Here is a 55753-nt window from a genome sequence, read left to right on the forward strand (position 1 = left end):
AAACGCATCCTCGTCACGTGTCAGGATCACTTCAAACCCGCCCGAACGACGCAGCGTATCGCGCAATTCCCGCGCAAAGCGCAGCATCAGATCTTTCTCCAGAAACCCGTCCCGCTCAGCGCCCGGATCAATGCCGCCATGTCCCGGATCAATTACAACCACGGTTGGCGCCCAGTCCGGGCGCTCGGGGCGCGTGCGTTTGATGTCGGCAGGGGCAGGTAAGTCCCAACGCGGATCATAGGGCGCGCCCGATTGTGCAGCATAGTCCAGCGGCCCGGCAGGCTTCAGCTCAACAACCAAATGCGCCCGCCCGCTGGTCTCATCCACCTGCATTCCGGCCGCATCCACCAGCATCGGCTCCGCAAGATCAAGAACCATGCGGCTCCAACCCGGCCGATACAAACCGAACCGCACCGTTTCAACGCCTTCTACCGTCCCCAGATCAGCCGGGGCCACGCCGCTCCAGTCAATCTCGCGAAAATCAAGCACCACCCGTCGCGGTTCATCCAGATGGAACACCCGCCAAGGCACCCCCTGACTAAGGTCCATCTCCAACGTAATCGCCCCGCGCCATCCCTCAGACAGCCCGCTGCGCGCCACGTTCAGCCGCGCCAGCCCGGAAAATTCCTGCGCACTGGCCAACCCGGCCAACCCAGCCCAGAACACGGCCGCAAAAAATACAAATACTCTGCTCATTGCCCCTCACACGGGTTTCTTGCCGGTGAACCTACACCAGCCTCACGGCCCCGAGAACCCCACCCAATCTTCATTTTGCCAAAACTTCTCCGGGGGTGAATTGGGCCGCTCGCGACCCAAGAGGGGGCAGCGCCCCCTGCCCGTCACACAAATCCGCGCTTGCGCATGAATTTTTGCAACCGCTCAAGACCCTCAGCAATGTCCGCGCTGGCACGGGCATAGGAAAACCGCAACGTCTGATGTCCCCGTGCCGGGTCAAAATCCAAACCCGGTGTCACTGCAACCCCGGCTTCGTCCAGAACGGAACGCGCAAAGGCGCGACTGTCTTCGGTAAAGGCACTGACATCCACGTAGACGTAAAACGCGCCATCCGGCGGCGCAAAATGGCGAAAACCCGCCTTGGGCAAACCCTCAATCATCAGCGCCCGGTTTGTGCGATAGACATCCATGTTGGCCTCAAGCTCGTCCTTACACGACATCGCTGCCAACGCGGCAACCTGACTGGCATGGGGGGCGCAAATGAACATGTTCTGCGCCAACCGCTCAATCTGGCGCACATGATCCTCAGGCACTACCATCCAGCCAACCCGCCATCCGGTCATGCTGAAATACTTGGAAAACGAGTTGATAACATAAGCCTCATCGGTAATCTCAAGCGCCGTCACCGCTTTGGCCTCATATTCAATACCGTGGTATATCTCATCGCTGATAAAAGCCGCCCCTTTGGCGTGACACATCTCGACCAAAGCCGACATGGCCGGACGATCCAGCATGGTTCCGGTTGGATTGGCAGGTGATGCAACCATCAAACCTTCAAAATCTAACGCACCAAGGTCATCGGGCACCGGTTGCAGCCGGTTTTGTGGCGCGGTCTGAATGTCCAGTGGTTCCAGCGACAATGCCTTTAAAATCTGGCGATAACTTGGATATCCCGGTGCCCCGATTGCTACCCGGTCACCCGCATCAAACAGCGCTGTGAACGCCAGCAAAAAGGCACCGGACGAACCCGGGGTCACAATCACCCGCTCCGGGTTCAGATCAACGCCGTACCATGTGTCATACAGCGCCGCGATTCGCGCGCGCAGTTCCGGGATACCCAACGCGACCGTATATCCCAGCGCGTCTTGCTGCATCGCTTGCGTCAGCGCCAACCGCGCCCCTTCCGGTGCGGCAGTGCCCGGCTGACCCACCTCCATATGAATAATATGACGCCCCTCAGCCTCGGCTTGCCGGGCGGCTTCCATGACATCCATCACAATAAAGGGATCAACTGCCCCGCGTCTTGAGTTCCGCATCAAATTCGTCCCTATTGTCGTTCATGAGGTTTCACCGCGAAATGACGGCGCCGTCAATGCATGCTTTTCAACTGTTTGCCGCCTGTCTGGCGGCTTTGTGCGCTTTGGTTTGGACCGCATTGCCCGCACGCGCCGCCTCTCTGATCCGCGATCCCGACATCGAACACGCGCTGACACAAATGGCTGCCCCGATTCTGGCCGCTGCCGGACTTGGAGGCAATGTGCGTATTCTGCTGGTCAATGACCGGTCGCTGAACGCATTTGTCGTCGATTCCCAACACATCTTTATTCACACCGGCATGATCTCCAAAATGGACACGCCGGAAAAACTTCAGGCGGTCATCGCGCATGAGGCGGCCCATATTGCCAATGGTCACATTGCCCGCCGCATGGCCAATCTGGATTCGACCCGCTCTCTGGCCGGGCTTGGTATCGCGCTGGCGATCGCCGCGGCGGCTGCAAGCGGACGGGGGGATGTCGGATTTGGACTGGCGGCCGGAACGCAATCCGCTGCGCAACGCCAGTTTCTGGCCCACACCAGATCCGAAGAAGCCTCGGCCGATCAATCCGGCGTGCGTTATCTGGCATCCGCAGGCATCGATCCGCAAGGCGCAGTCGAAGTGCACAAGGATTTCGTGGGGCAGGAACTCCTGAACGTGTCGCGGCAAGACCCCTACACCCGCTCACACCCATTATCGCGTGACCGCGTGCGGGCAATGGAGCGGTTTGTCGCCGCCTATTCCGGCAAAGCCCGCCCACAGCCTGAACTGGAATACTGGTACGAACGCGCGCGTGGCAAACTCACCGCGTTCCTGAACCCGCCAAAATGGACGCTGAAACGCGCGCGCGAAAGCAAACACCAAGACATCCGCCTGATGCGCGAGGCCGTTGCCTATCACCGGCTGTCAGACCGGACCAAAGCGCTGAGCCGTATTGATGCAGCGCTGGCCTTGCGCCCAAACGATGCCTATTATTATGAACTCAAAGGCCAGATCCTTCTGGAAAGTCGTCAATTTCAATCAGCGGTCAACGCTTACAGACGCGCTGTTGACCTAGCGCCCTACAACACGCTGATCCTTGGCGGGCTGGGCCGGTCGTTGTTGACTGTGGACCGCCCCAAAGAAGCTCTCAAGTATCTCGAAACGGCGCGGTCCCGCGATTTCCGTGACCCCAAAGTCCTGCGCGATCTGGGTTCTGCCTATGCACGTACCGGCCAAAATGGCATGGCGTCGCTGGCCACAGCGGAACGGTATGCCCTTGCAGCTCGCCTCAAAGACGCCGAAATACATGCAAGACGGGCCATCGGCCTTTTGCCGCGTGGCTCGGGTGCATGGCGGCGTGCAGATGACATTCTCGTGGCGGCCAAACGCGCCGCCAAAAAATAACGGAGATTTAAATGAAACGCCTATTATCCTCTACTATCCTTGCTCTGGGGCTGGCCGCCGCGCCGGTCATGGCGTTTGACATGGGCTCTATGTCGGACGAAGAACGCGCGATATTCCGCGCCGAAATCCGCTCTTACCTGCTCGACAATCCACAAGTGATCATGGAAGCCGTCGAACTTCTGGAACAGCGCAACGCCGCGGCTGACGCAGCGCATGATATGGCGCTTGTGCAAAACAACACAGACGCGTTGTTTGATGACGGCTATTCTTGGGTCGGCGGCAATCCCAATGGCGACATCACTCTTGTTGAATTCATTGACTACCGCTGTGGCTATTGCCGCAAGGCGTTTGACGAGGTTGAACAGCTGCTTGAAAACGATGGTAATATTCGCTTGATCGTCAAGGAATTCCCCATTTTGGGCGAAGACTCGGTTGTCAGCTCGCGCTACGCCATCGCCGTGAAACAAACGATGGGCGACGAAGCGTATAAGCTGGCCCATGATGCCCTGATCACATTCAAAGGCGACGTGAATACCGGGTCTTTGACGCGCATTTCGGAAAGTCTGGGATTTGACGCCGATATACTGCTGGCCCGAATGGACAGCGACGAGGTGACAGAAGAAATCCGCCAAACCCGCGCACTAGCGCAAAACCTCAAAATCTCGGGGACACCAACGTTTGTGATGCAGGACCAACTGTTGCGCGGCTACCTGCCGCTGAACAACATGACGGCATTGGTCGCGGAAAAGCGCACCCGGTAACCAACGCCTGCCCTGTTGATCGAAACCCGCTTTGCCTTGGCATAGCGGGTTTTTTTGTGGGTGCCCCTGAAGCCCCGCTCTCACAGCACGATTCCCGATGCTATTGGCGAAACCCGATGTGCCATTACCAGGCAAAGCCGCCGCAAGAGGCAAAATGTCGACAACCACAACCATAATCGGCAAATATTTTGCGCATATGTCCCGAACAACACCTCAAACGCAACTTTCGAAAAGAAAAAGATGTCCTCGCGACAGTTTTTCTACTGCATTGGCGGTTGACGCCGCGACGCGGCGCAAATAAGGTCCGGTTCGACCACAAAAGGAACCCGACAATGCAAATGCTAGTCGTCGTATTAGAGAAATGGCGCATGGGCCGGTAACGGACACCATATTGGTACCCCATGCGCCCCCGTCAAATGTCGGGGGTTTTTTTGTGCGAATAAATTGATGACGTTGTAAGTGGAGAGATAAATGGCACGTCAGATGACCGGAGCGAGAATGGTAGTTCAGGCCCTCAAGGATCAGGGTGTGGACACGGTATTCGGATATCCCGGCGGGGCTGTCCTGCCGATTTATGACGAAATCTTTCAACAGAATGACATCCGCCACATTCTGGTGCGTCACGAACAGGGTGCTGTGCACGCTGCCGAAGGCTATGCCCGTTCTACAGGCAAAGTTGGTGTTGCGCTGGTAACGTCCGGTCCCGGGGCCACCAATGCGGTGACCGGTCTGACCGACGCGTTGCTCGACTCCATCCCGATTGTTGTTCTGACCGGACAGGTGCCCACCTTTATGATCGGCTCGGATGCCTTTCAGGAGGCCGACACCGTTGGCATCACCCGACCCTGCACCAAGCACAACTGGCTGGTCAAAGACACGGCCGACCTGTCGGGAACCATTCATCAGGCATTCCATGTCGCGCGCTCGGGCCGTCCGGGTCCGGTGCTTGTCGACATTCCCAAAGACGTTCAGTTCGCCGGTGCCGACTATACCGCGCCGGAGGCGGTCAATACATCGACCTATCAACCCCAGCTGCGCGGCGATATCGAGATGATCAACGAGCTGGTCGAAGCACTGGAAACCGCCGAACGCCCAATTTTTTATACTGGCGGCGGCGTAATCAATTCCGGCCCTAAGGCCAGCGCCCTGTTGCGCGAACTGGTCGAGGCCACAGGCATTCCGATCACCTCAACCCTGATGGGGCTGGGGGCTTATCCCGCATCCGGCAAAAACTGGTTGGGCATGCTGGGCATGCACGGCCTTTATGAGGCCAACATGGCGATGCATGGCTGTGACCTGATGATCAACATTGGTGCGCGCTTTGATGACCGCATCACCGGTGTGCTCGACGCGTTCTCGCCCAACTCGATCAAAGCACATATCGACATTGATCCCAGCTCGATCAACAAAGTGATCAAAACGGATATTCCGATTGTTGGTGACATCGCCCACGTACTGGAAGACGTGCTCAAAGTCTGGAAGGCCCGTGGTCGGACGCTGAACCGGGAAGGCATTGCCAACTGGCAGTCTCAGGTTGATGAATGGCGCAAAGTCGACTGTTTGAAATACAAGCAGGAAGGCAAGATTATCAAACCTCAATACGCGCTCCAGCGCCTTGAGGCTCTGACCAAAGACCACGACCGCTATATCACCACCGAAGTGGGCCAACATCAGATGTGGGCCGCGCAATATCTTGGCTTCGAAGATCCAAACCGCTGGATGACGTCCGGTGGACTGGGCACCATGGGCTATGGCTTTCCGGCCTCGATCGGCGTTCAGATGGCCCATCCCGTGAGCCTCGTGATCAACGTGGCTGGCGAAGCCTCGTGGCTGATGAACATGCAGGAAATGGGCACAGCCGTTCAGTTCCGCCTGCCGGTGAAACAGTTCATCCTGAACAACGAACGCCTCGGCATGGTGCGCCAGTGGCAGGAATTGCTGCACGGCGAACGCTATTCGCACTCCTGGTCCGAAGCCCTGCCCGACTTTGTGAAGCTCGCCGAAGCGTTTGGCGCCAAAGGCATCTATTGTGACAGCGCCGACGATCTGGATGACGCAATTCTTGAGATGATCAACCATGATGGTCCGGTGATCTTTGATTGCCTCGTCGAAAAGCACGAAAACTGCTTCCCGATGATCCCGTCAGGTAAACCCCACAATGAAATGCTTCTGGGCGAAACCTCGACGCAAGGCGCAATCGAAGCCGGCGGCGCGGTGTTGGTGTAAGGAGAAAGAATATGGCTGCTCTAAAAATCAAAAAAGGCTCTAACAAGCATTCGGCCTATAACCTACGCCCCAATTTTTCGGACGTTCAGGAAACTCACACACTTGCCGTTGTGGTCGACAACGAACCGGGTGTGCTTGCTCGTGTTATTGGTCTGTTTGCGGGCCGGGGATACAATATCGAAAGCTTGACGGTGGCCGAGATTGACCACACCGGGCATCAGTCACGCATCACTGTTGTGACCACAGGTACCCCTCAGGTGATCGAACAGATTAAAACCCAGCTGGGCCGCATCGTCCCGGTTCACAAAGTGCACGATCTGACAGTCGAAGGACCGTCGGTCGAACGCGAACTTGGATTGTTCAAAGTCTCTGGTGCTGGCGACAAGCGCGTTGAAGCCCTGCGGCTGGCCGACATCTTTCGCGCCAATGTGGTCGATAGCACACTGGAGAGCTTTGTGTTTGAAATCACCGGCGCGCCCGAAAAAATCGACGCATTTGCAGATCTCATGCGCCCACTCGGGCTGGTCGAGGTGGCGCGCACCGGCGTCGCTGCGTTGGCGCGCGGACCCGAGTAAGGCAGTCTACAGTGTCTAATGTAGAAAGGGGCCACTTGGCCCCTTTTTTTGTGGTCTGACTGTCACGTTCTGACGGTCAGAATGTGGATCAGGCAAGTTCCAGTGAACGCTCCTGCTGACGCGGCTGCGCCGGTGCAAACGGAATAATCTTTGCAGAAACCATCGCCTCCTCGGGATCAGTTTTCTCGACAATGGTGTTGTCCGATTTCGCTGCGGGCCGTGTTGCGCTCAACGTATCGGGTAGTCCCGCGAAGGCGCCCTGACCAACGCGACGAGGATTTCTGGCGAGGCGTTGATGCCGATCTTCGCGCAAATCAAATTGTACCAAATCACCAGCATCAAAATCCAAAAGAGCGTCAGGTCGTTCTGATCCGCCATTAAAGAATGCCAAATCGCCATGATCCTCGCACCAGATCACCGCCTTATTGTCATTCGTATCACTCCAGAGAATCACGCCAAGCATCTGAGTTCTAACTCCTTTTTGCCTCTACACTGAGTGTCACAAAAGAACCGACCTCACGACATTGAAATTTGCGCGTCGGTTCTTGAAAAATTGTGTCGACTTTAAAAATAGCTGATGCCACTATGCGTCAAGATGATGCTTAATAGCGTCAACAGCGAACACAGAATGATAATACGCGCGCCAAAAAGTAGAACAAGTCGCGACAGCACCAACCGGAGAGAGAATTGAACGACGCAACTTCGACCATGAGAGTGCAGAAATCTCCTGCCGAGCTGCGCCAGATGCTTGGCAATAATCTGCGGATTCTGGCGGAGGACTTTCCGTCGGTGTCTCGATTATGCAGGGAGCTGGGGATCAACCGAACCCAATTCAATCGCTACCTTTCCGGCGAGAGTTTTCCGCGTCCTGACGTACTGCACCGCATTTGCACCTTCTTCAATGTAGACGCCCGCATCTTGCTTGAACCGATGGACGAACAGTCCGGCGACCGTGGCGTACTCAACCATCCGTTGATTGCTGACTATGTCGGCACGGGCATGACGGATATCCCTCAGGATGTATTTCCAGACGGATTTTACCGCTTTTCACGCCGTAGCTTCATCGAGCAAGACCTGATCATCATTGGGCTTGTTTATGTTTTCCGCAAAGATGACCACACGTTTCTGCGCGGTTACGAAGCCAAAGAAGCAATGCGTCAGCAAGGTCTGCCCACCGACAGCGCGACCCGTGAATTCCGCGGCGTGATACTGCCTCAGGAAGATGGGGTTGCCGCGATGGTCAGCCATGCGCGAACCATGGCGACCTCCTTTAATTACCTCAGCCGGGTTGCGTCGTTTCAGAACCACTACTGGATTGGCTACGCAACGCGCACCGTCCGCGAAACCGTGACCGGGTGCCGCGCGGCCCGTCTTGTCTATGAACATCTGGGTAAAAACACCGGTACAGTTCTTCAGGCTGCGCGCTCTGTCGGCTTTTGCAGCCCGGATGAATTGATGCCCTATCACCGCAAATTATTGCAATTGGAACGCCCATTCAGCTGATAAAGCTGATGCCAAGTAACGCCACTGCGTGTCGGTCTGCGTCACGTCAGGTCGCAGACCGGCAATTTACCCCCCTTGTTTCGGCTACTCTTTTGTCATTCTGGCAAGGAGAATCGCCATGTCATCGACCCCGACAAATCTGGATGCGGTGCGCCAGCCAATTGAGATGGCCAACGGTCTGTCGAATGCGCATTACATCGATCCAGCGCAGTTTCAGGAAGAAAAACACGCCGTCCTGACCAGCACATGGGCTGGTCTTGCCGCAGCTGCTGATGTGCCGGATCCTGGCGACGCGGTGCCGATGACGTTTCTTGGCATGCCGTTGCTGTTGTTGCGCGACAAACAGGGACAGGTGCGTGTGTTCAACAATACCTGCCGCCATCGTGGCATGATACTGGTAGACGCCCCCCGTAACATTCAGGGCGCCATCCGCTGCCCTTACCACTCCTGGTGCTATTCCACAGAAGGCCGCCTTGTCACCACGCCACATGTCGGCGGACCGGGGCAGAACACCCATGACGCCCTGGACCGCTCCGAACTGGGGCTGATCGAATTGCGCAGCTACATCTGGCGCGACATTGTATTTGTGAACATCTCCGGCGATGCCCCGCCCTTTGAAGAGGTGCACAGCGATCTCATCAGCCGCTGGGCAGAACACGACAAGCCGCTCTTTCACGGCGGCGCAGACAGTTGTTTTAAGCTGCCGGTCGCCACCAACTGGAAACTCGCGGTCGAAAACTATTGTGAAAGCTATCACCTGCCGTGGGTCCATCCCGGCCTCAACAGCTATTCCCGGCTCGAAGACCACTACAATATCGCGGAACCCGGCAAATATTCAGGTCAGGGCACGTTGGTCTATCGCCAACTCAAGGACGAGACCGGCGAAACCTTCCCGGATTTTCCGGGCCTCTCATCACAATGGGACGAAGGCGCGGAATATATCACCGTCTACCCCAACGTCCTGCTGGGTGTGCAACGTGACCACGCTTTTGCCATCGTGCTTGAACCGGTCGACACGCAAAACACGGTCGAACACATTCATCTCTATTATGCGACACCGTCGACCGATGACGCCCTGCGCGCCAAAAACACAGCCCAGTGGAAAGAAGTTTTCGAGGAAGACATCTTTGTTGTCGAAGGCATGCAAAAGGGCCGCCACGCACCGGGTTTTGACGGCGGACGCTTTTCACCCGCCATGGACGGCCCCACGCATTGTTTTCATGATTGGGTCGCCATGCGTCTGCAAATGCACCGCGCGGCGCAACCTGACGTCGCTGAATGAGCGATCTTGACCAGCGTCTGCTTGATGCACATCGTGCAGATGACAAACAGGCGCTGGTGACGCTTTACACGCAAGCCGCCGGGCAGGCGAACACATCCGATGCCGCCGGGTTCTATCTGACACACGCCTATGTCTACGCGCTTGAAACCGGCGACCCAGCAGCGACAGCACTGCACTTGCAGCTTAAGGCAATGGGGCGCGACGCCTGATCAATCCTCGGCAGCGTGCTGCATCAAAGAATAGAGATGCCACGTGGCATGCCCCAAAAGCGGCAAAACGATCAGCAATCCCAGAAATCCCGGCAACAGCGCAAGAAAGGTTAAACCGGCAATCACCGCCGCCCAGATCAACATCGTCACAAAGTTGTTCTTCACGGCCGTAAAGCTGGTGATCATCGCGGTCACAAAATCAACTTCGCGATCCAGCAATAGCGGTAGTGAAATAACTGTGATCATATAAAGCAACAACGCAAACGCACCGCCAACCAAACTGCCAAACGCCAGCATCTGCAACCCGGTGCCCGTCAAATAGACCTCAAACGAGCTGGACACGTTGGTCATGGCCGACATTCCAAGGAACAGCGCGAAAATCATGTGTGACAGGAAGAACCAGAAGAGAAACACAATGATGATCACTGCGCAGATTGAAGGCAATTGCCGCTTGCTCTGGCGTCCGATCACGCCAAAAATCGCGTACCAGTCCATCGCTTCGCCCCGTTCAAGCCGGCGTGACACTTCATACAATCCAACGGCAGCAAATGGTCCGATCAACGGAAATCCAATTGCCGCAAAAACCAGCCAATAGGTTTGCCCGGTCGCCATCGTGACCCACGCCATCAGCCATCCGGCAATCACGTAAAATAACGCAAATACAATCCCATATCCGGGCTTTGCCTTGAAATCCTGCCATCCCTTGCGCAATGCGTCGCGCAGCATCGCGACATCTACTGCGCCCAGCTCGGGCACACCTCTTTGCGGTGTTTGCGGCATGCATTCCTCCCTCTGCATGGTCTCGTATTTCCGCCAAAAGACAGGGTTTATCAGAACAAATCAAGCATTCTGAATATTTGGAGGGAATTTTTGCGGCCACCGCGTAGCCTCGTGGTAGGCATGTGCCACATTTAACAGCGCTACGTCGTTGCCTTTGGCGGCAATCAGCTGCATTCCCATCGGCAATCCACCGGCATTAAACCCAACCGGAACGCTGATCGCCGGCACCCCAATCAGGCTCACCGGCACCATCACATGCATCCAGCGGTGATAGGTATCCATATCCACCCCGGCAATCGATTTGGGCCAGTCCCAATCCGCAGGAAACGGCCAGCATTGCGCGGTTGGCAATGCTAAAACATCGCAGCTTTCAAATATGTCTGCCGCCGTTTCAAACCACCGCGCCCGCGTGACACAGGCCTGGTGCAAGGCCCGCGCCTGCATCGCCAACCCACGTTCAATCTCCCATTGGGCCTCTGGCTTTAATCGGGCGCGCCGGGTCGGGTCCTCAAACATATCCGCCATCTCAGCCGCCAGCGCAAAGGCGCGCAGATCAGACCACGCCTGAAACAGGGCCTCGGCATCATAAGGTGCATCCATCGGTGTTACCTGCGCGCCCAGCGCCTGCAGGGCGCTCAGACCACCCTGACACAGATCGATAATGCCATCTTCCATCGGCAGGGCTCCGCCCCAATCACCCAGCCATCCCACACGCGTCCCGTTCAGCGTGGTTTGCCCGGACAAGTCCCAGCTTTGTTTGGGCATGTTAAGGGGCACGCGCGGGTTTGGCTGCGCCAGAACCTGCATCATCAGCGCAATATCATGTGGCGCACGTGCCATCGGACCCATTGTCGATATCTGCTGCCAGAACGTATCGCCACCCGGCTCGCGCGGCACATATCCCAGACTGGGGCGAAACCCATAGACGTTATTCCAACCCGCCGGATTGCGCAGCGATCCCATCATGTCGGACCCATCCGCCAGCGCCACCATCCCACAGGCCAGCGCCGCCCCTGCCCCGCCAGACGATCCACCTGCCGTGTAGCCTGCCCCATAAGGGTTGCGTGTAACGCCATGCACCGGGTTATAGCTGTGGCTGCCCAATCCGAATTCCGGCACGTTGGTCTTGCCGATGAAAATTGCGCCTGCTTCACGCATCAACCCGACAAACCGCGCGTCCCTGGTCGATATTCTGTCAGCGAACAATGGCGAGCCTTCGGTATTGCGGGTGCCTTTCACATCCGCCAGACCTTTGACGGCCAGCGGCACACCGTGCAACGCGCCTCGGCTGGTGGCTTCATCCGCCGCCCGGGCCTCCGCCATCAGGGTATCGGCTGGTCGAAGATCAATAATGGCATTCACAGCCTCGTTGCGCACCGCTATACGGCCCAGCGTGGCCTGCATCACATCCTGTGCGCGCAGCTGCCCACCGCGCAGCGCTGCCACCAGATCAACCGCATCCCAGTCCAGAAAATTCGTCACGTGTTCCTCCCCTTTGTTCAAACGGCTCCCCCGTGCCGCTGTTTATTTCGCCGGGGCGTCGAACCGCACCCGCAATCGGCGCAGATCAGGCCCCCAGAACCGCCACATCAACAATATCGCGGCAAATGTCAGACCCACAACCAGCCCCAGCCAAACACCCACGCCGCCCATGTCCAGCGTAAACCCAAGCACATAGGCGGTTGGCACGCCGATCATCCAATAACTGATGGCCGCGATCACCATTGGGCCGCGCGTGTCCATCACACCGCGCAACAGGCCCAGCGCCATCACTTGTGTTCCATCAACCACCTGAAACAGCGCCGCCACATAAAGCAGCGTCACACCGGTGGCCAAAATAACCTCGCGTTGCGGCTCCTGAGGGTCGATAAAACCGCCCAGCAATATCTCGGGGATGGTCAGGAACAATGCCACCGCCACCAGCGCCGTCACCAGCGATGCGGCAATCGCGACCCGGGCCCCACGCGCCATATGCTCTGCATCTTTACGCCCCATTGCATTGCCAGCCCGCACCGTCGCAGCATTGCTCAGCCCCAGATGCATCATGAACGCAAGGCTCGCCAGTTGCAGCGCAATCCCATGCGCCGCCAGTTGAATGGTTCCCAACCACCCCATCATCAGCGAGGACGCCGCGAACAATCCAACTTCGGCCAAATTGGTCAGGCCAATCGGGATGCCCAGCCGTAGCACATGACCAAACGCTTCCCAGTCCGGGCGCCAGATACGACGGAACAAATCATGATGTGACATGGCCAGCATCGCATACAGAACCACTCCGCCCAAAGACACGGCCTGCATAACCAGTGACGCAATCGCCGCCCCCTGCACACCCAGCTCTGGAAAGCCCCAATTGCCGAAAATCAGCAGGTAGTTGACCAGCGCATTGGCTGGCACCGCCGCCACTGTGACCCAGAACACCACGCGCGTGCGCTCCAGCGCCGCTAGATAGCTTTTGAGCACCATCACCAACAATGCGGGCAATAACCCTATCCCGGCGATCCTCAGATATTCCTGCGCCAATGCCGCCGTTTCCGGTTCCTGGCCCAGCGCGACCAGCAAAGGTCCTGAATAGATGAACAAGGGCAACCCAAGCACGCCGAATATCAACGACAGCCACAACCCCATGCGGGTCACGCGGCGCAACCCGGTTTCATCACCCGACGCCTCGGCCTCGGCCACCAGCGGCATGACCGCAATCGCAAAGCCAGAACCCAGAATGAAAATGACGAAAAAGAACGTGCCACCCAGCACAACCGACGCCAGCGCTTCGACCGAATACCACCCCAACATGACCGTATCCGTCAGCGTGATCGAGAATTGCGCCACATGCCCGCCAATCAGCGGAATGCCCAGCCGAAGCAGGCTGCGCAGATGCTCGCGATATGTCATTTGTGTTCTCATCAAACAGGCTTAAGCTTGAAGCCCCCCTTCGGCAAGCCCTCTCCAACCGTTGAAAATAAACGCGCGCTCTGGCACGCTGAGTTTCTGAACCCCTGAGAGGATGCCCCGATGCCTCAAATCGATTTCTGGTACTCTATCGGCAGTACCTACACCTATCTCACGGTCATGCGTCTGCCCGCGCTTGCGGATAAGACCGGGATCACGGTCAACTGGCGTCCCTTCAGTGTGCGCGCCATTATGATTGAACAGAACAACATTCCGTTTTCCGGCAAACCCGCACGCACGGCGCATATGTGGCGCGATATTGAACGGCGCGCGCCCCGCTATGGCCTCAGCCCAAAGATCCCGGCCTCCTATCCCCTTGAAGAGTTTGATCTTGCGAACAAAGTCGCCATTCTGGGTCAACAGGAAGGTTGGGTTCAGGACTATACGATTGCCACCTACGAGCGGTGGTTTGAACAGGGTGCACCAGCCGGCAGTGAACCTAATCTGTCCGCCTCATTGCGTGCCATCGGCCAAGACCCGGACCGGGTTCTTGCCGCCGTTGAATCAACAGATTGCGAATCCGCATACCTCAAAGCCACCGAAGACGCCCGCCAGCTTGGCATATTCGGAGCCCCGTCTTTCACTGTGGGCACAGAGCTTTTCTGGGGAGACGATCGGTTAGAGGATGCCATCGACTGGGCAAAATCACAGAAGACAACAACATCATGAGCAGCGGTTTTGACACTTTGGTTCCTGATGCCCGCGCCTTTTTGGCAGACCTGTCGAACAACAATTCGCGCGACTGGTTCCTGGCCAACAAAGACACCTATGACACGGCTCTCAAGGCTCCTGCACTGGCGCTTCTCGATACTGTTGCAGCCTCGCTTGAGAAACAAACCGGACAGGTGCCCGGCACCAAACTGTTTCGCCCGCACCGCGATGTGCGGTTTTCCAAGGATAAGACGCCATATCACACCCACCTGCACTTGCTGTGGACCACTCCGCCAATCGGTTGGTTCTTTGGCATTTCCGGCGACTATGTCACTGTGGGGGCTGGCGCGATGGGTTTTGACAAAAACGCGCTGACAGCGTGGCGCGCTTCGGTGGACGGTCCGGCAGGTGGCAAAATCACCAAAACCTTAAGCGATCTGAGCGCAAAAGGCGCTCGTATCAGCGACCCGGAATTGAAACGTGTGCCCGCGCCCTATGACAAGGATCACCCAAACGCCGACTTGTTGCGCCGCAAAAGCCTGACGGCGTGGTTTGATCTCTCGGATGCGGACATTAAAAAAGGCGGTCTGATCACAAAGATCGAAACCGCCTTTGCAGAGCTTCTGCCCCTGGGGACCGCGTTACACCCCCCCGTGTAACAGCGGCGCACTGGCATTGATGGACCAGCGCGCGGCCAGAACGCCCTGACTGACCTGCTTAGCCGCGTCGCCCGTCCGGGTGCAGCGTTGATCCCAGCATATGATCGGAACGATGGATCACATGGCTGGCCGTATTCACAATCAACGGATCAGGCACATGCGCGATCTCCGGGTCTTTTCCTGGATAATCCAGCGAACTCAGGAAATGCATCATGCAATTGATCCGGGCTCGCTTTTTGTCATTCGACTTGATCACCGTCCAGGGCGCATCTGCGGTGTCCGTGTAAAAGAACATCGCCTCTTTAGCTTCGGTGTAATCATCCCATTTGCTCAGAGACGCCTTGTCAATCGGGCTCAGCTTCCATTGTTTCAGCGGGTCGGTTTCCCGGCTGGCAAAGCGGCGGGCCTGTTCGTCCTGTGTGACCGAGAACCAGAATTTGTAGAGCCGGATACCCGAACGCACCAGCATCCGTTCCAGTTCAGGTGTCTGGCGCATGAACTCCAGATATTCTTGCGGTTCGCAAAATCCCATCACCCGTTCCACACCGGCGCGATTGTACCAGGACCGGTCATACAATACGACTTCGCCTGCGGTTGGCAGATGATCGATATAGCGCTGGAAATACCACTGGCCGCGTTCTTCGTCGGTGGGCTTGTTCAACGCAACCACACGGGCAGAACGCGGGTTCAGGTGCTCGGTAAAACGTTTGATCGTTCCGCCCTTACCCGCAGCGTCCCGGCCCTCAAAGATCATCACAAATTTCTGGCCGGTCTCCTGTGCCCACAATTGGACTTTCAGCAACTCAGCCTGCAATTGCGCTTTCTTGCGCTCATAAACCCGACGCGACAGCTTGGTCTCGTACGGGTAACTTCCGCTCTCAAATGCGCGGCGCACCTCTTCTGCCGAAGGTGCCTTTGTTGGCGAGGCAGCAATGTCCGCAGGTGCAATAGGTGCGGCAGGCGGCTTGACGCCGTTTGACTTGGCATTCGCGCTTGGTTGTTCAGTTTTCTTAACAGAATCCGGGGTGTTCGCAGGCGTGGCTGGCATGGTCTCTCCTTGAAATTTACGGCTTGCCCACACCCTAGCCCAAACACGCAAAGCCCACTTTGATACACGTCAAAAAAATGTGAATCTTTTGTAACTCTTTTCCGGACGTCACACGCACCTGCCCTGTGCTTTGGCGCACATTTCCTTTTTGCGATGGGTACATTATTATTTTCACTACCAGCCAGCCCACCCGGGTCCGCCAGCGAATTTTCTCACCAACGGAGCCCATCATGACATTGTCCGCGACCGCCACCACTGCGACCCAAAACGCCAGCAAATATCTGCAACAGCTTTGCAAACACTGGTCTCACAAGGCAGAAGCCAACTTTACCGCCGACACCGGCACCGTAAAATTTGCCTCAGGTAATACGCTGACCATGACCGCAAACCCCAACCAACTGACACTGCAGGTCACCGTGCCAGACGACGGAGACCTCGCTCATTTTCAGGACGTCGTAGACAAACACTTGTTGCGCTTTGCCTTTCGCGAAGACCTTTCTATCGTCTGGCCCCCGTCAGCCTGACACAGAGACAGCAGCAACAACGCGCCGCCACCGCGCTCAGACGCCAACGCCCCAAACGATCCGGCCAACAATCCCGGATCGTCCCTTCCCCCTCCCTCAAAGCCCTGCCATAATACCTGCCAAACAACACCAATAAGAGCAGCGCGAATGGCCAACGATCTCCTGACCGAGCAAAAGTCTCAGTCCTATGATGCGTCCTCAATCCAGGTCCTCGAAGACATGGAACACGTCCGGCTGCGACCGGGCATGTATATCGGGGGCAAGGATGACCGCGCGCTGCACCATATGGTGGCCGAGATTGTCGACAACTCAATGGACGAGGCCGTCGCAGGTCACGCCACCTGGATCGAGATCGAACTGCATGACACCGGCAATGTCACCGTGCGCGACAATGGTCGCGGCATTCCCACCGATCCGCACCCCAAAGACCCCAAGAAAACCGCGCTCGAGATTATCTTTTGCACCCTGAACGCAGGCGGCAAATTTTCCGGCGACAGCTATGAAACCTCGGGCGGCCTGCATGGTGTTGGCTCATCCGTGGTCAACGCACTGTCGGACTACCTGTATGTCGAGGTCGCCCGGAACAAACAGCTCTATGGCATGGAATTCCGTCGGGGCGTCCCACAAGGCCCACTGGCAACACTCGGCGCGGCCCCCAACCGGCGCGGAACCTCTGTGACCTTCCACCCGGACCCGGAGATCTTTGGCTCTCTCAAGCTTAAACCCGCCCGTCTGTTCAAAATGGCCCGTTCCAAGGCGTATCTGTTCTCGGGTGTGGAAATTCGCTGGAAAACCGGCATCGATGACGGCGAAACCCCGCGCGAGGCCAGGTTCCATTTCCCCGGCGGTCTGGCCGATTACCTGACCGAGACCCTGTCCGGCGCCACCACCTATGCCGACCAGCCTTTCACGGGTGCCGTGTCGTTTCAGAAATTCAACGCCCCGGGCAAGGTTGAATGGGCGATCAACTGGACCCCGTCCCGCGATGGTTTCATTCAGTCTTACTGTAACACCGTCCCCACCCCCGAAGGCGGTACGCACGAGGCCGGGTTCTGGGCCGCGATCCTCAAGGGTATCAAAGCCTACGGCGAACTGGTGAATAACAAAAAGGCCAGCACCATCACCCGCGAAGACCTGACCACAGGCGCCGGTGCGCTGGTCAGCTGTTTCATCCGCGAGCCGGAATTTGTCGGCCAGACCAAAGACCGTCTGGCCACCGTCGAAGCCCAACGCATGGTCGAAAACTCGGTCCGTGACCATTTTGACAACTGGCTGGCGGCAGACACGAAATCCGCCGGGGCGATCCTTGATTTTCTGGTGCTGCGCGCCGAAGAACGCCTGCGCCGCCGTCAGGAAAAGGAAACCGCCCGCAAGACCGCCACCAAGAAACTGCGCCTGCCCGGCAAGCTGGTCGATTGTTCGGCCACCAACCGCGACGGCACCGAATTGTTCATCGTCGAGGGCGACTCGGCGGGCGGCTCGGCCAAGATGGGCCGCAACCGCAAGACACAAGCCCTGCTGCCCCTGCGCGGTAAAATCCTGAACGTTCTGGGTGCGGCCAGCTCTAAAATTGGCACCAATCAGGAAATCAGCGACCTGACCCAGGCGCTTGGCGTCGGGCTGGGCACGCGCTTTAACGTCGACGATCTGCGCTATGACAAAGTCATCATCATGACCGACGCCGATGTCGACGGCGCCCATATCGCCGCGTTGCTGATGACGTTCTTTTACACCCAAATGCGCCCGATGATCGACGCAGGCCACCTGTATCTGGCCTGCCCCCCCCTGTTCCGCCTAACCCAGGGCGCCAAACGCATCTATTGCCTGGACGAAGCCGAACGCGACGTGTGGCTGGAAAAAGGTCTGGGTGGCAAAGGCAAAATCGACGTGTCCCGATTTAAGGGCCTTGGGGAAATGGACGCCAAGGACCTCAAAGAAACCACCATGGACCCCACATCCCGCAAGCTGATCCGTGTGACCATCGACGAAGACGAGCCCGGTGAAACCGGCGATCTCGTAGAACGCCTGATGGGGAAGAAACCGGAAAAAAGGTTCGAGTACATTCAGGAGAACGCGAGGTTCGTGGAGGAGTTGGATGTTTGAGTGAAGAAGAGTTTGGTTCAGAAAGACTTGCAGAGAATGGCCTCAAATTTACCAAGCTTTACTTAATAGTTTTGTTCGGAGGCATTCCTACTGCGGCGTACTTTGGGATCGTCGAGCTCCATCACCTCAAGCTCAACGAACTAGGTGATTTTTTAGCTGGAGCATTCGGTCCATTGGCCATTTTTTGGCTCGTTTTGGGGTTCTTTCAGCAGGGAAAAGAACTTCGAAACAGTGTGGACGCGCTAAATCTCCAAGCGGAAGAATTGAGGCATTCCGTAGCGCAACAAAAGGCTATGGTCGGTATCACAACACAACAACTCGAATTAGACATTGATGTCAGACGTGACCAATCTGCCGCTCAACGTTCCAAAGAACTTCCTTATATTCAGTTGAGAGGCGGTGGCAGCTCAGCAATGGATGGTGTCCGAAATTACAAGTTCTATGTCAGGAATGTGGAAGCTGCTTGCCTGGATCTTAACGTCGAAATGGAGGAAACCGACGAAATCCAAGGTATCGCCAGAAGTCTGGGGTATCTAAATGAAAATAGCGAAAGCGAATTTACCGTTCGGTCCCTCAAGGAAAAGCTGATTGTTCCCGAAAAAAGCTATGTTTTATCATTCATATCGAAAAATATTCGAGATCAGAGCCGAAAACAGGTCTTCGTGATTACCAATGGGCGTGTCGTACTCGAATCCTGCGATCCAGAATTGACTTAAAAACTACAATCTTCGGTTGTTTGCAGCGCCCGCCCTGAGGAACGAACGCAGCGAAATGCTAGCATTTCGCATTGTCTCTCCTATCAAAGCGCAACTTCCACGGCACCCCACCACCCCGATGACAATCCCGCAAACCTCTGCCACACTCCCCTCACTTACCAATCTCACTTTCCGCCGTGCGTCCTGCGGCACCCAACCCATTTGACACTCAAACCATTTCAAGAAGCGAGCCGCTTTTGTTACACTCCCCACGTCTCTCCCTCCCCAAGCTTATTCTGCTATGCCTTGCCTGTGCGCTGTTCGCGCCTTTAAATGCCTCTGCTCAAAATCTGCCCAAGCATAACGCCAACTGGCTGCCCTACACGCCCCAACAGGTGAAGCTGGACAAATGTGGACTGTCGGTTCCTGTCGACCCCCGCTGGATCTACGAAACCAAGACAAAACAGAAGAACGGTTTAACCACATACTCCTATCATTTCTCGATCAACCCCACATTCTGGAAAAAATACCCACAACCCTTTTCAAAATTTGCCCTGGAACCGCAATTCTATTTCTCGGTTTACTGCGATGCTCGGGGGGACGACGTGGCAGGGTTTGCCAAAAGATTTCAGAAGATTTCCGCCAAGAGCAAAACCGAACGCGACAGTTATTCGCCCCTCGCCAAGAAAAACACCCCAGCCGGAAAACTCTACTATTTCACCAAAGTTGATCACACAATCAACGCAAAACCCTTGCTGCACCGACGGTCAGATCAGCTGCATGGCGTTTTGAAAACGCCCAACGGAAAGGCCACCTTGTATTTCAACGCAAGTCGCGATCTAGATCACACTCTGCACGTTGATGTTTTTGGTTACAAAAAGAGGAAAAACGGCTTTATCCTTGAAAAACAACTGGATGACGGCGGGGTTCTGAGGGCCGAACTGACCAGCAAGGCCTATGTAAAGCCAAACGGAAACCTGCATTATTTCCGAACCAGAAAACAGAACCTCGACTTTATCTGGAAAATTATCAAAGGTCTCCGGGTAACTTCCTGATGACAGCGTTTCGCCCCATGCGTACCCTTGCCCTCTTCCTCTGCCTGATCCCGCTGACCGCCCTAGCGCAAAGCCGGGCCGACAGCGCGCGCCATCAGGCGTTACCGCATAATCAGCAACAATCCAGCCAGCCCGGTCTGCAGCACTGGCCACAGGACATGGAACGCACTCAGATCTTCTGTGACCAATACGCCCGTGCCGCCGGGGGCACCAATGGGCGCAATACTGGCAGCCAGACCGGCAACACCTTTGGCCGCGCCACGGGCTATGCCGTCACCCGCGACGAAAAACAGGCCGAGGGGCTGGGCATTATTGGCGGCGCAGTTGGATCAGCCCAAGGCGCCAAAACTGACAAACAATTCCAGTCGTTTCATTTCAACGAATGCATGGCCGGAAAACGTCTGATCGCCACGCCGAAATAATCTCTGACTTACCTGTGATCCCTATTTCAGGAAACTCTGGGTAAAGTCGCGACATGATTGATTTCATCCAAACCAGCCAACTGACTCTGGTCGTCGTCGGCTTCATCATTGGCAGCTTATTCGCTTTGCTGATCTATCGACAGCCCAAGGGCAGCCTTGCGTGGGAAATTGCCGATCTTGTCTGGGTTATTCTGGGCGGGATTGGCACGTTGGTAGCGATTATTGTCGGCATCTATAACGAAGACACCTCCCGCCTCGAACGCCAGATCGGGATCGCCTATACCGCCAGTAACGCTTTTGACACGGATGCCGCGCGGTTCCGCCTGCATTATTGCGCTCCGGCTGCGACGCCTGACATCAGGCAACTGTGCGACAAGGTTGAATTCCTGTCTGCGTCCTCGGCGAAAAACAGCGCTTTGCCGCTGTTCCTGAATGTGACCAAACATACCGCGCCGCTACAGGGGCTGGGATTCTCGCTTGGGTCAAATGCCGAAATGGAGGATATGGAAGACAAGATGCGTCAGATCAATTCCTCAGAACTGCTTGCGTTTGATCCACGCGATGTCGACACAGTCATGGCGTTGGGCCGGGTCAGCGTGGCACATCCCGGTATTTCCGCCGACTACCGTGTGCTGGCGCTGTCCTATGACACGCTGATCAAACAAGTGGGTCAGCTGAGAAACGACTGGGTCCTGCTTCAGGACAACCGCTATCTTTTGACCATTCAATTCATCGCCATTTGCTTGGTCGCTTTTGCAGCACCATTCAGGGTTGGCAAATCCATCGTTGCCCTGTTCTGACAAACACTTAGCGCTTGCTCCACAGGGTGTCCCTGTTACGTTTGAGGCATGCGTTTGGTCTTACTGGTGTTCTGTCTTTTCCTTGTGTCCTGTTCTCGCCCTCTAAGCGAGGGGGAACGCGCTTTTGTGGCTGATCTGACCGGCGGCGACACGTTTGACGCCAAACCGGTGCGCATCACGGCAGATGTGCCGCTTGGTGTGGCCACATTCGAGTATAAGAAACGCCCCCGGCTGGCCTGTCGCGAACGCCTGTTCCCGGAACCCAAGGAAAAGGTGATCACCACCTCGCCTGCCGGTGTCGTGCTCTGGAACCGTTTGCTCACGTCCGAGGGCTGGTATCTTGAAGATTACATGCCCGACTATCCTGAACAGATCAATCTGCAGGCGGCGCTGTTCTTTGCGCATGAGATGACACATGTCTGGCAATGGCAGAACCGCGATATCACCGGTTTTTCCCCGCGCCGCGCGGCGCGCGAACACAGCACGGTTGGTGATCCCTATCAGTTCGAGCTTAACACCAATACCGGGTTTCTGGACTACGCCTATGAACAACAGGCCTCAATAGTCGAAGAATACCTGTGCTGCGCCATTCTTGACCCCACAGCGCCGCGCACCAAACGGCTCAAGGGGTTGTTAGATGATGTTTTCCCGGTTGAGCAGCTGACCAGACCAGAGCAGGTTTATCTGCCTTGGGAGGACGCTCAGCTCAAAGGCATCTGCCGGACCTGAAATGATACCGACGTGATACCGACGGAAAACCAACGCTTTGCAGACAGCAAAAAAGGGGCCCCCGGGCCCCTTTTCTCATCGCATGTATGTGGCGGCTTATTTGTAGCCAAACGCCGAGTTCGGGATCAGCTTGCGCTTGCCACCCGGCGGGGTCCACTCTGATTCCAGACAGGCCGTGCCCTCTTTCTGGAAATACAGCGCCTTGAAATCGTACCAGCCGGCTTTGGGCACATTGACCTGAGGCCGTCCCGCGCTGGCGCAAGCAGTGATCTTGTTCAACTTGGCCACTTCCTTGCCACCGATCCAGATTTGCGAGCCGTCATTAGAGAAGAATTCCAATTTGTACACACCGGGCTTGTCAAACTTGATATAGCCACGAATGTCAGCCACAACCAGTTCGGAAATACCAGCAGTCAACACTGGCGCACCCTTGCCTTTGTCCGGATAATTAAATCCTGCCAATGGTTTGCCCGCTTTCCGATGTTTCTTGATGCGGCTCTGCGCCTCGACAAGGCGGCGCACCTGACGGTCCCCGGTAAAGTACCAAACCCGCAAGCCCTGCTTGACTCCGGACGGCTGCGGATTTGCCGGTGTCAGTTCAATAACACCTGCCACCGCGACGCTGGCCAGCATCGCACACACACCCGCCAATACTGTTGTAACAATCGATCTCATGGACCACTCCCCTTTTGGCCAAACCCAACTTAAACAGTTGACCCAGACTAAAAGGGAACCCCACGTCCGGGCAAGCGACGAATTCGTTATCTTAGTATTTCTGACCTTTTCGCAGGGGATCAGGCTGTGCAAACAAAGGCGTCGCGTGTGATTTGTGCAAGCGTGCTGTAGTCAGAGAATGCAAATTGATGCGGAATATCGCCAATCGGTGATTTTCTGTACCCTTCTGTAAACAAAGCGAATTTCAACCCCGCATTCACAGCCGTATCAGCGTCCACTTCGCTGTCGCCGACATAAAGCACATCCCCGCCACCCAGTTCATCGACCACATGTTGCAGCGGCATTGGATGTGGCTTGCGGTCTGCCAGGCTGTCACCGCCAACGATGACTTCAAAGTATTTCTGCAGGTCTAACGCCTGCAATATATGCATCGCCGGGGCATGGGGCTTGTTGGTGCAAACCCCCAAACGCATGCCTTGCGCCTGCAAATCATCCAGCGCCCTGATGACCCCGGGATAGGGTTTGGTCAGTGATATGGGCGTATTTGTATACAGGTCCAGTACGATGTCATGAATGCGCTGAAACTCGGTTTTGTCCATCTCGCGTGCCTCAATAACCCTGTGAACAAGCTTGGGTAAGCCATTACCAACAAACGACATAACTTCTTTCATGCTCAAGGGTACGACACCTTCTTCGGTCAGCATCCGGTTCACCGCGACATGAATGTCACCAATGCTGTCGACCAGCGTTCCGTCGAGGTCGAAAATAACAACGCTCATGTATCCACTTTCCATTTGATAGAGCACCCCATCGAAGGCACCTGTGACGCCGGACCTTTGCCGGTCTTCGCAATCTGACGCATCGCATCGCGCAAGTCCCGGCTGGGCGCGCCGTCGTCTTGCAACGGTCCCAAAAGACGCCCGCGATATTGCAACTTAAGATCAGCGTTAAACCCAAAGAAATCCGGTGTGCAAGCGGCATCATAAGATTTCGCCACAGACTGGCTTTCGTCGTACAGATACGGAAAAGGCAGCCCCAGTTTCCTCATTTCGTCAAAGCCATCCGCCGGATACGCCACCGCGTCATTAGAACTGATTGCGACAACCCCGATCCCATCAGCTTTTAAGTCAGCAGCGTCGCTAAGAATGTCGTCCAACACCCGCCGCACATAGGGACAGTGGTTGCAGATGAACATCGCCAAAAGCCCGTTCTGACCAGCAACATCCTGAAGACTATAAGTTAAACCATCTGTCGCAGGCAGCGAAAACGCTGCAGCGTTCCAACCAAATTCGCACACTGGCGGCGTTGCGGCCATGAGATTTCCTTTCGATCCGGTACCTTTAGGCACAAACCGAAGCAAACTCTCTACGTCCCCGATTCAACCATCCGGAACTGGATACCCGATCCAACCCGCCTTTTCAGCACAAAGCTAACCATCAAACGGCATTCAGGCGCCAGGGGCCGGACAGTTCACCCTAGGAACCGCACCGGACAGTGGCGCCTGAAACTGAAACTTGTGTGTCAGGAAGACCCGTTCTGCGCCGCACGAAACCACGCGATAATGGCCTTGCGCTCTTCAAACTCCATCCAGCTGACATTGGCAGGTGGCATAGCGTCAGTGACCCCCGCCTGCAGATATATCTGTCGCGCGGCTGCGGCCACTTCGGAGGGTGTTTCCAACAGGATATTCTTGGGCGCACGGTGTATACCGTCATATCCCGGCTCTCGCGCATGGCACATAGAACAGCGGCCCAGAACAATATCGGTCACGCCCTCAAACCCTTCGGCACTGGCATAAACCTGCTCCGCCGGGGTCAGGGCACGCGCTTCTTCCTCGTCATAATCGCTTTGCGTCAAAGGCGCAGTCGACAACCACATGATGCACACAAACAGAACCGCCGTCACCGCCCAGGCCCAGTATGGCTTGCCATTACGGGCATGCGTCGAGTTAAAGAAATGCCGGATTGTGACCCCCATCAGGAACACCAGCGCCGCAATGATCCAGTTATACTGGGTCGCAAATGCCAGCGGGTAATGGTTCGACAACATCAGGAACACTACTGGCAACGTCAGATAGTTGTTGTGGGTCGAGCGCAGCTTGGCAATCTTGCCGTATTTCGGGTCCGGCGTGCGCCCTTCCTGCAGATCTTTCACCACTATGCGCTGGTTTGGCATGATGATGACAAATACGTTCGCCGTCATGATCGTGGCCGTAAACGCCCCCAGATGCAGCATCATCGCCCGTCCGGTAAAGACCTGATTATAGCCCCACCCCATGATCACCAGCAAAACAAACAACAGCAACATCAAAAAGATAGGCCGCTCTGCTAAGCCGGATTTGCACAACCGATCATACACCAGCCAGCCAATTGTCAGCGACAGCGCAGAGATCGCGATGCCCTGGAACAACGAAAGGTCCGCCTTGGCCTGATCAATCAGATACAGCTCGCCGCCGACCCAATAGACAACCATCAGCAAAGCTGCCCCGCTCAGCCAGGTGGCATAGCTTTCCCATTTGAACCACGTCAGGTGATCCGGCATCTGCTCGGGCGCGACCAGATATTTCTGGATGTGATAGAAACCGCCCCCATGCACCTGCCACTCTTCGCCATGCGCCCCAACCGGCAGGTTTGGAACTTTGCGCAAACCCAGATCCAGCGCGATAAAATAAAAGGACGACCCGATCCATGCAATTGCTGTGATCACATGCAGCCAGCGCACGGCAAAGCCCAGCCAGTCCCAGATGATGGCAAATTCTGTCATTTCTGCCTCCGAATTAAAGTTGCCACCAAGCTAGCGCAGCGACCGATTATTCTCTATTGTAGAAAAAAGCCGAAGAGCTTCAAAAATATCCTGAAGATCGAAAATGTCCTATTTTGACAACATCCGCACCTTTGTACGTGTCTATGAATTGGGCAGTATGTCCGCCGCTGCCCGCGATCAACGCATTTCTGCGGCGGTCGCGTCGTCGCGAATCTCTCAGCTGGAAAGCTACCTGAGCGTACGTTTGTTTCAGCGCACCACGCGTCAGCTGAACCCGACAGAACAGGGCAACATCTTTTATGCAGGTGCCTGTCAGATTCTCGAAGCAATAAACGACGCCGAATCTGCGGTGAATTCCATCACCCAAAGCCCGCGCGGGCTTTTGCACGTGGCCGCACCTCTGGGCGTTGGACGCCGCCTGATCGCGCCGCTTGTGCCCGATTTCAAACAAGAATACCCGCTGATTGAACTGCGCCTGCGGTTAAGTGACCGTAAACTTGATCTGACCGCCGAAGGTCTGGACGTCGCCTTTTTTCTCGGCGTGCCCGAAGACAGCGCGCTGCGCATTCGAAAAATCGCGGATTGCCCGCGGGTCCTATGTGCGTCCCCGCTCTATCTTGAAAGCCGTGGTCACCCGACAACCCCAAGCGAACTGACCGACGGCACACATGATTGCCTGAACCTGCGCTATCCCGGTGCGCCGGAGTTTCAATGGCCGCTGGAGACCGAAAGCGGTACCCATAAATTCGCCGTCAAAGGCCCGTTTGAAACGGATGATGGCGATGTCCTGACCAACTGGGCGCTTGATGGACAGGGTATTATCCTGAAACCGGTTTTTGAAATTGCCGATCATCTTGCATCGGGCCGCCTGGTACCCGTTTTGCAAAGCACCCCACCGATTCCGATCCAGATGGCGTTGCTTTACATGCACCGCCGCCATCAGGATCCCAAAACCCGGCTGTTCATCGACTTTATGACTACGCACATGCAAAAAGTGTTGGCCGAAAAACAAGGCAGCACCAGCTGATACGCTGGCGCTGCTTTCATTGTTCCAAAAATACGCTGGCCGAAGGTATGCCGCGCTCAGCTCCCGCGATAGGTCGAATACCCATAAGGCGACAGCAAAAGCGGCACATGATAATGCGCGTCGCTATCCGCCATGCCAAACCGGATCGGGATCTGATCCAGAAACAGCGGGTCTTCGACTGCCTGCCCTGTTGCGCGCAAATAGTCACCGCAAAAGAAGATCAGCTCATACGTTCCGGTCTGAAACTTTCCCTCAGGCAGAATCGGTGAATCGGTGCGCCCATCATCATTCGTGACGGTCTCAGCAATTTTGGTATGTGAATTTCCCGACACCCGATAAAGCGCGATAAGAATGCCCTCGGCCGGACATCCGCGTGCCGTGTCAAGAATATGAGTCGTCAGATAGCCAGCCATAACCTGCCCCTTTTTCAATCATGTTCCCTTGTAACGCCCATTCACACTGCAAGTGCAGCGTTCCCAAGCCAATAGCTCTTTCAAAAATAATGTGAAAGTCTTGGAGATTTTCTTGCGGTAGAACCAAATGAACTTAGATGGAGCAGTTTTTTGACGCGCTATGTCCGTGACATGCGGGGCCACGGCCCCAACCCGCCCAAACCGAACTGGCCAAATCAGGCCCGGGTGGCGGTGCAATTTGTCCTTAACTACGAAGAAGGCGGAGAGAATTGCACGCTGCATGGCGATGCCGCCTCCGAAGCGTTCCTCTCAGATATTCCCGGTGCCGCACAATGGCAGGGGCAACGTCATTGGAATATGGAGTCGATCTATGAATACGGTGCCCGCGCAGGGTTCTGGCGCCTGCACCGTTTGTTTACCGGGGCAGACCTTCCACTGACCATCTACGGCGTGGCCACGGCACTGGCCCGAAGCCCGGAACAGGTTGCCGCCATGAAAGCCGCCAACTGGGAAATTGCCAGTCACGGTCTGAAATGGGTCGAACACAAAGACATGCCAGAGGCCGAAGAGCGCGTTTCAATTGCCGAGGCAATCCGCCTGCATACCGAAGTTGTCGGAGAACGCCCGCGCGGCTGGTACACCGGGCGTTGTTCGCTCAACACGGTCCGACTCGTCGCCCAGGAAGGTGGGTTTGACTATATCTCTGACACTTATGATGACGACCTGCCTTATTGGCTGGAAGTTGGCGCACGAGATCAACTGATCATTCCTTACACACTGGAAGCCAACGACATGCGCTTTGCCACGGCGCCTGGATACACCACCGGCGAACAGTTCTTTCAGTACCTGAAAGACGCGTTTGACGTGCTTTATGCCGAAGGTGAAGCGGGCGCACCAAAGATGATGTCGATTGGCCTGCACTGCCGTCTGATTGGACGTCCGGGCAAGCTGGCCGGGCTCAAACGCTTCATCGACTACATTCAGGGATTTGATCATGTCTGGACCCCGCGCCGCATCGACATTGCGCGCCACTGGGCCGACACCCACCCCCACCAACGCCGCGACCGTCCAAGTCAGATGGAACGTGCCACGTTTGTGGAAAACTATGGCGGCATATTCGAGCATTCCGCGTGGATCGCCGAACGTGCCTTTGACCTCGAACTTGGCCCCGCCCATGACTGCGCCACAGGTCTGCACAATGCGCTTTGTCGCATGTTCCGCAGCGCCTCTGCCCAGGAACGCATGGGAGTTTTGACCGCCCACCCCGATCTGGCGGGCAAGCTCGCCGCCGCCGGGCGTCTGACCACTGAAAGCACATCTGAGCAATCCTCGGCCGGTCTGGACATGCTGACCGACGCCGAACGGGCGGCTTTTACCGACCTAAACGATCAATATGTCGCAAAACACGGCTTTCCATTCATCATCGCAGTCCGCGATCATAATAAGGCCAGCATTCTCGAGGCGTTCCACCGCCGGATTGACCATGACACGACGGTCGAATTTGGCGAGGCCTGCAAGCAAGTAGAGCGCATCGCAGAATTCCGGCTTCTGGACGTGTTGCCTTGACGCGCATCGTGACAGAGCCGCTCACCGCCGATGCGTTTGCTCCATTTGGCGATGTACTTGCGCTGAAATCTGCCCCTGACAAGCTGATCAATCAGGGCCTGTGCGGGCGCCATCATGATCTGGCAACGCTTGATTTTGCAGACGGGCACGCCGGGATCAGCCTGTTTGATGCCCAGGCGCGCACGCTGCCTTACACCCTGGACATGGTTGAGCGTCACCCGATGGGGTCGCAAACGTTCATCCCGATGACACCCGCGCCGTTTCTGGTGATCGTTGCCCAGGATCAAAATGGAAATCCCGATACACCGCGTGCTTTTCTCACGGCACCGGGTCAGGCGATCAACCTGCACCGAAACACCTGGCATGGCGTGCTCACGCCGCTGACCCCGCCCGGGCTTTTTGCCGTCGTCGACCGGATCGGCGATGGCGATAACCTTGAAGAATTCTGGTTCGAAACCCCGTTTATCGTGGATCGCACCTGACACAGAATACCGGGTGCCTTGCGGCGCCCGGTTATCACCCCACAGCCAACCACAAAGAAGTTGGCGAGAACCCCATACAACAGGAGATGAAAGTATGGCTGACACTACACTAGGGACAGCACAACAGCTGAAGGACCCGAACTATACCCCTCCCCTTGCCAAAGCGATCCCGCTTGGCATCCAGCACGTGCTGGCGATGTTTGTTTCAAACGTCACGCCCGCCATTATCGTGGCTGGCGCCGCCGGGTTTGGGTTTGGCTCTGACGCCGGCGCCATGGGCTTTCCGGACATGACCTACATGATCCAGATGTCCATGCTCTTTGCGGGCATAGCCACGTTACTGCAAACCATCACTCTGGGTCCGATTGGCGCCGGATTGCCCATCGTTCAGGGCACGTCGTTTGCATTCCTGCCAATCATGATCCCACTGGTCGCCGGAAAAGGCCCGGATGCGCTGGGTATTCTGTTCACCGGGGTTTTGGTGGGCGGTCTGTTTCATGGTATCCTCGGGCTGTTCATCGGTAAGATCCGGTTTGCCCTGCCCCCGCTTGTAACCGGGCTGGTTGTCACCATGATCGGGCTCGCACTGGTCAAGGTTGGCATTCAATACGCCGCAGGCGGTGTTCCGGCCATTGGAAAACCTGAATACGGCTCTCTGCTGAACTGGTCAGCGGCGCTGGTGGTGATTTTTGTGACCCTGGGTCTCAAGTTCTTTGCCCGCGGTATGCTGTCTGTTTCCGCTGTGTTGCTGGGGCTGATCGTTGGCTATTTCTACGCCCTTGCGGTTGGCATGATCACCGTGGAAGGCATCGCTCAGAACTGGGCCTTTGCTCAGGCCTTTGCTCTGCCGACCCCGTTTAAATACGGTTTCGAATTCAGCCTTGCCGCCTTTATCGGCTTTGCGCTGATGTCGTTTGTGTCCGCTGTTGAAACGGTGGGCGATGTCTCAGGGATCACCAAGGGCGGCGCTGGACGTGAAGCCACCGATAAAGAGATCGAGGGCGCGACCTTTGCCGATGGTGTCGGCACAGCCATAGCCGGTATCTTTGGTGGTTTGCCAAACACCTCGTTCAGCCAGAATGTCGGCCTGATTGCCATGACCGGCGTCATGAGCCGCCATGTGGTAACTTGTGGTGCGATCTTCCTGATCATCTGCGGACTTGTGCCCAAGGTTGGCGCTGTCATTCGTACCGTTCCAATCGAAGTTCTGGGCGGTGGTGTGATTGTCATGTTTGGCATGGTGGTTGCTGCCGGTGTTTCAATGCTGGCCGATGTTGACTGGAACCGACGCAATATGGTGATCTTTGCCATTGCGCTCTCGATTGGTCTTGGTCTTCAGCTGGAACCCGGCGCGGTTCAATATCTGCCTGATACGCTGCGCATCCTGATGACCTCAGGTCTGTTGCCTGCCGCGTTGATCGCCATTGTCCTGAACCTTGTCCTACCCGAAGAACTGGCCGCGGAAGCGACCGAAGAAGTTTCGGGTGGCATGGCTGGCCACAACAAAGACTAAATCACCTCAATCCAAAACTTGGGGTCAGAGCTTGCGCTCTGGCCCTTTTTTATTGCCTTATACCCACTAATACGAGTTTCCCGCTGGGTGCATGACTGTTATGTCCTCAGCTATCTAGCCAAGTAGTTTAATATTAAACTATAAGATCGCAATGCTACGTCAACCTGGAGGAGGACGCTGTTAATGGCGAACCAATTCGAAGATACCGACCCTATTGAAAGCCGCGAATGGCAGGAAGCTGTCGAGGATGTAATTGCCCGCGACGGTGCCGATCGCGCACATTATCTGTTGGACAAAGCTGTTCAGCAAGCGCGCGCTGCCGGTGCAAACCTGCCGTTTTCATCCACAACCCCTTATCAGAACACAATTCCTTCCGATGAACAGATTGCTGTACCCGGCGATCAGGAAATGGAATGGCGCATCCGTACCATCAACCGCTGGAACGCGATGGCAACCGTCGTGCGCCGCAATAAAGTCTCTTCAGAATATGGCGGGCACATTGCGTCCTTTGCCTCTTCTGCTGTGATGTATGATATAGGCTTGAACCATTTCTGGCGCGCCAAGTCCGCGATTCATGGCGGCGACCTGGTCTTCTTTCAGGGCCATGTCATCCCCGGCATCTACGCCCGTTCCTTTATGGAAGGTCGCCTGAGCGAAGAACAGCTTGAAAATTTCCGCTCCGAAGTTGGCGGCGGTGGTCTTTCGTCTTACCCACACCCCTGGTTGATGCCTGATTACTGGCAGTTCCCAACCGTTTCGATGGGTCTTGGCCCGCTGATGGCGATCTATCAGGCGCGGTTCATGAAATACATGCACAACCGTGGTCACATCGACATGGCCGACCGCAAGGTCTGGTGTTTCCTTGGTGACGGCGAAATGGACGAACCTGAATCGCGCGGCGCCATCGATCTGGCAGTACGCGAAGGTCTCGACAACCTGATCTTTGTGATCAACTGCAACCTGCAACGTCTGGATGGCCCGGTTCGCGGCAACCACAAGATTGTTCAGGAACTGGAAGGCGACTTCCGTGGTGCTGGCTGGAACGTGATCAAACTGCTCTGGGGCAAAGGCTGGGATCAGCTTTTGGAAAAAGACACCTCGGGCAAACTGCGCCAGTTGATGGATGAAACCGTCGACGGTGACTATCAGACCTTCAAAGCCAAGGACGGCGCCTATATCCGCGAACACTTCTTTGGGAAGTACCCGGAAACCGCTAAACTGGTCGAAGACTGGACCGATGATCAGATCTGGGCCCTGCGCCGTGGTGGTCACGATCCCGAAAAGGTGTACACCGCATTCAAACGCGCCACCGATACCAAGGATCAACCGACCTGTCTGTTGGTCAAAACCGTCAAAGGGTATGGTATGGGGTCTGCCGGCGAAGGCCAGAACACCACCCACCAACAAAAGAAAATGGCCGAAGATCAGCTTCGTGCTTTCCGCGATCGCTTCCAGATCCCGGTCAGCGACGAAGACCTGCCCAAAGCGCCTTTTGTTAAACTGAACAATGCTCAGAAATCCTATCTGGCGGACCGTCGCAAAGAACTTGGCGGAGAATTCCCCAAACGGTTCAGCGATGCCCCGTCTCTGGAAATCCCCGGCCTTGAACGGTTCGAAACCCAGCTCAAAGGCACAGGCGAGCGCGAAATCTCGACCACAATGGCCTTTGTCCGCATTCTGACCACGCTTTTGCGTGACAAGAAAATCGGCAAAAACATCGTGCCGATTGTGCCGGATGAAAGCCGCACCTTTGGTATGGAAGGTCTGTTCCGCTCGGTGGGTATCTACAACCCGAAAGGTCAGAACTATACGCCCGAAGATGCCGATCAGATGATGTTCTACAAAGAGAAAATCGACGGTCAGGTTCTTCAGGAAGGCATCAACGAAGCCGGTGCCATGGCAGACTGGATTGCGGCGGCGACGTCCTATTCAAACCACGGCGTCCCGATGATCCCGTTCTTCATCTACTATTCGATGTTCGGGTTCCAGCGCATTGGCGATCTGGCCTGGGCCGCAGGCGACAGCCGCGCTCGTGGGTTTATGTTGGGCGGCACCGCCGGACGTACGACGCTGAACGGCGAAGGTCTGCAACACGAAGATGGTCACAGCCACATTCTGGCCGGCACCATCCCGAACTGCATCAGTTATGACCCGACCTATCAATACGAAGTCGCCGTCATTCTGCAACATGGCATGAAGCGCATGTATCAGGATCAGGAAGACGTCTATTTCTACCTGACTTTGATGAACGAAAACTATGCGCATCCCGATATGCCAATGGGTGTCGAAGACGAGATCATCAAAGGTCTCTACCGGTTCCAGGACGTCAAAAAGCCAACCAAAAAGCACGTCACGCTGATGGGATCGGGCACCATTCTGGTGCAGGCGGTCAAAGCTGCGGAAATGCTGCAGGAAGACTTTGGCGTCACTTCGGAAATCTGGTCAGCCACCAGCTTTAACGAACTGGCACGCGATTGTCAGGACGTGGCCCGCTGGAACCGTCTGAACCCGACCGAAGAGCCGAAAACTTCGTTTGTGACGCAGCAGTTGAGCAAGGCCAAAGGCCCTGTCATCGCGGCCACCGACTATATGAAGAACTATGCAGAGCAAATCCGCGCCTGCGTTCCGGGCCGTTACACGGTTTTGGGCACAGACGGATATGGCCGCTCGGACAGCCGGGTCAATCTGCGCCGGTTCTTTGAAGTTGACGCAAACCACATCGCCGCCGCCGCAATGGTCGACCTTTATCGCGACGGCAGCATCACCAAGAAAGTGCTGGAAACAGCGCTTGCCAAATATGACATCGACGGCGCCAAGCCGAACCCGCGCCTGGTGTGATCGGGACGTAAGGAGGATTTAATATGACTGTAGAAGTAAAAGTTCCCGATATTGGTGATTTTTCGGAAGTACCGGTTGTCACCATTCTGGTCAGCGTCGGTGACGTGATCGCGGTTGAAGACCCGATTGTCGAACTGGAAAGCGACAAAGCCACGATGGAAGTGCCATCATCCACGGCCGGTAAAGTGGTCGAGATCAAAATTGCCGAAGGCGATATGGTCTCCGAAGGCTCCCTCTTGCTGCTTGTCGAGGGAGAAGGCGCGGCAGAGGCCCCCGTCGAGGCGGCCCCTGCCGCTGCCGCCCCTGCTGCTGCAGCGCCGGCCGCACCAGCAGCTCCGGCGGCGCCTGCCCCGGCCGTGACAGATGCCGGATTTGGTAAAGCCCACGCGTCGCCTTCGGTGCGTGCCTTTGCCCGCCAGCTGGACATTGATCTGAACAAGGTCAATGGCACAGGTCGCAAGGGACGTATTCTGCGCGAAGACGTCACTGGATTCCTGAAATCGTCAACCGCTGCGGCCCCGGCCCAGGCGGGCGCGGCTTCGGGCGGTATGGGGATCCCACCAATCCCGGTTGTCGATTTCTCGAAATTCGGGCCCGTGGAAGATGTCGAAATGCCCCGGATCAAAAAGATCTCGGGTCCGGCATTGCTTCGCTCCTGGCTGAACGTGCCGCATGTCACCCATAATGACGAGGCCGACATCACCGATCTGGACAAGTACCGCAAGGAAATGGACAACATGGCCAAAGAGAACGGCTATCGCGTTACCTTGCTGAGCTTTGTTATCAAAGCTTCGGTCAGCGCCTTGAAAACCCACTGGGAATTCAACTCTTCGATCCACCCGGACGGCGACAAGCTGATCAAGAAGTCCTTTTATAACATTGGTTTTGCCGCAGACACGCCTAACGGGCTTATGGTGCCGGTGATCAAGGATGCGGACCGCAAAGGTCTGGTCGACATCTCCAAAGAGTTGATGGAGCTTTCTGCCAAGGCACGTGCCGGCGAGCTGAAAGGTCCTGACATGCAGGGCGCGACGTTCACCATTTCGTCGCTTGGCGGCATTGGCGGGACATCGTTCACGCCCATCGTGAATGCACCCGAAGTGGCGATCCTTGGGCTGACACGTTCGAAAATGGCGCCGGTCTGGAACGGTGAGGAATTTGTGCCGCGTCTGATGCAACCGCTCAGCCTCAGCTATGACCACCGCGCCGTTGACGGAGCTTTGGCCGCACGCTTCTGCGTGACGCTCAAAAATCTGCTCGGCGATATGCGCAAGTTGATGTGGTAAGGAGACAGACCAATGGAAGTTAAAGTACCCGATATTGGCGACTTCTCCGAAGTTCCTGTTGTTTCGATTTTGGTCTCGGTTGGCGACACAGTCGCCGCCGAAGATCCTCTGATCGAACTGGAAAGCGACAAGGCGACCATGGAAGTGCCTTCACCCGCCACAGGAGTGGTCAGGGAAATCAAAGTTGCCGAAGGTGACAACGTTGGCGAGGGATCTCTGATCCTTGTGCTCGAAGGCGCCGGTGGCGCGACCGCAGAGGCCATCGAGGCCCCTGCGGTCGCAGCACCCGCCGCACCGACAGCGGTTGCCGCAACCGGCACCGCATCGGGCGCCGGGGACGTACACGGCGAAGTGGTCGTGCTGGGCTCTGGTCCCGGTGGTTACACAGCTGCATTCCGCGCTGCAGATCTAGGCAAAAAAGTTGTCCTGATCGAAAAGGACAGCGCGCTTGGTGGTGTTTGCCTGAACGTGGGCTGTATTCCGTCCAAGGCGCTGTTGCATGCTGCCAAGGTTATGACCGAAGCCGAAGACATGGCGCATCACGGCATCACCTTTGCAAAACCAGACGTCGACATCGACAAGCTGCGCGGCTGGAAAGAAAGCGTGATCACGCAGCTGACCGGTGGTCTTGCTGGTCTTGCCAAGGCCCGCAAAGTGCAGGTTGTGAACGGCTATGGTACGTTCACCGGCCCCAACATGATCGAAGTCGATAATGGTGGCGTCAAATCCACCGTCAGCTTTGATCAATGCATCATTGCTGCTGGTTCCGAGCCAGTCACATTGCCGTTCATCCCGCATGACGATCCACGTGTGATCGATTCAACCGGCGCGTTGGAACTTGAAAACGTACCAGAGCGGCTACTCGTGCTGGGCGGCGGCATTATCGGTCTGGAAATGGCCACCGTCTATGACACGCTTGGGTCAAACGTGACCATTGTCGAGTTCATGGACCAGATCATTCCAGGTGCTGATAAAGACATCGTCAAGCCTTTGCACAACCACATCAAAGCGCGCTACGAAGCCATCCTGACCAAAACCAAGGTCACAGGTGTCGAAGCCACCGATGCCGGTCTCAAAGTCACGATGGAAGGTCCGGACGGCGAAAAAACCGATACGTTTGACAAGCTTCTTGTCGCGGTGGGACGCCGCCCGAACGGTGCCAAGATCAACGCAGCGGCAGCTGGAGTTGGCGTGGACGAGCGTGGTTTTATCGCGGTCGACACCCAGCAGCGCACTGGCGTGCCTCACATCTTCGCCATTGGCGACGTGGTGGGTCAGCCGATGCTGGCACACAAGGCCGTGCACGAAGGCAAAGTGGCAGCCGAGGTCTGCGCCGGACACAAGCGTTTCTTTGACGCGCGCGTGATCCCGTCTGTCGCCTATACCGACCCCGAGGTGGCCTGGGTCGGTGTGACCGAAACGCAAGCCAAAGCGGAAGGCATCAAAGTTGGCAAAGGGTCTTTCCCATGGGCCGCATCAGGACGGTCTTTGTCTCTGGGCCGCTCGGAAGGCATCACCAAGGTCATTTTTGACGAAGAAAATGACCGCGTGATTGGCGCGGGTATCGTTGGCCCCAACGCAGGCGATCTGATTGCCGAAGTGGCGCTGGCCATCGAAATGGGCGCGGATGCAGTGGATCTGGGTCATACCATCCACCCGCACCCCACGCTCAGCGAAACGGTGAACTTTGCCGCGGAAATGTTCGAAGGCACAATCACCGATCTCATGCCGCCGAAAAAGAAGAAAAAGTAACAATACAAAGCCACCGCCCCAGTTTTCGGGGCGGTGGTTCCTCTCAATACCCGATACGTTACCTCCGGATCGACCAAACGTATCGCAAATTCCAAGGCCAGAATTGCGCAACTTTCGCGTCAATTCTCTTTCCCTGAACCGTCCCCATCCTAGCTGTCCACCACCGCATCAATTTTCCGTTCTTTCGGTACACTCCGGGGGTCCGGGGGGGCAGCGCCCCCGGCTGGGCCCAACAGCTCAGGACGCCGTCAGGCGGCCGTGCTGGCGGGAGCCTTCGTTCCCTAAAGCGGAAAGAAAAACGGGATCAGTGCAGATGCCAAAAGCCCAACGCTCAAGTTTAGCGGAATGCCAACCTTCAGAAAATCAGTAAACCGATACCCGCCCGGCCCATAGACCATCATATTGGTTTGATAACTGATCGGCGTGGCAAAAGTGGCGCTTGCGGAAATCATCACCGCCACCACTAGCGGGCGCGGATCGACACCCAATGATGTGGCAATCCCAATCGCGACCGGTGTCAGAACCACAGCAACCGCGTGGTTGATGGTTTCTGACAGCACAGAGGTCAACAGATAAATGGCCCACACAATAAAGAACGGCGGCAACCCTTCGATAAACGGCGATAACGCGTGCACGATCAGCTCAATTGCCCCGGATGTTTCCAGCGCCGTAGCCACGGCCAGCATTGCAAAAATCAGCGCCAGCAACCGCCCATCCACAAACCCAAATGCCTCATCGCTGTCGATACACCGGGTCAGGAAAACGGTCGCCATGGCCAGAACCGCCAACAACAGGATCGGTGCCACACCCATCGCCGCCAGCGCAACAATGCCCGCCAACGCACCAATCGCAATCGGTGCGTGGCTGCGGCGATAGGCGCGGTCAGTCGGCTTGGACACGTCCAGCATGTTCATTTCTTTGGCCAGACGCTGAATATCTTCGGGCGCACCTTCCAACAACAAGGTATCACCCGCCTGAACCACCAGATCATCCAGCTGACGCCCGATATTCTTATCCCGGCGATGTGCTGCCAACGGGTATACTCCAAAGCGACGGCGAAGGCGCAGATCGCCCAACTTGCGCCCAACCATTTTACAGTTTGGCGTGATCAACGCTTCAACCGTTTCAGTTTCGACTGCAGAAACCTGATCCACCCGTTTCAGGGACTTGTTGCTTTGCAACCCCAAAAGTTCGGTCATCTTGGTGCGCAGAACCACACGGTCACCCACCTGAAGCGTTACTTCGGCCAGATTTCGGCGCAAAGACGCATCGCCACGGATCACGTCGACCAAACGTACACCTTCGCGTTTAAAGAGCTGAACCCCCAAAATTTCGCGGCCGATCAAGTTGGATTCCGGAGGCACGACAGCTTCCGTAAAAAATTTCTTGGTTGATTTATCCGATGACAGCAAATCCGCCATGCTGTCCCGACTGGGCAACAGGCGGGGCGCAACAAAACGCAGGTAAAGTGCCCCCCAAACCGCCAATATTGCAGCTAGCGGTGTGACCTCAAAAATGGTGAAGGGTTCCATGCCACGCGCTCGTGCGACACCATCCACCAACAGGTTAGTCGATGTCCCGATTAAGGTCAGGCAGCCCCCCAGAATGGCTGCATAGCTGAGCGGGATCAGGAATTTACTGGCAGAGATGTTCAGCTTGCGCGCAAGTTGCACAAACACAGGGATCATCACCACAACAACCGGTGTGTTGTTCATAAAGGCTGACGCAATCATGACAAATGCCATCAATGCGCCAATTGCCACTGCCGGGCTGCGCTCGGCCTGCGCTTCTGCAAGCTGTGTGAACCAATCCAGCGCACCGGTGCGCACCAGCGCCCCCATCACGATAAACATCGCCGCAATTGTCCACGGCGCCGGGTTGGACAAGACATGCAACGCCTCTTCATATGGCAGCAAGCCAAGCACCATAAGAACCGACGCCCCGGCAATGGCGACAACTTCTGTGGGGTAAACTTCGCGCATGAACAGCGCAAACATACACGCGACAACACCAAGCGCCAGAAATGCCTGTGTCGTCTGGCCAAAATCAAATAGGTCCATCGTTCTTCCGAATTCTGTTTGACACTACAATCGCTTATGCACGCCTAAGGGGCAACCCTGTCCTGCGATCTGGGCTGGACTAGAAACATGCCTGCCAGAATAAGCGCCATCGCACCCCAAACCCAAATCGAATATCGCTCTGAAAGGATTAACATTGACCACAGCACGCCCGTTCCCGTGACCACATACGAAACCTGCGCGGCAAAGACCGATCCTGCGCGTGACACCAGCCAGACATAAGACGTGTAAACCACCACATGGATCAATGACGACGCCACAACCGCATATTCAGGCGCATTCCATTCTGTGCGGGGATCGATGAACTGTCCGCTGGCAATCGCCAATGGCAACGCGACAACAGCCCCCACAACAGAAGCACCAAACAGCACATGCCCTGGCCCCAGCCCATGCATGCCCCATTTAGAGACAATGTTGCCCTCAAACCCGTAACATAACGGCGCCACAACCGCGATCGGCAGCCAAATCGCCATCGCCGCGTCCGGCAGCGCGTCGGGCCCGGCGAGGATCACCACCCCGACCAATCCGACCAGCAAGCCGCCCAACCGCACCCAATTGAACTTGTCGACGCCCAGAGACAAAGCAATCGGAAAGGCAAAGATCGGCACTAACGAAATCACAACCGACATGACACCAGCCGGTAAAAACGCCGCAGCACGATAGGAAAAGCTGTTAGGAATAACTGTGCCCAGTAGGGCGATCAGCAGAAAGAACCACATTAATCGCAATGGCAACGTAATCGGCTTGCGTGCGACCACCCGATAGGCCCCCATGCCCAGCGCACCAATCACCATCTGCCAAAAGATCAACCCAAGTGGCAAATAGCCTTCGGACACCGCAATCTTGGTCAACGGTTGGGTCAGCCCCCAGCCAGCGCCCATCACCAGCAGTGCAAGCATCCCCTGCGTGCGTGTCATGTCAGGCGGGACCGGACTGAGACAATCGTCCGCCCTGACGCACCATTTCAATGCGTGTGGTTTGACCGGTGCGGTCGTCCGTTTCGATATAAACACCCGACAGCGTGGCCTCGCCCAGCGCTGGCGTGAACCGGGCTTTGGGCATTCCGGTGACAAACCGGCGCATCGGTTCCGTCTTTTCCATACCAATCACCGAGTCATAATCTCCGCACATGCCCGCATCAGCCTGAAAACCGGTGCCTTTTGGCAAAATCTGCGTGTCGGCGGTTGGGATATGCGTGTGCGTGCCCACAACTAGGGATGCGCGCCCGTCACAGAAATGGCCCATGCCCATCTTTTCTGACGTGGCCTCGCAATGCATGTCAATGATGGCCGCCTGCACCATGCCGCCACGCGGATGCGCCCGCAATACCTGATCCATGGCCGAAAACGGATCGCCATAAGGCTGCTTCATGAACACCTGGCCCAATGCCTGCGCCACCAGCACCTTGCGCCCGCCCGGCGCGCCATACACACGAAACCCACGCCCCGGCACATCGCCTCTGGCATAGTTCAGCGGTCGCAGAATGCGCGGCTCAGACTGAATGAACTGCATCATGTCTTTTTGATCAAACGCATGGTCGCCCAAAGTCACGCAATCCGCGCCGGACTCGAGCAGGACTTTGGCATGTGCGCCCGAAAGGCCCATGCCATTGCTGGCGTTTTCGCCATTAACCACGACAAAATCCAACTTCCACGCCTCGCGCAGCTTTGGCAGTCGCTCCTGCACAGCCGCACGTCCCGCGCGGCCCATCACATCACCAAGAAAGAGTATCTTCATGAGGAATTTGCCTAACCGCCTTCATCCCTCACGACAAGTGGCGCATTCAGATTTTTCAGTTTTTCACAAAAATGAATGGCCCGATTAGAAACTTATGTATTCCTGTCATTCTATATCGCAATAGCCCATCAAAGCCGCATAGTGGCGTCAAATCGTAACTGCGTCTTGCCCACGGGCTACCCCCAGATGAAATTACCGCAATCAATGACCATCAATTCCCCTGCATCACGCATAATAAATTGCATTCCTTGCATATATAATCAGACCGTTATGCTGATCACATTAATTTGAATACAAGGGAGTACTGAAAATGCATGTATCTATGAAAGCTCTGGTTTCGGCCGGCCTCCTGTTTGGGCTAAGCGCCTGTTCAGATACCCCCGCAGAAGCCAACTATTCGAACGCCGCCGCACAATATTGCGTCGATTCCGGAGGCCGTCACATAGAAGACGACTTCTCAGATGGTAAATGCCACTTGCGAAATGGTAATAGAATCGACGCCAGAGAGCACTATGATTACAACGCCTCGCGCGCATCAAACGCAGGAGCGGCCGGTCCGGGCGGCGGTGGACGGCGTTAACAATTACGCTTCAAATGTTTAGCCGTTCAGATGTACATGCCTAAAATGACTTAGGTTTCATAGCATTTCGGCTTGCTTACCTGCGATTACGTGCGGCGCTATCAAAAGCGCCGCAAAGCACCGGGTGAGGCTTAAGATGCAAATTCAACAATCCGGCTTTCCGTCACAATCATGTCCAGCGGTTGATCTGTGATTTCCAGCGGAAGACTTTCGGCCTGCTGCGCCTCAAACGCAAAGCCAATCGCCAATGTCGCCCGGCGCGCGCGCAACCGCTCCAGCGTGCGATCATAAAACCCGCCGCCATATCCCAACCGCCCACCATTAAGATCAAACGCGACCAGCGGAACAATCAAAATCTCAGGCTCAAAAAACTGATCCTTGATCGGAACCTGCGCCCCAAACGGACCTTCGCGCAGCGGCGCGTCTGGTTCCCATTCAGAGAATTTCAACGCAAGCCCCGCACCCTGAATGACCGGAACACCCACTTTGCCATGGGCCGCGCATTCGGCCATGGCTGCCTGCGGGTTTATCTCGGTACGGATCGGCATATAGCCCGCCATTGCAACACCACGATATCCGGCCAGCACCTCGGACAGATGGGCCGACTGCCCCGGGCCAGCAGAGGCAAACGCCTGTTTGCGTCTGGCAAAAGCATCCTTTCGGGCCTGCGCTTTGATGTCAGCGAGTGTCATATCAAACTCTCTTTAAAGCAAAACGGCCGCAGCCAGACTGAGGAACGCGAAAAATCCAACAACATCCGTCACGGTGGTCACAAACGGCCCTGAGGCGAGCGCCGGGTCAATCCCTGCCCGGTCAAGCGCCATCGGGATCACAATTCCACCCAGCGCTGCAGCAATCTGGGTCATCAACATGGCTAGCCCGATCACCAGCGCCAGCATCGGTATGCCAAACCAGAACCCTGCCACCAGCGCCATCAGACACCCAAAGAGCAACCCATTCAATGCTCCCACTGAAACTTCGCGCCACACCACGCGCACCGCATTCTGTGTGGTCAGATCTTTAGTCGCCAGGGCGCGCACCGCCACGGTCATTGTCTGTGTACCCGCATTGCCCCCCATCGAGGCCACAATCGGCATCAAAACCGCCAACGCCACCATCTGATCAATTGTCTCGGCAAATGCTTCGATCACCAACGAGGCCAGTATTGCCGTCAGCAGGTTTACAAACAACCAGGTTGCGCGCCCTCGCGCGGCGTCAAATATCGTGTCGCTCAGGCTGGATTCGTCGCTGACCCCGGCAAGACGCAGGATATCTTCTTCGTGTTCTTCATCCAGAACCGCCATCGCGTCATCAATGGTGATCATGCCAATCAGACGGTCATCCTCATCCACCACCGGGGCTGAAATCAGGTGGTACTGATTAAACGCATAGGCCACATCGGCCTCATCCTGATTGACCGGTATGACCTGAAACAGCTCTTCGGTCAGGTCCACCATCGCCACATTGCGCCGGGTCGACATCACCTTGCTGAGCGTGACATTGCCAATCGGGCGCATTTTCGGATCGACCAGAATCACGTGGTAAAAATGTTCCGGCAACTCTTCGGCATTGCGTAGAAAGTCGATGGTTTCGCCAACCGTCCAATGCTCAGGGGCAAACACCGTTTCGCGCTGCATCAGACGGCCTGCCGAAAACTCCGGATAGGACAGAGATTGTTCCACCGCGACCCGGTCAGCATCCTCAAGCTGATCAAGAATCGCCTCTTGCTGGGGTTCATCCAGATCTTCGACAATGTCGACAATATCGTCCGAATCCAGTTCCCGAACCGCCTCGGCCAGAACGTCCGGCCTAAGGATCGCGATGATCTCCTCGCGCAGGCCCTCATCCAGTTCCGACAGAATTTCGCCGTCAAATTCCTTATCGTAGAGCAAAATCAAACGGCGGCGATCGGCCGGGCTGATCTGTTCCAGAATGTCGGCAATATCCGCTGCGTGCAGCGGTTCCATCACGTCGCTCAACTGCTGACGGTCGCCCGTTTCCACCGCATCCAGCGCTCTGGCAACGGTCCGCTGATCCAACTTATAGGCGTCGTCTTCTACCTCGGCTTCGGCGGCAATCTGATCCTGTGTTTCGGTCATGTTGCGCCCTCCTGTTGCCGGTCGCGCGGACCATAGGGGAAAGCCGGCCACAAACTCAATGGGATGCGACGATTTACAGGTCAAAAAAGGCGCGCTAACGTGTCAGACCGCAGCAATTACAGGACACGGATCGCCATGACGCAAGAGATTTTGCTGCTGGGACAAACTCTTGGCTTTGATGCCAGCCCTTTCGATGTGCCTGCCGACTCCGCTGCGCGCCACGAACACCGGGGCGGCGTGCTTTTGCGCGCGGGACAAATTGCGGCACTGGGCCCGGCGGATAATCTGAAAAAGGCGCACCCACAGGCGCAGATCATCGACTATGGCGCAGACCTGATCATCGCCGGCTTTGTGGATGCGTATGTGCATTATCCCCAGACCGGGATTATTGCCAGTTGGGGCAAACGTCTGATCGACTGGCTCAACACTTATACCTTCCCCGAAGAAATGCGTTTTCAGGACCCCGATTACGCGGCAGCGGTCGCACGCACCTATCTTGATCTGACCACCCGACATGGCGTGACAACGATGGCCAGCTTCTGCACCATCCACCCCGAATCCGTGAATGCCTTTTTTGCCGAAGCACAGACGCGTGGCCAACGCGTGATCGCCGGGAAAACCTGCATGGACCGCAACGCCCCCGATGGGCTGCGCGACACTGTCCAATCCGCCTATGATGACAACAAGACACTCCTTGAAACATGGCACGGCGTTGACCGATTGTCCTTCGCCATCACGCCCCGGTTCTCGCCCACCTCCCCCCCGGAACAACTCGCCGTGCTGGGCCAGCTCTGGGCAGAATATCCCGATTGTCTGATGCAGACCCACCTCAGCGAACAAACCGATGAAATCGAATGGGTTCAGGGGCTTTTCCCAAATGCAAGGGACTACTTAGATACGTATGAACAGTTTGGCCTGCTTGGTGAAAAAGGGCTCTACGGCCATGCCATCCACCTTACTGACCGCGAACGCGCCCGCCTAAAGGACATCGGCGCCGGGCTGATACATTGTCCCACTTCTAACATGTTCATCGGGTCCGGGCTGTTTCAGACAACCGACCTGATCAACCAGGGCCTCAGGGTTGGACTGGCCAGCGATACGGGTGGGGGATCAAGCTTTTCCATGCTGCGCACAATGGCCGCAGCTTACTAGGTCGCCCAACTGCGCCACACATCTCTGCACGCCGCGCAACTGCTCTGGCTGGCCACAATCGGATCAGCCCAAACGCTGCACCTTCAGCACAAGATCGGCAACTTACAGGTCGGAAACGACGCGGATCTGGTAGTGCTTGACCTCAAATCCACGCCTGACATTGCCCAACGCAGCGCCCGTGCAGACACATTTTGGGAAAGCGTGTTTCCCACGCTGATGATGGGTGACGACCGCGCCATCCGCGCCACCTGGATCGGGGGCGCCTGCGCTACGCCTGCCGCCTGACTGCGATCCGTTTCGAAATGACCCGCAAAAATTACATCACGAGATCAGAGGCCAGACGCCAAATTCCGAGATGTCGCCCATAGGGCGATGTCGAGATATCCAGCGTGCGCCAAAGGCGCACACATTCTGGTCCCGCCTTAAAACGCTTTGAATGTCAGCGTTGTCAGGGTGCGTTCAATCTCGGGAATATCCAGCAAACGATCATTGATGTATTTGCCGACATCCTCACCCGAAGGCACATACAGCTTCATCAACAGGTCATATTCCCCGCTGGTGGAATGCAGCTCAGAGTGAATTTCCTTAAGCGCAATTTCTTCAGCGACGTGATACGTGCGCCCGGGCTTGCAACGGATCTGAATAAAGACACAGGTGGTCATGAAAACCTCATTTCGATGTGCCCGCAGGCTGGCACAAAAGCCACCCCCGGCACAATCCCGAAACGGGCGCTCTTGGCCCCGCCCGGTCACCTGCCTATAAGGACGGCGCACTCAGGCAAAGGATCAGCCCCATGCGCAAGGCCAGCGTCACGCGAACCACCGCAGAAACAGAAATCTCCGTCGAAATCGACCTCGACGGAACCGGCGTATATGACAACCAGACCGGGATCGGTTTCTTTGACCATATGCTGGATCAGCTGTCGCGCCATTCGCTGATCGATATGACGATCCGCGCCAAAGGCGATTACCATATCGACGATCACCACACCGTCGAGGACACCGGCATTTCGCTGGGTCAGGCGCTTGCTCAGGCGTTGGGCGACAAAAAGGGTATCCGGCGCTATGCGGCCTGCCACCTGCCCATGGACGACGCACAGGTGCGCGCAGCGCTTGACCTGTCCGCCCGTCCCTATCTGATCTGGAATGTCGACATGCCGACCCAGAAAATTGGCACTTTTGACACGGAACTGGTGCGCGAATTTTTCCAGGGCTTTGCCACTCATGGCGGCATCACCTTGCATGTGGATCAATTGCACGGCTTCAACAGCCACCACATCGCCGAAGCCACATTCAAGGCCGTCGCCCGTGCGTTGCGCGAAGCGATTGAAACCGATCCGCGCAAGGCCGACGCCATCCCTTCGACAAAAGGCGCGCTCTGAGGCGCCTTTGATGCTACCCTCTCTGTCAAACAGGGACAGAGAGGAAACCCCATGTTGCCCCAAACCGGTGGGTGCCTGTGCGGCGCCTTAAGATTTCAGGTAAAGTCCGATCCGCTTTGGGTCACTGCCTGTTTTTGCAAATTTTGCCAGCGCGCCACAGGCGCGTTGGGCATGGTGGAACCCATCTTTGATCTGGATGACTTTGCTCTCATCCAGGGGACGCCCCGATGTTACACCCATATCTCTGCAGGCAGCGGACAAGAGGTCCTTGTCCATTTCTGCGACAATTGCGGAACCAAGACACACCTGACTTTTGCCCGATGGCCCGACCGTCTGGGCGTTTATGGCGGCGTGTTTGACACGCCCGACTGGTTCGAATTTTCACCCGAGAACAGCAAATACATCTTTCTGGACTCTGCCACGCGCGGCACATTGGTGCCCGCTGGTTTCAAAACCTACGGTGAACATGCCGCCGACGCAGACGGAACCCCGCTTGAGCCCATGATACCGCACGACATCCTGCATATCCGTTAATCCGCTTCCTCGCTTGGAACCGACGGGGCTTTGGGATAGTCAGCGTCTCAGATGTCCCGAACGCACACGGAGCGAGCCATGCTGACCGCAATTATCGACTATGAATCAGGCAATCTGCATTCAGCGGAAAAAGCGTTTCAGCGCATGGCCCGCGAAGTTGATGGCGGCGACGTCATTGTGACGTCTGACGCCGAGATTGTCGCGCGCGCTGACCGGCTGGTTCTGCCCGGAGACGGCGCCTTTCCAGCCTGCGCCGCCGAACTGCGTGGCCACAAAGGCATCTATGACGCGATGGTCGAAGCGGTCGAGACCAAGGGACGCCCGTTTTTGGGCATTTGCGTTGGCATGCAGCTGATGGCCACCACCGGTCATGAATATACCCAAACACCGGGTTTGGATTGGGTGGCGGGCGATGTCGAAAAAATCGCGCCGTCAGACACCTCACTGAAGGTGCCGCATATGGGCTGGAACGATCTGGTAATCGATCAACCGCATGCTGTGCTGGACGGGATTAAAACCGGCGATCACACCTATTTTGTGCATTCCTACCAATTCCACGTCGCAGATGCCAAGGACCGCATCGCGCATGTGACTTATGGTGGCGATGTCACCGCCATCGTCGGGCGTGACACAATGCTGGGCATGCAGTTTCACCCAGAGAAAAGCCAGTCCGTCGGGTTGCGCATGATTGGAAATTTCCTGCGCTGGACGCCCTGAGGTCCACGAAACGAAGTGGAGGCCCTGCCCCGGTTTTTTAGGCAAAGCCTCCACCGAAAGTTCTACAAAACGAAGATCACTTCAAACGCGTCCAGTCCTGACCACGACAGATCAGACCGCCAGCGACACAGCCTTTGACGTTCAGTTTCGAGCCAGACAGTTTCATCTTAGACTTATAGGTTTTGTCCGAATCCGGCGCCCAGATTTTGCCGCCACTATAAGCACCGCCACCGTCAGCTTTCATATCCCAGATCATCTTTTTACCCAGATGTTCATAAGTGCCGGTGTTGCTGCCATCCGCCGCGATCGCCTGTGCAATCGTTCCGCACAACGCCGCGCCACAGGTCGCAATCACGACATGCAGATAGCCACCACTGTCCCCCGGCGCGGTTTTCCACGTGCCCTCAACCGGGTCTGCCGACGCCACAGAGGCGCCGAACAGCAACGCGGCAGCAGCAAGGAATGTCTGTTTCATGGTGATCCTCCCAATGATCGTTAGCAATGAGTCTGGGCCAGCATCGACATCGGATCAAGATTGACCTGTCGTCACATTGCATTTCCGGCAAGCGCATGCCAAACCGCGCCAACCCCACATACCCAAGCCAGAGGCCCGCCATGATCCTTTATCCCGCCATCGATCTCAAAGACGGTAACGCCGTACGCCTTGTACATGGGGATATGGAACAGGAAACGGTTTTTAACGAAAACCCAGCGGCTCAAGCGATGGAATTTGTGAATGCCGGTTGCGAATGGCTGCATCTTGTTGACCTGAACGGCGCCTTTGCGGGCGAACCTGTGAATGCCGCACCGGTCGAGGAAATCCTGAAACAAACCAAAGTGCCCGCTCAGCTGGGCGGCGGTATCCGCGACATGAAAACTATCGAGAACTGGATCGACAAAGGGCTGGCCCGCGTCATCCTTGGCACTGTGGCAGTGGAAAACCCCGATCTGGTGCGCACGGCGGCCCGTGAATTCCCCGGCAAAGTCGCGGTCGGTATTGATGCCCGCAATGGCCTTGTCGCCACCAAGGGCTGGGCCGAGGAAACCAACGTCACTGTGACTGGTCTGGCCAAAAGCTTTGAAGACGCAGGCGTCGCGGCGATTATCTATACCGACATCATGCGCGACGGCGCCATGAAAGGCCCCAATGTCACCGCCACTGCGGCCCTGGCCAATGCGGTATCCATCCCTGTGATCGCCTCGGGTGGGGTGTCTTCTCTGGAGGACCTGCGCAACCTCAGATCATGCGGGGCGCCGCTCAACGGTGCCATCTCGGGCCGTGCGCTTTATGACGGGGCGATTGACCTTGTCGAGGCGTTGACTGTGATGAAAGCCTGATCTCCAAACGCCCCGGAGGCCTCCCATGTCCCGTATTCAAAAGTTGTCTTTGCCAAAAACCTCTCAGTTGTGGCAGCACGTACAACCCGGGGATTTCATTGATGGCTATGCCGTAGAAAGCACGCTCTCGCCCGAGCGCGCCATCGAGGTTGGTCTGTCTATGCCGATCTGGGCCAAGGCTCTGTTAAAAATACGCAATACCATCATGAAACCCCTTGGGGTCAAAACTGAATCCAAGAGCTTTGGTGAAGGTGCGATCTTTCCATGTACCTATCAAAGCGTCGATGAAATGCTGGTTGGCACAGATGACAAACACCTGAATTTCAGAATTTGCGTCCTGCGTGAAAACGGTCTGATCCACATGGCGACCTGGGTCCATCGCAACAATCCATTGGGGCGCATCTACCTTGCCGTGGTTATGCCCTTCCACGTGCTGATCGTGCGCGACGCGATGCGCCGTATCGCGCGCGCAGCAGCGTGATTGCATCCCACCTGTCGACACCGTAAAACATGGACTAATTTCGTCCGCAACCACAGGCTTGCAATGCTGAAAACCCGTATCATCCCTTGCCTTGATGTCGCTGATGGCCGCGTGGTCAAAGGCGTGAACTTTGTTGGCCTGCGCGATGCTGGCGATCCCGTCGAAGCGGCCCGAGCCTATGACGCCGCAGGCGCTGACGAAATATGTTTTCTCGACATCCACGCCACCCATGACAACCGTGGCGTGATGATCGACATGGTGCAGCGCACCGCAGAACAGTGTTTTGTCCCGCTGACAGTGGGTGGCGGTGTGCGCACGGTTCAGGATGTGCGCAAGCTGTTACTGGCGGGCGCTGACAAGGTCAGCTTCAATTCTGCCGCTGTCGCCAACCCCGATGTCGTCGCCGAGGCCGCAGAACAATTTGGCAGCCAGTGCATTGTCGTAGCTATCGACGCCAAAACTGTGTCCCCCGGAAAATGGGAAATTTTCACCCATGGCGGACGCAAATCTACCGGAATTGATGCTGTCGAGTTTGCCAAACTTGTGGTTGCCAAAGGCGCAGGCGAAATCCTTTTGACGTCCATGGACCGTGACGGCACCAAAGCCGGGTTCAACCTGCCCCTGACCAAAGCCATCTCTGACGCCGTTAACGTGCCGGTGATTGCCTCGGGCGGGGTTGGCACGCTTGACCACCTTGTCGAAGGCGTCACCAAAGGCGGCGCCAGCGCCGTTCTGGCAGCGTCTATCTTTCACTTTGGCGAATTCACAGTGCAAGAGGCCAAAGCCCACATGATCGCGTCCGGTATCCCTATGAGGCTGACATGAATACTCTCACCGATCTGGTCGCCACTATTTCCGCGCGCGCAAACGCCGACCCCGAGTCCAGCTGGACGGCAAAGCTTCTTGCCAAAGGTCCCGAGAAGTGCGCCGAAAAATTTGGCGAAGAAGCGGTTGAGGCCATTATCGAAGCGGTCAAAGGCGACCGTGAAAAACTGACCAGCGAGGCCGCCGACGTGCTGTTCCATTTGTTGGTAATGCTGCAGTCACGCGATGTCGCCTTTGACGACGTCCTCGCTGAACTGGCCCGGCGTCAGGGTGTCAGCGGTCTGGTTGAAAAAGCTGCGCGTGACGCCTGATACCCCTCTTTTTAATATGTTTCAGACCGGTATAGTGCCTGAAATCACCCCGCTGCCCGCCCCGGAGGTCTGACATTGTTGCGTGTGTTATTGTTTTTGTTTGCTGCAATTGGTCTTGTGGCCTGTTCGGTGCCCGAAGAGGCCAAACAACGCGACGTTGTTGGTCTGACGCGCACAATTGCCGCTTTAGGCCCTGACATCGATCCCGAAGAAGCCAGCCGTGCGGCGCGCATCGCTTATGACTATCCGCTACAACTGCGCAAAGAGTATGGCGTCACTGATTCCGCCCTGATCCACAACACCAAGGTCAACCAAGGCTATCGCCCGCGCGGACTATGCTGGCACTGGGCGGATGATCTTGAGGCACGATTGCGGCAAGAGAATTTCCAGACCCTGCAATTGCATCGCGCCATTGCCAATTCCGACAATTTGCTGATCGAACACAGCACAGTCATTGTCAGCGCAATTGGCGACACAATGTTTGAAGGTGTCGTGCTCGATCCGTGGCGGTACGGCGGCTATTTATTCTGGGCGCCCACATTGGAAGACACGCGGTACAGATGGATTAACCGCGTCGAAGTATTTGAAAACAAACGTAAACGCGCCGAGGCACGCTAACACCCCGTTACAGTTTTGACGAGATTACACCGGTCGCGAAGCCACCCATACGCAATTCGCCAAACAGCCGTTGATACTCGATCTTGGGACACCGGTTCATGATCACGTCAACGCCCCGCGCTTCAGCCTGCGCCGCCGCTTCGTGATGTTCAACTCCGATCTGCATCCAGATGGTTTTCAGCTCGTCAAATTGCGCCAGCGCCGTTTCGACAATTGGTGGCACCGCCTCTGATCGTCGAAATATATCAACCATGTCGACCGGCTCGGTAATGTCACTCAGATCACCAACCACCGTCTCGCCAAACAACTGTTTGCCCACGTGAACCGGATTGACCGGAATAACGCGATATCCCTTTAGCCCCAGATAACGCGCCACGTAATAGCTGGGTCGCACCGGATTCATGGAAACACCCACAACCGCAACCACTTTGGAACGGCGCAGAATTGTTGTCAGGAAATCATCTGAATATGTCATGTCCCTACGCTACCCCACAGTCCGACAAGAAAAAAGCGCCCAAGAGAGCCTTGGGCGCCAGGTACGGAACGAGGGACAGTGAAACAGAACACGGGAGTTCCACCTCCGCGTCTGTGCTATAGATATAGGGTCGGATTTGATCGTTAAAAGAGTTTGTAAACAGAATGTGAACATCCAGTTTACCCCCGCAAGCAAAAGACGTTCAGTCAAAAATATCTTCAACCACGTCAAAGATTTCCTCAAACCAGCCCTTGCGGCGAGATTTTCGCTTTTTCTTCTTTTGTTTAGCAGGTTTGCGCGTCTTTCCTGATCCAGCACCACCACCCGTGGACGCGGCATGCGGAGCATGGGCAACAGGCATCTGTTTGAGATCATGCAATGGCGCGCCACAGGATGCACAAGCCAGTTCATGACGCGTTTGCCCCCTCAGCACCAACGCGGCCCGCGTGCCGCAATAACAACAAGTGGCGATTTTAGATGCGTGCGGTATCGGTCTGCTCCGGCGGTTTTACGTGTTTCAATCCATGTAGGGCGCCAATGGCCCTTTTGGGAGCCTTCGGCAGCAATATTTTAGAATAGGAAACGCCGTTAGCGCGGCAAAGATGCATAAAGTGCCACCGCAGCGGCGTTAGACACGTTAAGCGAACCAAATGCACCAGCGAAATCGATCTTGACCAGATGATCCACAGTTTCCTTGGTTTTCTGGCGCAGCCCCGGCCCTTCGGCGCCCAGCACCAGCGCAACCGCATGGGTCCGCCGCCCTTCGACCACCTGTTCAATGGTCTGTTCCGCCTCGCCGTCCAGTCCCAGCACAAGATATCCCATGCCCTGAAGCGCCACGATGGTGTCCGCAAGATTACGTTCGCGCAGATACGGCTGACGCTCCAACGCGCCGCTGGCGGTTTTGGCCAGCGCGCCTGTTTCTGGCGCAGAATTATGACGTGTGCCAATCACCGCTTGCGCGCCAAACACTTCGGCCGAGCGCAGAATCGCCCCCACGTTATGCGGGTCTGTCACCCGGTCCAGCAACAACAGGCGCGGCGGGCGTTCGCCATCGCCCAGTGCCCGGTCCGCCAAAGCGCCCCAGTTCAAAGGTTTAACCTCAAGTGCCGCCCCCTGATGCACCGATTGCGCATCAATCGGCACATCAAACTTGCGCGGTTCAACAACTTCAGGGGTCAGACCAGAAAACTCAATCGCTTCGACCAGCTTGTCAGAGGCGTTTTTAGTCACCACCAGACGCAGTTTTTCGCGGGTAGGATTGTTCAATGCATCCCGCACGGCATGCAGACCAAACAACCACAAAGTTTCCGCAGCCGCCTTGCGTTTCATCTGCTCTTTTTCGACGACCCATTTGGGTTTTTTCATGGCCTGATCCCTCTGGAATAGCGTGGCGTTACCAATGCGCCGGAGAAGCGGAGGGCGCAAGGGATTTTCTTGTTGACGCCCCCTACACATCGCAGTAATCAGCCCCACACATCAAGGTTGCAAGACCTTGGGAAAGTGGGCGACAGGCCGCAAGGTGTGGCAGGGGACTGTAACTCCCTCGCGGAGACGCACGCCTGGTTCGATTCCAGGGTCGCCCACCACTTTCCTCTATAAATCAACAAACCCAAGACCGCAGCGCCCCGCAGTAAAGCAAACCGGCTTTATGAGTCTCAATGGGTTACAAGCAACGTATCCCGCAGTTTCATAAACTGTGACTCGTTGCCGCCGACCCAAATATTGGGCTAACGCCCCCCTAGGCCGCAGGCCAAACCCAACACACAAAGACGAATATCCATCTCGCCCCCCTGCCCCCATGGTCGATCATAAACTCATCTTCATCGCGCAAAGCCTTTGATTGTCGGGCATTCGGAAAGGGGTAGCTGTGATTGTCCAAATTGGCCCGGCTCTTCATTTGGCGCATCCTCACTCGCTTGGCTTGGCTGGCCTTTGCAACACAGATGGCGCCGACCTTGACCTGACACAGGGTAGCAATGTTTAAAGAGCACCTAAATGAAACGGTATGAAGTGGTCATTTCATGAATGATAAGATCGACAATTGGGAAGATTTGCGGCTCTTCATTTCTGTGGCACAGGAAGGCGGGCTTTCCCCCGCAGCCAGAGCAACAGGGCGCAGTGCCGCCACATTGGGACGGCGCATGCTGGCGTTGGAACGCCGGATGCAGAAAGACCTGTTTGTCCGACATGACCGCGGCTACGAACTGACAAGCCACGGGCGCAAGCTCTTGGGCGAGTTGAAAGAAATTGAGGCCCACATCATCCGCGCGACATCGCCGGGCACTGAACAAGTGACGCGATTGGTAAAGGTATCCGCTGGCACCTGGACAACTTTGGCGCTCATCAGACGCCTCAATGAAATTGCAGGTATGCCACCCGATGCCCGGCTTCGGTTTATTTCTGTCGAGAATATTCTGGATATCCCACGTCGTGAGGTCGTGATCGGGATTCGCAACAAACGACCGGTCGAACGAGGTCTGGCAGGCAGAAAACTCTCACGCGTGGAATTCGCGCCTTATGCAACCACGCCCAACGCCAACCGCTGGATCAAAGTGTTGGCCGACACACCCTCTGGCCGCTGGCTTGAAAAATCGATTGGCAACGATGCGGTGTGCGAGGTCAATTCACCGCGAAACGGGCTCGACCTTGCGCTGGCTGGCGACGGGATTGCCTTGCTGCCAACTTTTATCGGCGACGCCGAAAGCGCATTGAATCGCGTCGGGTCGACCATTCCTGAGTTATCTCACGACCGTTGGATCGTATTTCATCAGGATGATCGACATCTTCCCGAGGTGCGGCGCGCGATTGACCGCATATGCAATGTTCTTAAGAACGGCACCGCGCCTTAAGCCGCGCGAAACGGTTTCATCTGGTCCAACATACGTGCAACCAGCTGATCGTGATCCAGATCGGCGTCTATCGCCAATCGGCGCAGACCAAAATGCACATGTGCGATTTCCTGATAATAGCTGGTATAGGCATAGTTCGTCGCCGCGCCCGCAACAGCGCCTAAAATAGGAACGGCCTGCGCCGCAAGCTTCTGACCCAAAACAATCGACAGGCGCGGCGCGACCCGCGCAATCAGCGCCTGCATCGCTCCGCCGGTCAGCGCCAGCCGGGTGCTGACAAACGCCAGATCGGCGCCATCATCTTTGGCCAGCGGCCCCGCAGCCGCAAACACACGCACACAGTCAAACTGTACGTTTTCCGCTTGTGGATCAAAGCCTTGTCTCTGAGCTTCATCCTGAATAGCACGCAAAAGGATGGTGGTTGTCACCGGCAATTCCGCCAACGCTCCGGGCAATCCGCCAGCGCCACCTGCGGCACCCAATGCGGTCGCTATGGCGGTGTTCAGCCATGATTGCTGCTCTCCGACCAGCTTGCGCGACCCTTGTGCGGCGCGCATCGCTTGCGTCAACGCCAGCTCGGTTGTGCCGTCCAGCTTGTCACGTATCTGCACCGGCAGCCGCTCTAACAACCCCTCGGCTTGTCCGCCCAGCAGGTTAAGCACATCGATACCCAGCCCGCCTGCATTGCGATATCGCGTCGTCAGCCGTGCCAGCTCTGCCTCGGGGTCCAGATCGGCGACGTGATGAATGGTAATCGGATCAATCTCTGTCATAGGCTAAACATTGGCAGCGATCGGCCCGGGTTCAAGCCCCCGCGCCCGAATCGGCAAAGGACCGCACATCACCTTTGACCTGTGCCCACGCATCATCGACCAGATTATACCCCAATACGCGCGCCGGGTTTGTCGGCGGCGGCATCGTCACGCCTTGCAAAGGTTCAAACCCAAACCGGCTGTAATAAGGCGCATCGCCCACCAACATAACCCGCGCCCAATTCAGCTTTTGCGCACGGTCCAGACTTTCAGCGATCAACAATCCGCCCACGCCCTCGCCCTGATGGGTCGGGTGCACCGCCACAGGCCCCAGCAACAAACAGGCATGTGATCCCACATACACCGGCCAAAACCGGATGGCCCCGGCCAGAATGTCCTGCTCATCACGCGCCACCAGCGACAGATCCGCCACCGCGTTCACGCCGTCCCGCAGGCGATAAGAACTCAGCGCCTCACGCCCAGGCGCAAAGCACAGGTCGAAAAGCGCTTCGACTTCCCACCAGTCCTGATCTGTTTCCTGTGCAAGCTTCAACACCTGCCCTGCACCTCTTGTGGTCTTTTTGCTGTGGCGCAGGCCCTAGCATGGCGTTACCTCTTGGGCAAACCATAAGGACGCGCGTTTCATGTTCTACCAACCCAAAGATGGCCACGGCTTGCCCCACAATCCGTTTAATGCCCTGATCACCCCGCGCCCAATCGCATGGGTTTCAACACGCGACGCGGATGGGGTCAGAAATCTTGCACCCTATTCGTTCTTTAACGGCACTGCCTACGTGCCGCCTCAGGTCATGTTTGCCTCAACCGGGACCAAGCCGGATCAGAGCGAAGGCAAAGATTCTCTGTCCAACATTCGCGCCACTAACGTGTTCTGCATAAATATTGTGCAGGAAAGCATGCGCGATGCGATGAATGTCTCAACCACCGGCTTTGACAAGGACGTTGATGAATTCCAGCGCGCCGGTCTGACCGCTGCAGCTTGCAAAACCATCGATTGCCCGCGCCTTGACGGTGCCCCCGCCAGTCTGGAATGTCGTCTGACCGGTATCGTGCCGCTGCTTGGGGAAAACAACTTTATGATCATGGGCGAGGTCTCGGGCATTCACTTGCGTGACAATTGCATTGTGGACGGTATTTTCGATGTCA

58 protein-coding genes, 1 tRNA gene and 1 pseudogene (2 of these 60 running past the window's edge) are annotated in these 55753 nt (G+C 56.3%); 36 read left to right on the forward strand and 24 right to left on the reverse strand.

The window, feature by feature from the left end:
* Nucleotides 1-696: the 5' portion of an N-acetylmuramoyl-L-alanine amidase gene (locus ABJI08_RS21105; RefSeq protein ID WP_348403823.1), read on the reverse strand. It extends 534 nt beyond the left edge of the window; 696 of the gene's 1230 nt are visible here — the first part of the coding sequence; its start codon is at nucleotides 694-696; the stop codon falls past the left edge of the window.
* 143 nt (nucleotides 697-839) lie between these two features.
* Nucleotides 840-1991, reverse strand: coding sequence for an aminotransferase class I/II-fold pyridoxal phosphate-dependent enzyme (locus ABJI08_RS21110; protein ID WP_348403824.1), 1152 nt, complete (start codon nucleotides 1989-1991; stop codon nucleotides 840-842).
* Between the two features lie 56 nt (nucleotides 1992-2047).
* Between ABJI08_RS21110 and ABJI08_RS21115 the strand changes: the two genes are divergently transcribed.
* The 4 genes from ABJI08_RS21115 (at nucleotide 2048) to ilvN (ending at nucleotide 6938) form a co-directional block, all read left to right on the forward strand.
* The gene (locus ABJI08_RS21115) at nucleotides 2048-3376 is read left to right on the forward strand and encodes a M48 family metalloprotease (protein ID WP_348403825.1); all 1329 of its coding nucleotides are present in this window, start codon (nucleotides 2048-2050) and stop codon (nucleotides 3374-3376) included.
* 11 nt (nucleotides 3377-3387) lie between these two features.
* Nucleotides 3388-4137 (forward strand): DsbA family protein, encoded by a 750-nt coding sequence (locus ABJI08_RS21120; RefSeq protein ID WP_348403826.1) that lies wholly within the window; start codon nucleotides 3388-3390, stop codon nucleotides 4135-4137.
* 471 nt (nucleotides 4138-4608) lie between these two features.
* Complete coding sequence (locus tag ABJI08_RS21125; RefSeq protein WP_348403827.1) at nucleotides 4609-6363, forward strand: acetolactate synthase 3 large subunit; 1755 nt, start codon at nucleotides 4609-4611, stop codon at nucleotides 6361-6363.
* 11 nt (nucleotides 6364-6374) lie between these two features.
* The gene (gene ilvN / locus ABJI08_RS21130; RefSeq protein ID WP_348403828.1) at nucleotides 6375-6938 is read left to right on the forward strand and encodes an acetolactate synthase small subunit; all 564 of its coding nucleotides are present in this window, start codon (nucleotides 6375-6377) and stop codon (nucleotides 6936-6938) included.
* Between the two features lie 88 nt (nucleotides 6939-7026).
* On the opposite strand, the gene ABJI08_RS21135 is transcribed toward ilvN, so the two are convergent.
* The gene (locus ABJI08_RS21135) at nucleotides 7027-7401 is read right to left on the reverse strand and encodes a hypothetical protein (protein WP_348403829.1); all 375 of its coding nucleotides are present in this window, start codon (nucleotides 7399-7401) and stop codon (nucleotides 7027-7029) included.
* Nucleotides 7402-7646: 245 nt separating this feature from the next.
* Here ABJI08_RS21135 and ABJI08_RS21140 point away from each other — a divergent pair, with 245 nt between their 5' ends.
* From ABJI08_RS21140 to ABJI08_RS21150, 3 genes are all read left to right on the forward strand, one after another.
* Nucleotides 7647-8441, forward strand: a complete 795-nt coding sequence (locus ABJI08_RS21140) for a helix-turn-helix transcriptional regulator (protein WP_348403830.1) — start codon at nucleotides 7647-7649, stop codon at nucleotides 8439-8441.
* 118 nt (nucleotides 8442-8559) lie between these two features.
* Complete coding sequence (locus ABJI08_RS21145; protein ID WP_348403831.1) at nucleotides 8560-9723, forward strand: aromatic ring-hydroxylating dioxygenase subunit alpha; 1164 nt, start codon at nucleotides 8560-8562, stop codon at nucleotides 9721-9723.
* Complete coding sequence (locus ABJI08_RS21150; RefSeq protein ID WP_348403832.1) at nucleotides 9720-9932, forward strand: hypothetical protein; 213 nt, start codon at nucleotides 9720-9722, stop codon at nucleotides 9930-9932. The genes ABJI08_RS21145 and ABJI08_RS21150 overlap by 4 nt, the downstream gene beginning before the upstream one ends.
* Here ABJI08_RS21150 and ABJI08_RS21155 read toward each other — a convergent pair whose 3' ends face one another.
* The 3 genes from ABJI08_RS21155 to ABJI08_RS21165 are packed head-to-tail and all read right to left on the reverse strand — an operon-like array spanning nucleotide 9933 to nucleotide 13601.
* Nucleotides 9933-10712, reverse strand: a complete 780-nt coding sequence (locus tag ABJI08_RS21155; RefSeq protein WP_348403833.1) for a DUF2189 domain-containing protein — start codon at nucleotides 10710-10712, stop codon at nucleotides 9933-9935. It abuts the gene before it with no gap.
* A gap of 60 nt (nucleotides 10713-10772) precedes the next feature.
* Nucleotides 10773-12194 carry an amidase gene (locus tag ABJI08_RS21160; RefSeq protein ID WP_348403834.1) on the reverse strand — a complete coding sequence of 474 codons (1422 nt, stop codon included), beginning with the start codon at nucleotides 12192-12194 and terminating at the stop codon, nucleotides 10773-10775.
* A gap of 42 nt (nucleotides 12195-12236) precedes the next feature.
* On the reverse strand, nucleotides 12237-13601 hold the full coding sequence (locus tag ABJI08_RS21165) for an MATE family efflux transporter (protein ID WP_348403835.1): 1365 nt from the start codon (nucleotides 13599-13601) through the stop codon (nucleotides 12237-12239).
* A gap of 120 nt (nucleotides 13602-13721) precedes the next feature.
* On the opposite strand from ABJI08_RS21165, the gene ABJI08_RS21170 reads away from it, so the two are divergent.
* A complete protein-coding gene (locus ABJI08_RS21170) occupies nucleotides 13722-14327 on the forward strand; it encodes a 2-hydroxychromene-2-carboxylate isomerase (RefSeq protein WP_348403836.1) in 606 nt (201 codons plus the stop codon).
* Nucleotides 14324-14968: a TIGR02453 family protein gene (locus tag ABJI08_RS21175; protein WP_348403837.1), complete on the forward strand. Its 645-nt coding sequence runs from the start codon at nucleotides 14324-14326 to the stop codon at nucleotides 14966-14968. Before ABJI08_RS21170 ends, ABJI08_RS21175 begins: the two co-directional genes overlap by 4 nt.
* Before the next feature lie 58 nt (nucleotides 14969-15026).
* Here the strand turns inward: ABJI08_RS21175 and ppk2 are convergent, their stop codons facing one another.
* Nucleotides 15027-16016, reverse strand: coding sequence for a polyphosphate kinase 2 (ppk2, locus tag ABJI08_RS21180; protein WP_348403838.1), 990 nt, complete (start codon nucleotides 16014-16016; stop codon nucleotides 15027-15029).
* 230 nt (nucleotides 16017-16246) lie between these two features.
* Here ppk2 and ABJI08_RS21185 point away from each other — a divergent pair, with 230 nt between their 5' ends.
* The 7 genes from ABJI08_RS21185 (at nucleotide 16247) to ABJI08_RS21215 (ending at nucleotide 22344) form a co-directional block, all read left to right on the forward strand.
* Nucleotides 16247-16540, forward strand: a complete 294-nt coding sequence (locus tag ABJI08_RS21185) for a DUF2218 domain-containing protein (protein ID WP_348403839.1) — start codon at nucleotides 16247-16249, stop codon at nucleotides 16538-16540.
* 147 nt (nucleotides 16541-16687) lie between these two features.
* Nucleotides 16688-18643, forward strand: coding sequence for a DNA topoisomerase IV subunit B (locus ABJI08_RS21190; protein ID WP_348403840.1), 1956 nt, complete (start codon nucleotides 16688-16690; stop codon nucleotides 18641-18643).
* Entirely contained in the window at nucleotides 18640-19359 is a 720-nt protein-coding gene (locus tag ABJI08_RS21195) for a hypothetical protein (protein ID WP_348403841.1), read from the forward strand. The genes ABJI08_RS21190 and ABJI08_RS21195 overlap by 4 nt, the downstream gene beginning before the upstream one ends.
* A 236-nt stretch (nucleotides 19360-19595) precedes the next feature.
* The gene (locus ABJI08_RS21200) at nucleotides 19596-20393 is read left to right on the forward strand and encodes a hypothetical protein (RefSeq protein ID WP_348403842.1); all 798 of its coding nucleotides are present in this window, start codon (nucleotides 19596-19598) and stop codon (nucleotides 20391-20393) included.
* Entirely contained in the window at nucleotides 20393-20815 is a 423-nt protein-coding gene (locus tag ABJI08_RS21205) for a hypothetical protein (protein WP_348403843.1), read from the forward strand. The genes ABJI08_RS21200 and ABJI08_RS21205 overlap by 1 nt, the downstream gene beginning before the upstream one ends.
* A 53-nt stretch (nucleotides 20816-20868) precedes the next feature.
* Nucleotides 20869-21615: a hypothetical protein gene (locus ABJI08_RS21210; protein ID WP_348403844.1), complete on the forward strand. Its 747-nt coding sequence runs from the start codon at nucleotides 20869-20871 to the stop codon at nucleotides 21613-21615.
* A 48-nt stretch (nucleotides 21616-21663) separates the two neighbouring features.
* Nucleotides 21664-22344 (forward strand): hypothetical protein, encoded by a 681-nt coding sequence (locus ABJI08_RS21215; protein ID WP_348403845.1) that lies wholly within the window; start codon nucleotides 21664-21666, stop codon nucleotides 22342-22344.
* Between the two features lie 96 nt (nucleotides 22345-22440).
* Here the strand turns inward: ABJI08_RS21215 and ABJI08_RS21220 are convergent, their stop codons facing one another.
* The 4 genes from ABJI08_RS21220 to ABJI08_RS21235 all read right to left on the reverse strand — a co-directional run bounded on the left by ABJI08_RS21220 (nucleotide 22441) and on the right by ABJI08_RS21235 (nucleotide 25782).
* Nucleotides 22441-23019 carry a PA14 domain-containing protein gene (locus ABJI08_RS21220; RefSeq protein WP_348403846.1) on the reverse strand — a complete coding sequence of 193 codons (579 nt, stop codon included), beginning with the start codon at nucleotides 23017-23019 and terminating at the stop codon, nucleotides 22441-22443.
* 119 nt (nucleotides 23020-23138) lie between these two features.
* On the reverse strand, nucleotides 23139-23798 hold the full coding sequence (gene gph, locus ABJI08_RS21225) for a phosphoglycolate phosphatase (RefSeq protein ID WP_348403847.1): 660 nt from the start codon (nucleotides 23796-23798) through the stop codon (nucleotides 23139-23141).
* Complete coding sequence (locus ABJI08_RS21230) at nucleotides 23795-24334, reverse strand: thioredoxin family protein (protein ID WP_348403848.1); 540 nt, start codon at nucleotides 24332-24334, stop codon at nucleotides 23795-23797. Before ABJI08_RS21230 ends, gph begins: the two co-directional genes overlap by 4 nt.
* A 206-nt stretch (nucleotides 24335-24540) precedes the next feature.
* Entirely contained in the window at nucleotides 24541-25782 is a 1242-nt protein-coding gene (locus ABJI08_RS21235) for a urate hydroxylase PuuD (RefSeq protein ID WP_348403849.1), read from the reverse strand.
* A gap of 103 nt (nucleotides 25783-25885) precedes the next feature.
* Here ABJI08_RS21235 and ABJI08_RS21240 point away from each other — a divergent pair, with 103 nt between their 5' ends.
* Nucleotides 25886-26809: a LysR family transcriptional regulator gene (locus tag ABJI08_RS21240; protein ID WP_348403850.1), complete on the forward strand. Its 924-nt coding sequence runs from the start codon at nucleotides 25886-25888 to the stop codon at nucleotides 26807-26809.
* 56 nt (nucleotides 26810-26865) lie between these two features.
* On the opposite strand, the gene uraH is transcribed toward ABJI08_RS21240, so the two are convergent.
* Nucleotides 26866-27222 (reverse strand): hydroxyisourate hydrolase, encoded by a 357-nt coding sequence (gene uraH / locus ABJI08_RS21245; protein ID WP_348403851.1) that lies wholly within the window; start codon nucleotides 27220-27222, stop codon nucleotides 26866-26868.
* Between the two features lie 150 nt (nucleotides 27223-27372).
* Between uraH and puuE the strand changes: the two genes are divergently transcribed.
* The 6 genes from puuE to lpdA all read left to right on the forward strand — a co-directional run bounded on the left by puuE (nucleotide 27373) and on the right by lpdA (nucleotide 36659).
* On the forward strand, nucleotides 27373-28788 hold the full coding sequence (gene puuE / locus ABJI08_RS21250) for an allantoinase PuuE (protein WP_348403852.1): 1416 nt from the start codon (nucleotides 27373-27375) through the stop codon (nucleotides 28786-28788).
* Nucleotides 28785-29270 carry an ureidoglycolate lyase gene (locus ABJI08_RS21255; protein WP_348403853.1) on the forward strand — a complete coding sequence of 162 codons (486 nt, stop codon included), beginning with the start codon at nucleotides 28785-28787 and terminating at the stop codon, nucleotides 29268-29270. Before puuE ends, ABJI08_RS21255 begins: the two co-directional genes overlap by 4 nt.
* 94 nt (nucleotides 29271-29364) lie before the next feature.
* On the forward strand, nucleotides 29365-30783 hold the full coding sequence (locus tag ABJI08_RS21260; RefSeq protein ID WP_348403854.1) for a nucleobase:cation symporter-2 family protein: 1419 nt from the start codon (nucleotides 29365-29367) through the stop codon (nucleotides 30781-30783).
* 183 nt (nucleotides 30784-30966) lie between these two features.
* Nucleotides 30967-33621, forward strand: coding sequence for a pyruvate dehydrogenase (acetyl-transferring), homodimeric type (aceE, locus tag ABJI08_RS21265; protein WP_348403855.1), 2655 nt, complete (start codon nucleotides 30967-30969; stop codon nucleotides 33619-33621).
* 23 nt (nucleotides 33622-33644) lie between these two features.
* Nucleotides 33645-34907 (forward strand): 2-oxo acid dehydrogenase subunit E2, encoded by a 1263-nt coding sequence (locus ABJI08_RS21270; RefSeq protein WP_348403856.1) that lies wholly within the window; start codon nucleotides 33645-33647, stop codon nucleotides 34905-34907.
* Nucleotides 34908-34919: 12 nt separating this feature from the next.
* Nucleotides 34920-36659 carry a dihydrolipoyl dehydrogenase gene (lpdA, locus tag ABJI08_RS21275; RefSeq protein WP_348403857.1) on the forward strand — a complete coding sequence of 580 codons (1740 nt, stop codon included), beginning with the start codon at nucleotides 34920-34922 and terminating at the stop codon, nucleotides 36657-36659.
* Between the two features lie 281 nt (nucleotides 36660-36940).
* Here the strand turns inward: lpdA and ABJI08_RS21280 are convergent, their stop codons facing one another.
* From ABJI08_RS21280 to ABJI08_RS21290, 3 genes are read right to left on the reverse strand one after another with little or no spacing between them, the layout of a single operon-like run.
* Nucleotides 36941-38719, reverse strand: a complete 1779-nt coding sequence (locus ABJI08_RS21280; RefSeq protein WP_348403858.1) for an SLC13 family permease — start codon at nucleotides 38717-38719, stop codon at nucleotides 36941-36943.
* A 44-nt stretch (nucleotides 38720-38763) separates the two neighbouring features.
* On the reverse strand, nucleotides 38764-39654 hold the full coding sequence (locus ABJI08_RS21285; protein WP_348403859.1) for a DMT family transporter: 891 nt from the start codon (nucleotides 39652-39654) through the stop codon (nucleotides 38764-38766).
* Between the two features lies 1 nt (nucleotide 39655).
* A complete protein-coding gene (locus ABJI08_RS21290) occupies nucleotides 39656-40474 on the reverse strand; it encodes a TIGR00282 family metallophosphoesterase (RefSeq protein WP_348403860.1) in 819 nt (272 codons plus the stop codon).
* A gap of 322 nt (nucleotides 40475-40796) precedes the next feature.
* On the opposite strand from ABJI08_RS21290, the gene ABJI08_RS21295 reads away from it, so the two are divergent.
* On the forward strand, nucleotides 40797-41054 hold the full coding sequence (locus ABJI08_RS21295) for a DUF333 domain-containing protein (RefSeq protein WP_348403861.1): 258 nt from the start codon (nucleotides 40797-40799) through the stop codon (nucleotides 41052-41054).
* Nucleotides 41055-41185: 131 nt separating this feature from the next.
* Here the strand turns inward: ABJI08_RS21295 and ABJI08_RS21300 are convergent, their stop codons facing one another.
* Both ABJI08_RS21300 and mgtE read right to left on the reverse strand, forming a co-directional pair.
* A complete protein-coding gene (locus ABJI08_RS21300) occupies nucleotides 41186-41746 on the reverse strand; it encodes a 5-formyltetrahydrofolate cyclo-ligase (protein ID WP_348403862.1) in 561 nt (186 codons plus the stop codon).
* Between the two features lie 12 nt (nucleotides 41747-41758).
* On the reverse strand, nucleotides 41759-43153 hold the full coding sequence (gene mgtE / locus ABJI08_RS21305; protein ID WP_348403863.1) for a magnesium transporter: 1395 nt from the start codon (nucleotides 43151-43153) through the stop codon (nucleotides 41759-41761).
* Between the two features lie 135 nt (nucleotides 43154-43288).
* On the opposite strand from mgtE, the pseudogene guaD reads away from it, so the two are divergent.
* Nucleotides 43289-44590, forward strand: a pseudogene (guaD, locus tag ABJI08_RS21310) (guanine deaminase).
* 137 nt (nucleotides 44591-44727) lie between these two features.
* On the opposite strand, the gene ABJI08_RS21315 reads toward guaD, so the two are convergent.
* On the reverse strand, nucleotides 44728-44967 hold the full coding sequence (locus ABJI08_RS21315; protein WP_348403864.1) for an Lrp/AsnC ligand binding domain-containing protein: 240 nt from the start codon (nucleotides 44965-44967) through the stop codon (nucleotides 44728-44730).
* Between the two features lie 131 nt (nucleotides 44968-45098).
* Between ABJI08_RS21315 and hisB the strand changes: the two genes are divergently transcribed.
* From hisB to hisH, 3 genes are all read left to right on the forward strand, one after another.
* A complete protein-coding gene (hisB, locus tag ABJI08_RS21320) occupies nucleotides 45099-45686 on the forward strand; it encodes an imidazoleglycerol-phosphate dehydratase HisB (RefSeq protein WP_348403865.1) in 588 nt (195 codons plus the stop codon).
* Between the two features lie 51 nt (nucleotides 45687-45737).
* A complete protein-coding gene (locus ABJI08_RS21325) occupies nucleotides 45738-46220 on the forward strand; it encodes a GFA family protein (protein ID WP_348403866.1) in 483 nt (160 codons plus the stop codon).
* Nucleotides 46221-46298: 78 nt separating this feature from the next.
* The gene (gene hisH, locus ABJI08_RS21330) at nucleotides 46299-46937 is read left to right on the forward strand and encodes an imidazole glycerol phosphate synthase subunit HisH (RefSeq protein WP_348403867.1); all 639 of its coding nucleotides are present in this window, start codon (nucleotides 46299-46301) and stop codon (nucleotides 46935-46937) included.
* Between the two features lie 76 nt (nucleotides 46938-47013).
* Here the strand turns inward: hisH and ABJI08_RS21335 are convergent, their stop codons facing one another.
* Complete coding sequence (locus ABJI08_RS21335) at nucleotides 47014-47412, reverse strand: DUF2147 domain-containing protein (protein WP_348403868.1); 399 nt, start codon at nucleotides 47410-47412, stop codon at nucleotides 47014-47016.
* A gap of 140 nt (nucleotides 47413-47552) precedes the next feature.
* Between ABJI08_RS21335 and hisA the strand changes: the two genes are divergently transcribed.
* The 5 genes from hisA to ABJI08_RS21360 all read left to right on the forward strand — a co-directional run bounded on the left by hisA (nucleotide 47553) and on the right by ABJI08_RS21360 (nucleotide 50510).
* Nucleotides 47553-48275 (forward strand): 1-(5-phosphoribosyl)-5-[(5-phosphoribosylamino)methylideneamino]imidazole-4-carboxamide isomerase, encoded by a 723-nt coding sequence (gene hisA / locus ABJI08_RS21340; RefSeq protein ID WP_348403869.1) that lies wholly within the window; start codon nucleotides 47553-47555, stop codon nucleotides 48273-48275.
* Nucleotides 48276-48300: 25 nt separating this feature from the next.
* A complete protein-coding gene (locus ABJI08_RS21345; protein WP_348403870.1) occupies nucleotides 48301-48756 on the forward strand; it encodes a DUF2867 domain-containing protein in 456 nt (151 codons plus the stop codon).
* Nucleotides 48757-48819: 63 nt separating this feature from the next.
* Complete coding sequence (gene hisF, locus ABJI08_RS21350; protein ID WP_348403871.1) at nucleotides 48820-49581, forward strand: imidazole glycerol phosphate synthase subunit HisF; 762 nt, start codon at nucleotides 48820-48822, stop codon at nucleotides 49579-49581.
* A complete protein-coding gene (locus ABJI08_RS21355) occupies nucleotides 49578-49892 on the forward strand; it encodes a phosphoribosyl-ATP diphosphatase (protein ID WP_348403872.1) in 315 nt (104 codons plus the stop codon). Before hisF ends, ABJI08_RS21355 begins: the two co-directional genes overlap by 4 nt.
* An 84-nt stretch (nucleotides 49893-49976) precedes the next feature.
* Nucleotides 49977-50510: a hypothetical protein gene (locus ABJI08_RS21360; RefSeq protein ID WP_348404020.1), complete on the forward strand. Its 534-nt coding sequence runs from the start codon at nucleotides 49977-49979 to the stop codon at nucleotides 50508-50510.
* A gap of 7 nt (nucleotides 50511-50517) precedes the next feature.
* Here the strand turns inward: ABJI08_RS21360 and ABJI08_RS21365 are convergent, their stop codons facing one another.
* From ABJI08_RS21365 to rlmB, 3 genes are all read right to left on the reverse strand, one after another.
* The gene (locus ABJI08_RS21365; RefSeq protein WP_348403873.1) at nucleotides 50518-50985 is read right to left on the reverse strand and encodes a CoA-binding protein; all 468 of its coding nucleotides are present in this window, start codon (nucleotides 50983-50985) and stop codon (nucleotides 50518-50520) included.
* 202 nt (nucleotides 50986-51187) lie between these two features.
* On the reverse strand, nucleotides 51188-51346 hold the full coding sequence (locus ABJI08_RS21370; RefSeq protein WP_348403874.1) for a hypothetical protein: 159 nt from the start codon (nucleotides 51344-51346) through the stop codon (nucleotides 51188-51190).
* 227 nt (nucleotides 51347-51573) lie between these two features.
* On the reverse strand, nucleotides 51574-52353 hold the full coding sequence (gene rlmB, locus ABJI08_RS21375) for a 23S rRNA (guanosine(2251)-2'-O)-methyltransferase RlmB (RefSeq protein ID WP_348403875.1): 780 nt from the start codon (nucleotides 52351-52353) through the stop codon (nucleotides 51574-51576).
* Between the two features lie 137 nt (nucleotides 52354-52490).
* Between rlmB and ABJI08_RS21380 the strand changes: the two genes are divergently transcribed.
* Nucleotides 52491-52574, forward strand: a tRNA-Tyr gene (locus ABJI08_RS21380).
* Nucleotides 52575-53009: 435 nt separating this feature from the next.
* Entirely contained in the window at nucleotides 53010-53837 is an 828-nt protein-coding gene (locus ABJI08_RS21385; RefSeq protein WP_348403876.1) for a LysR family transcriptional regulator, read from the forward strand.
* Here the strand turns inward: ABJI08_RS21385 and ABJI08_RS21390 are convergent.
* Both ABJI08_RS21390 and ABJI08_RS21395 read right to left on the reverse strand, forming a co-directional pair.
* A complete protein-coding gene (locus ABJI08_RS21390) occupies nucleotides 53834-54610 on the reverse strand; it encodes an EcsC family protein (RefSeq protein ID WP_348403877.1) in 777 nt (258 codons plus the stop codon). The two genes, ABJI08_RS21385 and ABJI08_RS21390, sit on opposite strands and share 4 nt — an antisense overlap.
* A gap of 31 nt (nucleotides 54611-54641) precedes the next feature.
* Nucleotides 54642-55145: an N-acetyltransferase gene (locus tag ABJI08_RS21395; protein ID WP_348403878.1), complete on the reverse strand. Its 504-nt coding sequence runs from the start codon at nucleotides 55143-55145 to the stop codon at nucleotides 54642-54644.
* An 88-nt stretch (nucleotides 55146-55233) separates the two neighbouring features.
* Here ABJI08_RS21395 and ABJI08_RS21400 point away from each other — a divergent pair, with 88 nt between their 5' ends.
* A protein-coding gene (locus ABJI08_RS21400) for a flavin reductase family protein (RefSeq protein WP_348403879.1) crosses the window boundary here: on the forward strand, nucleotides 55234-55753 show its 5' portion. It continues 86 nt past the right edge of the window; only the first 520 of its 606 coding nucleotides appear in the window; it begins with the start codon at nucleotides 55234-55236; its stop codon lies beyond the right edge, outside the window.

The sequence above is a fragment of the Shimia sp. genome (assembly GCF_039969785.1).
Classification (GTDB): Bacteria; Pseudomonadota; Alphaproteobacteria; order Rhodobacterales; family Rhodobacteraceae; genus Shimia.

Excerpts from the sequence above, each read along its gene's own strand:
- ABJI08_RS21385 (WP_348403876.1), top strand. The coding sequence starts at position 53,010 with ATGAATGATAAGATCGACAATTGGGAAGATTTGCGGCTCTTCATTTCT.
- hisB (WP_348403865.1), top strand. The coding sequence starts at position 45,099 with ATGCGCAAGGCCAGCGTCACGCGAACCACCGCAGAAACAGAAATCTCC.
- ABJI08_RS21190 (WP_348403840.1), top strand. The coding sequence starts at position 16,688 with ATGGCCAACGATCTCCTGACCGAGCAAAAGTCTCAGTCCTATGATGCG.
- ABJI08_RS21170 (WP_348403836.1), top strand. The coding sequence starts at position 13,722 with ATGCCTCAAATCGATTTCTGGTACTCTATCGGCAGTACCTACACCTAT.
- hisA (WP_348403869.1), top strand. The coding sequence starts at position 47,553 with ATGATCCTTTATCCCGCCATCGATCTCAAAGACGGTAACGCCGTACGC.
- ABJI08_RS21110 (WP_348403824.1), bottom strand. The coding sequence starts at position 1,991 with ATGCGGAACTCAAGACGCGGGGCAGTTGATCCCTTTATTGTGATGGAT.
- ABJI08_RS21270 (WP_348403856.1), top strand. The coding sequence starts at position 33,645 with ATGACTGTAGAAGTAAAAGTTCCCGATATTGGTGATTTTTCGGAAGTA.
- aceE (WP_348403855.1), top strand. The coding sequence starts at position 30,967 with ATGGCGAACCAATTCGAAGATACCGACCCTATTGAAAGCCGCGAATGG.
- ABJI08_RS21240 (WP_348403850.1), top strand. The coding sequence starts at position 25,886 with ATGTCCTATTTTGACAACATCCGCACCTTTGTACGTGTCTATGAATTG.
- ppk2 (WP_348403838.1), bottom strand. The coding sequence starts at position 16,016 with ATGCCAGCCACGCCTGCGAACACCCCGGATTCTGTTAAGAAAACTGAA.
- ABJI08_RS21390 (WP_348403877.1), bottom strand. The coding sequence starts at position 54,610 with ATGACAGAGATTGATCCGATTACCATTCATCACGTCGCCGATCTGGAC.
- ABJI08_RS21205 (WP_348403843.1), top strand. The coding sequence starts at position 20,393 with ATGACAGCGTTTCGCCCCATGCGTACCCTTGCCCTCTTCCTCTGCCTG.
- ABJI08_RS21355 (WP_348403872.1), top strand. The coding sequence starts at position 49,578 with ATGAATACTCTCACCGATCTGGTCGCCACTATTTCCGCGCGCGCAAAC.
- ABJI08_RS21140 (WP_348403830.1), top strand. The coding sequence starts at position 7,647 with ATGAGAGTGCAGAAATCTCCTGCCGAGCTGCGCCAGATGCTTGGCAAT.
- ilvN (WP_348403828.1), top strand. The coding sequence starts at position 6,375 with ATGGCTGCTCTAAAAATCAAAAAAGGCTCTAACAAGCATTCGGCCTAT.
- ABJI08_RS21295 (WP_348403861.1), top strand. The coding sequence starts at position 40,797 with ATGAAAGCTCTGGTTTCGGCCGGCCTCCTGTTTGGGCTAAGCGCCTGT.
- ABJI08_RS21370 (WP_348403874.1), bottom strand. The coding sequence starts at position 51,346 with ATGCCTGTTGCCCATGCTCCGCATGCCGCGTCCACGGGTGGTGGTGCT.
- ABJI08_RS21235 (WP_348403849.1), bottom strand. The coding sequence starts at position 25,782 with ATGACAGAATTTGCCATCATCTGGGACTGGCTGGGCTTTGCCGTGCGC.
- ABJI08_RS21150 (WP_348403832.1), top strand. The coding sequence starts at position 9,720 with ATGAGCGATCTTGACCAGCGTCTGCTTGATGCACATCGTGCAGATGAC.
- ABJI08_RS21335 (WP_348403868.1), bottom strand. The coding sequence starts at position 47,412 with ATGAAACAGACATTCCTTGCTGCTGCCGCGTTGCTGTTCGGCGCCTCT.
- ABJI08_RS21315 (WP_348403864.1), bottom strand. The coding sequence starts at position 44,967 with ATGACCACCTGTGTCTTTATTCAGATCCGTTGCAAGCCCGGGCGCACG.
- ABJI08_RS21155 (WP_348403833.1), bottom strand. The coding sequence starts at position 10,712 with ATGCCGCAAACACCGCAAAGAGGTGTGCCCGAGCTGGGCGCAGTAGAT.
- ABJI08_RS21120 (WP_348403826.1), top strand. The coding sequence starts at position 3,388 with ATGAAACGCCTATTATCCTCTACTATCCTTGCTCTGGGGCTGGCCGCC.
- mgtE (WP_348403863.1), bottom strand. The coding sequence starts at position 43,153 with ATGACCGAAACACAGGATCAGATTGCCGCCGAAGCCGAGGTAGAAGAC.
- ABJI08_RS21220 (WP_348403846.1), bottom strand. The coding sequence starts at position 23,019 with ATGAGATCGATTGTTACAACAGTATTGGCGGGTGTGTGTGCGATGCTG.
- ABJI08_RS21185 (WP_348403839.1), top strand. The coding sequence starts at position 16,247 with ATGACATTGTCCGCGACCGCCACCACTGCGACCCAAAACGCCAGCAAA.
- ABJI08_RS21300 (WP_348403862.1), bottom strand. The coding sequence starts at position 41,746 with ATGACACTCGCTGACATCAAAGCGCAGGCCCGAAAGGATGCTTTTGCC.
- ABJI08_RS21260 (WP_348403854.1), top strand. The coding sequence starts at position 29,365 with ATGGCTGACACTACACTAGGGACAGCACAACAGCTGAAGGACCCGAAC.
- ABJI08_RS21325 (WP_348403866.1), top strand. The coding sequence starts at position 45,738 with ATGTTGCCCCAAACCGGTGGGTGCCTGTGCGGCGCCTTAAGATTTCAG.
- ABJI08_RS21135 (WP_348403829.1), bottom strand. The coding sequence starts at position 7,401 with ATGCTTGGCGTGATTCTCTGGAGTGATACGAATGACAATAAGGCGGTG.
- ABJI08_RS21165 (WP_348403835.1), bottom strand. The coding sequence starts at position 13,601 with ATGACATATCGCGAGCATCTGCGCAGCCTGCTTCGGCTGGGCATTCCG.
- ABJI08_RS21215 (WP_348403845.1), top strand. The coding sequence starts at position 21,664 with ATGCGTTTGGTCTTACTGGTGTTCTGTCTTTTCCTTGTGTCCTGTTCT.
- ABJI08_RS21125 (WP_348403827.1), top strand. The coding sequence starts at position 4,609 with ATGGCACGTCAGATGACCGGAGCGAGAATGGTAGTTCAGGCCCTCAAG.
- ABJI08_RS21285 (WP_348403859.1), bottom strand. The coding sequence starts at position 39,654 with ATGACACGCACGCAGGGGATGCTTGCACTGCTGGTGATGGGCGCTGGC.
- ABJI08_RS21345 (WP_348403870.1), top strand. The coding sequence starts at position 48,301 with ATGTCCCGTATTCAAAAGTTGTCTTTGCCAAAAACCTCTCAGTTGTGG.
- ABJI08_RS21290 (WP_348403860.1), bottom strand. The coding sequence starts at position 40,474 with ATGAAGATACTCTTTCTTGGTGATGTGATGGGCCGCGCGGGACGTGCG.
- ABJI08_RS21175 (WP_348403837.1), top strand. The coding sequence starts at position 14,324 with ATGAGCAGCGGTTTTGACACTTTGGTTCCTGATGCCCGCGCCTTTTTG.
- ABJI08_RS21365 (WP_348403873.1), bottom strand. The coding sequence starts at position 50,985 with ATGACATATTCAGATGATTTCCTGACAACAATTCTGCGCCGTTCCAAA.
- ABJI08_RS21210 (WP_348403844.1), top strand. The coding sequence starts at position 20,869 with ATGATTGATTTCATCCAAACCAGCCAACTGACTCTGGTCGTCGTCGGC.
- ABJI08_RS21280 (WP_348403858.1), bottom strand. The coding sequence starts at position 38,719 with ATGGACCTATTTGATTTTGGCCAGACGACACAGGCATTTCTGGCGCTT.
- uraH (WP_348403851.1), bottom strand. The coding sequence starts at position 27,222 with ATGGCTGGCTATCTGACGACTCATATTCTTGACACGGCACGCGGATGT.
- lpdA (WP_348403857.1), top strand. The coding sequence starts at position 34,920 with ATGGAAGTTAAAGTACCCGATATTGGCGACTTCTCCGAAGTTCCTGTT.
- hisF (WP_348403871.1), top strand. The coding sequence starts at position 48,820 with ATGCTGAAAACCCGTATCATCCCTTGCCTTGATGTCGCTGATGGCCGC.
- gph (WP_348403847.1), bottom strand. The coding sequence starts at position 23,798 with ATGAGCGTTGTTATTTTCGACCTCGACGGAACGCTGGTCGACAGCATT.
- ABJI08_RS21145 (WP_348403831.1), top strand. The coding sequence starts at position 8,560 with ATGTCATCGACCCCGACAAATCTGGATGCGGTGCGCCAGCCAATTGAG.
- ABJI08_RS21115 (WP_348403825.1), top strand. The coding sequence starts at position 2,048 with ATGCATGCTTTTCAACTGTTTGCCGCCTGTCTGGCGGCTTTGTGCGCT.
- ABJI08_RS21230 (WP_348403848.1), bottom strand. The coding sequence starts at position 24,334 with ATGGCCGCAACGCCGCCAGTGTGCGAATTTGGTTGGAACGCTGCAGCG.
- rlmB (WP_348403875.1), bottom strand. The coding sequence starts at position 52,353 with ATGAAAAAACCCAAATGGGTCGTCGAAAAAGAGCAGATGAAACGCAAG.
- hisH (WP_348403867.1), top strand. The coding sequence starts at position 46,299 with ATGCTGACCGCAATTATCGACTATGAATCAGGCAATCTGCATTCAGCG.